This window comes from Cystobacter fuscus DSM 2262, assembly GCF_000335475.2.
In the GTDB taxonomy this organism is placed as follows: Bacteria; Myxococcota; Myxococcia; order Myxococcales; family Myxococcaceae; genus Cystobacter; species Cystobacter fuscus.
The window spans coordinates 1-57671 of sequence record NZ_ANAH02000006.1; the positions used below are offsets into that span (position 1 = coordinate 1).

The 57671-nt window shown below is 67.1% G+C and carries 43 protein-coding genes (1 of these 43 running past the window's edge); 20 read left to right on the plus strand and 23 right to left on the minus strand.

Annotation, left to right across the window (positions count from 1 at the left end):
* Positions 1-1628 (minus strand): choice-of-anchor D domain-containing protein (locus tag D187_RS54955; protein WP_155893299.1); only part of this gene is annotated, 1628 nt, incomplete at its 3' end.
* Positions 1629-1670: 42 nt separating this feature from the next.
* Here D187_RS54955 and D187_RS49750 point away from each other — a divergent pair.
* Positions 1671-3146: an OmpA family protein gene (locus tag D187_RS49750; RefSeq protein ID WP_002631283.1), complete on the plus strand. Its 1476-nt coding sequence runs from the start codon at positions 1671-1673 to the stop codon at positions 3144-3146.
* Between the two features lie 51 nt (positions 3147-3197).
* Here D187_RS49750 and D187_RS10335 read toward each other — a convergent pair whose 3' ends face one another.
* Positions 3198-4238 (minus strand): hypothetical protein, encoded by a 1041-nt coding sequence (locus D187_RS10335; protein WP_245591672.1) that lies wholly within the window; start codon positions 4236-4238, stop codon positions 3198-3200.
* Between the two features lie 103 nt (positions 4239-4341).
* On the opposite strand from D187_RS10335, the gene D187_RS10340 reads away from it, so the two are divergent.
* Complete coding sequence (locus tag D187_RS10340; protein ID WP_002631281.1) at positions 4342-6432, plus strand: Ig-like domain-containing protein; 2091 nt, start codon at positions 4342-4344, stop codon at positions 6430-6432.
* A 72-nt stretch (positions 6433-6504) separates the two neighbouring features.
* On the opposite strand, the gene D187_RS10345 is transcribed toward D187_RS10340, so the two are convergent.
* Entirely contained in the window at positions 6505-7941 is a 1437-nt protein-coding gene (locus D187_RS10345) for a Kelch repeat-containing protein (RefSeq protein WP_081713646.1), read from the minus strand.
* Positions 7942-8240: 299 nt separating this feature from the next.
* Complete coding sequence (gene mutS, locus D187_RS10350) at positions 8241-10862, minus strand: DNA mismatch repair protein MutS (RefSeq protein WP_245591685.1); 2622 nt, start codon at positions 10860-10862, stop codon at positions 8241-8243.
* A 307-nt stretch (positions 10863-11169) separates the two neighbouring features.
* On the opposite strand from mutS, the gene nhaA reads away from it, so the two are divergent.
* Together nhaA and D187_RS10360 are read left to right on the plus strand one after the other, a co-directional pair.
* Positions 11170-12528, plus strand: a complete 1359-nt coding sequence (nhaA, locus tag D187_RS10355; RefSeq protein ID WP_043429244.1) for a Na+/H+ antiporter NhaA — start codon at positions 11170-11172, stop codon at positions 12526-12528.
* A 51-nt stretch (positions 12529-12579) separates the two neighbouring features.
* Positions 12580-14274, plus strand: a complete 1695-nt coding sequence (locus tag D187_RS10360) for an ABC1 kinase family protein (RefSeq protein ID WP_043429373.1) — start codon at positions 12580-12582, stop codon at positions 14272-14274.
* 4 nt (positions 14275-14278) lie between these two features.
* Here D187_RS10360 and D187_RS10365 read toward each other — a convergent pair whose 3' ends face one another.
* From D187_RS10365 to D187_RS10385, 5 genes are all read right to left on the minus strand, one after another.
* Positions 14279-15619: a hypothetical protein gene (locus D187_RS10365; protein ID WP_043429245.1), complete on the minus strand. Its 1341-nt coding sequence runs from the start codon at positions 15617-15619 to the stop codon at positions 14279-14281.
* Positions 15620-15722: 103 nt separating this feature from the next.
* A complete protein-coding gene (locus D187_RS54960; RefSeq protein WP_002631274.1) occupies positions 15723-16745 on the minus strand; it encodes a hypothetical protein in 1023 nt (340 codons plus the stop codon).
* Between the two features lie 8 nt (positions 16746-16753).
* Entirely contained in the window at positions 16754-19864 is a 3111-nt protein-coding gene (locus tag D187_RS10375) for an efflux RND transporter permease subunit (RefSeq protein ID WP_002631273.1), read from the minus strand.
* Entirely contained in the window at positions 19861-21033 is a 1173-nt protein-coding gene (locus D187_RS10380) for an efflux RND transporter periplasmic adaptor subunit (RefSeq protein ID WP_043429246.1), read from the minus strand. The genes D187_RS10375 and D187_RS10380 overlap by 4 nt, the downstream gene beginning before the upstream one ends.
* A gap of 15 nt (positions 21034-21048) precedes the next feature.
* Complete coding sequence (locus D187_RS10385; protein ID WP_081713662.1) at positions 21049-22395, minus strand: TolC family protein; 1347 nt, start codon at positions 22393-22395, stop codon at positions 21049-21051.
* Between the two features lie 245 nt (positions 22396-22640).
* Between D187_RS10385 and D187_RS10390 the strand changes: the two genes are divergently transcribed.
* Genes D187_RS10390 through D187_RS10405 form a run of 4 tightly spaced genes read left to right on the plus strand, consistent with a single transcriptional unit; the run spans position 22641 to position 27442 of the window.
* The gene (locus D187_RS10390; protein WP_002631267.1) at positions 22641-24548 is read left to right on the plus strand and encodes a TonB-dependent receptor plug domain-containing protein; all 1908 of its coding nucleotides are present in this window, start codon (positions 22641-22643) and stop codon (positions 24546-24548) included.
* 10 nt (positions 24549-24558) lie between these two features.
* The gene (locus tag D187_RS10395; RefSeq protein WP_002631265.1) at positions 24559-25221 is read left to right on the plus strand and encodes an HmuY family protein; all 663 of its coding nucleotides are present in this window, start codon (positions 24559-24561) and stop codon (positions 25219-25221) included.
* Positions 25218-26012 carry an HmuY family protein gene (locus tag D187_RS10400; protein WP_002631263.1) on the plus strand — a complete coding sequence of 265 codons (795 nt, stop codon included), beginning with the start codon at positions 25218-25220 and terminating at the stop codon, positions 26010-26012. Before D187_RS10395 ends, D187_RS10400 begins: the two co-directional genes overlap by 4 nt.
* On the plus strand, positions 26009-27442 hold the full coding sequence (locus D187_RS10405; RefSeq protein ID WP_043429249.1) for an MXAN_6640 family putative metalloprotease: 1434 nt from the start codon (positions 26009-26011) through the stop codon (positions 27440-27442). The genes D187_RS10400 and D187_RS10405 overlap by 4 nt, the downstream gene beginning before the upstream one ends.
* 49 nt (positions 27443-27491) lie before the next feature.
* Here the strand turns inward: D187_RS10405 and D187_RS10410 are convergent, their stop codons facing one another.
* From D187_RS10410 to D187_RS10425, 4 genes are all read right to left on the minus strand, one after another.
* Positions 27492-29366 carry a rhamnogalacturonan lyase gene (locus tag D187_RS10410; RefSeq protein ID WP_002631260.1) on the minus strand — a complete coding sequence of 625 codons (1875 nt, stop codon included), beginning with the start codon at positions 29364-29366 and terminating at the stop codon, positions 27492-27494.
* 523 nt (positions 29367-29889) lie between these two features.
* Positions 29890-30687, minus strand: a complete 798-nt coding sequence (locus D187_RS10415; protein WP_002631258.1) for a class I SAM-dependent methyltransferase — start codon at positions 30685-30687, stop codon at positions 29890-29892.
* Positions 30688-30713: 26 nt separating this feature from the next.
* Complete coding sequence (locus tag D187_RS10420) at positions 30714-31808, minus strand: D-TA family PLP-dependent enzyme (protein ID WP_002631256.1); 1095 nt, start codon at positions 31806-31808, stop codon at positions 30714-30716.
* Positions 31809-31833: 25 nt separating this feature from the next.
* Positions 31834-34080: a sensor histidine kinase gene (locus D187_RS10425; RefSeq protein WP_245591674.1), complete on the minus strand. Its 2247-nt coding sequence runs from the start codon at positions 34078-34080 to the stop codon at positions 31834-31836.
* A 294-nt stretch (positions 34081-34374) separates the two neighbouring features.
* On the opposite strand from D187_RS10425, the gene D187_RS53735 reads away from it, so the two are divergent.
* Positions 34375-36006: a cellulase family glycosylhydrolase gene (locus D187_RS53735; RefSeq protein WP_081713647.1), complete on the plus strand. Its 1632-nt coding sequence runs from the start codon at positions 34375-34377 to the stop codon at positions 36004-36006.
* A gap of 72 nt (positions 36007-36078) precedes the next feature.
* On the opposite strand, the gene D187_RS10435 is transcribed toward D187_RS53735, so the two are convergent.
* Positions 36079-36732 carry a carbonic anhydrase gene (locus D187_RS10435; RefSeq protein ID WP_002631250.1) on the minus strand — a complete coding sequence of 218 codons (654 nt, stop codon included), beginning with the start codon at positions 36730-36732 and terminating at the stop codon, positions 36079-36081.
* Positions 36733-36863: 131 nt separating this feature from the next.
* On the opposite strand from D187_RS10435, the gene D187_RS10440 reads away from it, so the two are divergent.
* Positions 36864-38231 carry a sodium-dependent transporter gene (locus D187_RS10440; protein WP_002631249.1) on the plus strand — a complete coding sequence of 456 codons (1368 nt, stop codon included), beginning with the start codon at positions 36864-36866 and terminating at the stop codon, positions 38229-38231.
* Between the two features lie 127 nt (positions 38232-38358).
* On the opposite strand, the gene D187_RS10445 is transcribed toward D187_RS10440, so the two are convergent.
* Positions 38359-39066, minus strand: a complete 708-nt coding sequence (locus D187_RS10445) for a 2OG-Fe(II) oxygenase (RefSeq protein ID WP_002631247.1) — start codon at positions 39064-39066, stop codon at positions 38359-38361.
* A 93-nt stretch (positions 39067-39159) separates the two neighbouring features.
* Entirely contained in the window at positions 39160-40332 is a 1173-nt protein-coding gene (locus D187_RS10450; RefSeq protein ID WP_043429258.1) for a S8 family peptidase, read from the minus strand.
* Between the two features lie 548 nt (positions 40333-40880).
* On the opposite strand from D187_RS10450, the gene D187_RS10455 reads away from it, so the two are divergent.
* The 4 genes from D187_RS10455 (at position 40881) to D187_RS10470 (ending at position 44426) form a co-directional block, all read left to right on the plus strand.
* Entirely contained in the window at positions 40881-41765 is an 885-nt protein-coding gene (locus D187_RS10455) for an alpha/beta hydrolase (RefSeq protein WP_002631243.1), read from the plus strand.
* 170 nt (positions 41766-41935) lie between these two features.
* Positions 41936-42733, plus strand: coding sequence for an IclR family transcriptional regulator (locus D187_RS10460; RefSeq protein WP_002631241.1), 798 nt, complete (start codon positions 41936-41938; stop codon positions 42731-42733).
* A 28-nt stretch (positions 42734-42761) separates the two neighbouring features.
* The gene (locus D187_RS10465; protein ID WP_211241497.1) at positions 42762-43895 is read left to right on the plus strand and encodes a hypothetical protein; all 1134 of its coding nucleotides are present in this window, start codon (positions 42762-42764) and stop codon (positions 43893-43895) included.
* Positions 43896-44174: 279 nt separating this feature from the next.
* The gene (locus tag D187_RS10470) at positions 44175-44426 is read left to right on the plus strand and encodes a metallothionein (RefSeq protein ID WP_002631238.1); all 252 of its coding nucleotides are present in this window, start codon (positions 44175-44177) and stop codon (positions 44424-44426) included.
* Between the two features lie 68 nt (positions 44427-44494).
* On the opposite strand, the gene D187_RS10475 is transcribed toward D187_RS10470, so the two are convergent.
* Positions 44495-44959: a cupin domain-containing protein gene (locus tag D187_RS10475; RefSeq protein ID WP_043429388.1), complete on the minus strand. Its 465-nt coding sequence runs from the start codon at positions 44957-44959 to the stop codon at positions 44495-44497.
* Positions 44960-45018: 59 nt separating this feature from the next.
* Positions 45019-46212 (minus strand): App1 family protein phosphatidate phosphatase, encoded by a 1194-nt coding sequence (locus D187_RS10480; RefSeq protein WP_002631234.1) that lies wholly within the window; start codon positions 46210-46212, stop codon positions 45019-45021.
* Positions 46213-46486: 274 nt separating this feature from the next.
* On the opposite strand from D187_RS10480, the gene D187_RS10485 reads away from it, so the two are divergent.
* From D187_RS10485 to D187_RS57635, 6 genes are all read left to right on the plus strand, one after another.
* A complete protein-coding gene (locus tag D187_RS10485; RefSeq protein ID WP_155893300.1) occupies positions 46487-47530 on the plus strand; it encodes an SRPBCC family protein in 1044 nt (347 codons plus the stop codon).
* A 1071-nt stretch (positions 47531-48601) separates the two neighbouring features.
* On the plus strand, positions 48602-49180 hold the full coding sequence (locus D187_RS54965; RefSeq protein WP_155893301.1) for a hypothetical protein: 579 nt from the start codon (positions 48602-48604) through the stop codon (positions 49178-49180).
* Between the two features lie 482 nt (positions 49181-49662).
* The gene (locus D187_RS54970) at positions 49663-50940 is read left to right on the plus strand and encodes a hypothetical protein (protein WP_155893302.1); all 1278 of its coding nucleotides are present in this window, start codon (positions 49663-49665) and stop codon (positions 50938-50940) included.
* Positions 50941-51920: 980 nt separating this feature from the next.
* Positions 51921-52697, plus strand: coding sequence for a hypothetical protein (locus D187_RS54975; protein WP_076606136.1), 777 nt, complete (start codon positions 51921-51923; stop codon positions 52695-52697).
* 3 nt (positions 52698-52700) lie between these two features.
* Positions 52701-53333: an ankyrin repeat domain-containing protein gene (locus D187_RS10495; RefSeq protein ID WP_076606137.1), complete on the plus strand. Its 633-nt coding sequence runs from the start codon at positions 52701-52703 to the stop codon at positions 53331-53333.
* A 1-nt stretch (position 53334) separates the two neighbouring features.
* Positions 53335-53457, plus strand: coding sequence for a DUF5953 family protein (locus D187_RS57635; RefSeq protein WP_002632404.1), 123 nt, complete (start codon positions 53335-53337; stop codon positions 53455-53457).
* A gap of 28 nt (positions 53458-53485) precedes the next feature.
* Here D187_RS57635 and D187_RS10500 read toward each other — a convergent pair whose 3' ends face one another.
* The 5 genes in view from D187_RS10500 to D187_RS10520 are tightly spaced (at most 53 nt apart) and all read right to left on the minus strand, a layout consistent with a single transcriptional unit that may run on beyond the window.
* Positions 53486-54430: a DUF2381 family protein gene (locus tag D187_RS10500; RefSeq protein WP_051256308.1), complete on the minus strand. Its 945-nt coding sequence runs from the start codon at positions 54428-54430 to the stop codon at positions 53486-53488.
* A gap of 32 nt (positions 54431-54462) precedes the next feature.
* Entirely contained in the window at positions 54463-56577 is a 2115-nt protein-coding gene (locus tag D187_RS49755) for a serine/threonine protein kinase (RefSeq protein WP_002632406.1), read from the minus strand.
* 53 nt (positions 56578-56630) lie between these two features.
* Positions 56631-57095 (minus strand): helix-turn-helix domain-containing protein, encoded by a 465-nt coding sequence (locus tag D187_RS49760; protein ID WP_076606138.1) that lies wholly within the window; start codon positions 57093-57095, stop codon positions 56631-56633.
* 12 nt (positions 57096-57107) lie between these two features.
* A complete protein-coding gene (locus D187_RS10515) occupies positions 57108-57563 on the minus strand; it encodes a helix-turn-helix domain-containing protein (RefSeq protein WP_063724969.1) in 456 nt (151 codons plus the stop codon).
* Between the two features lie 4 nt (positions 57564-57567).
* Positions 57568-57671 carry the 3' end of a serine/threonine protein kinase gene (locus D187_RS10520; protein WP_002632408.1) on the minus strand. Its footprint extends 1033 nt past the window's final position, so the window shows 104 of its 1137 coding nt (coding positions 1034-1137); the start codon falls outside the window, past its right edge — the gene reads right to left on this strand; its stop codon occupies positions 57568-57570.

Sequence of the window (57671 nt, forward strand, 5' to 3'; positions counted from 1 at the left end):
ACCTTGAACCTCACCCGGAACGACAACGTGGAGTTCGCACCTCCCCCACCCTGGAGGGTGACCGACGCACCCGCGGGCTTTTGTTCCAGGATCTCGAAGTAGGTGGGGTCGGGCGTCCCGATGGACGAGAAGGTGATGGAGCGCGAACCCGTGTTGGTCACCGTCACCGTGTCTTCTACACTCGTCCCCGCCCGTTGTGCCCCGAAGTTCAACGTGGGGTTGGCCGGCAGTACAGGCTTGTTCGCACTGCCCGTGAGGTGAATCACTTTGCTGCCGTTCTTGGGATCCCCCTGGATGCCGAGGACGAGATCTCCGCTGACCTCCTCCTCCGTGTCCTCGGGCCCTTGGAAGATCACATTGATCGTCTCCTCGAGCCCTCCTGGGATGAAGATGGGACCTGCCGTGGTTGGATCCAGGGAGAAGCTTGGGTCCGAGTCGGCGGTGAACGAGGGGGTAATCGTGAGGGTATCACGTCCCGCGTTGTATATCTTCACGCCTGATGTATGGCTGCTCTTCGCACGAACCAAACCGAACTCGAGTGCGTTTTTGTCCACCTGCGTGACGAACTCCACGCCGGTGCCAGAGAGATCAACGGGCAGCACTTCCTCCATGGCGTCACTGGTGATCTTCAACTTGCCACTGAACGGGAGTACCTTGTCGCCAGGGGCGAACTTGACCTTGATTTGCAGGGGCGAGGCACCCATCCCCGCTGGATCCACGACAAGTCCCGTGTCCGGAACGGTTGGCTCGACGAGGATGAACCCTTCACTGACTTCGATCTTGGAGATTGTCAGCGATGCGGCGCCACTATTGATGACATCAACCGACTTGGGATTGCTCTCCGTGCCGATCGCCTGATTGTCGAACTCCAGTTTCGTGGGAACTGTCTTGATATGTCGTTCGACAACGGTCAGTTCGAGGTCGACGTGCGAAATGCAGTAACCATCGTTCTCCGGTTCCAGCACGAACAGATTGCCCTGCGTTGTTCCCGCGTCCGCCCCTGCCCCTGCGTCCGTTCCGCTCGTCGTCCCCCCATCCGTCCCCGCTGCCGCGCCCGTATTGGTAACCCACGCTATCCCCTGAGCCTTGTCCGAGACTGAGACCGCGAAACCATTCGCCCCTCCATCTGGAGAGTCGCACTTGTAGCCACTCGCAGTCTGATTCGTGCAACCCCGGGTCGTCGATGAGATATTGGGTTTGCTTGGATTCCCAGTCGTCAGGGGAAGACTGTTCAGTTTGACGATAACATCGTCGCTACCCCCGTTGACCGTGGCGCCATACACGTTGGCCTTGGCACCAATGACGACCAGTCCGGGCGGGAGGGTATAACCAATGGGCCGCTTGAATTCGGGAGAGGTCCTGGATTCTGGACAGCTATACTGATTGGAGGTTCGGCACCGCAGACAGCCCGTGCTATTCCCAGGCCCCCCTCCGTCCCACTCCAGTCTAAGAGCCGAGTCGTTGCTGCGGGTGATGACGCGAGTCCCTGCGTCGGGGTTGATGACGAGAGCCCCCTCCATGGCGTTCACCCGGAGCGAATCCTCGAGCGCGGCCTTTCCGGCGTCGCTTGGCCCGCAGGACACCAGGCCGCCAAGGAGCAGCAGAGCCAGCACATAGAATCGGAGCACTTGTCACTCCCCACGAAAAGAGCGGTAGAATTCTACCCGATCATGAGCTTACCTTCATTCCCGATCCGAAGCGCAATCGCCGCGACACTGCTGGGCTGCTCGCTGGCCGCCGCGCAATCCGGGGATCGGCTGCCGGGCTTCGAGCTGGAGCGGCTGGATACGAACATCGGGCGTGGCACCCTGCTGGTCGGCAACGGGGAGCTGTTGGTGCCCACCGGGCTGAACGTGAGCCTGCTGGGGCACTACCAGCGCCTGCCGCTCGTGCTGCGCGACGGCCAGAATGATCTCGAGATCGTCCAGCACCGGGCCACCGCCCTGCTCTCGGCCAGCTATGGAATCCTGCCGTGGTTGGAGGTGGGCGCGCAGCTACCGATCGTGCTCTTCCAGCAGGGGACGAACCCCAACGACGTGGGCCTGGCGGAGTTGACGGCGCAGGGCTTGGGGACGCCCGTCCTCCAGACCCGGTTGGGTGTGCTGTCGCGGCGCCGCCGTCAACCGGTGGACCTGGCGGCTGACCTGGGCGTGGGTCTTCCGTTCGGCACGGGAGCCGCGCTGGCCGGTGATGACGGACTGCGCTACCACGCCCGGATGACCGCGGGAATGGAGCTGGGCTGGCTGCAGACCTCGCTGGAGGCCGGAGTCCTCTTCCGTCCCAACATCCTGCTGCCCACGTCGGATTCGGATGCGGAGATCCGCGAGGGGGCGTCCACGGAGGTGCGAATCGGGGCCGCGCTGGCCACGACGGGCAAGGGCCTGAGGGGAGAGCTGGGCCTGCGGGCGACATTCGCCAACCCCAAACCCTCCGTCGAGCTGCTGGGAGGCATCCGCTTTCCGCTCGTGCCCGGGTTGGAGGCCTTCATCCTGGGAGGTCCGGGATTCGGGTCGGCGCTGGGGACTCCTCTCTACCGCGTGCTCACGGGCATTTCCTTCCGCAGCGAGCCCCCGCCCAAGATCTCCTTCCTGGATGCGCGCGCGGATCAGGAGCTCCAACTCGTCCTGGCCACGCCCCCATCCACCTCCGACGAGCAACCGGTCCGTCCGGTCGCCGCCTGGGAACTCAATGCCCTGGGGCGCGGAGAAGCACGGGCGGCTGACGGCGCGGCGCCCCCCACTCCTCCCAAGCCCCACCAGCCCGGTCCCCAGGAGAAGGTCGTGCTTCGTGGGGAGCTGCACTTCGCCCGGGGCAGCGCGGAGCTACCGGGAGTGGTTCCCCTCCTGGATCAGGCCGTCCTGCGGATGTCGGAACACGCCAACACGGGCCGCATCCTCATCGAGGGGCATTCGGACAAGGACAGCGCCGACTCGTTCATGGCGGTCCGGCGTGCGCAGGCGATCCGGCGCTACTTGATTGATCAAGGAATTCCCGCGACACAGGTGCGCATCCAGGGTTTTGGCTCGGACTGGCCCGTCAGTGCCCAGCCCGCCACCGAGCAGGAGCGGCAGCTCAATCGCCGGGCGGAAGTGCTCGTCATCACCGACTCCGCCGCGCCGCTCACCACCGGGGCAACTCCCCCGTAGTCGTGCTCTACCCGCCGCCCGCAACCCACACGGGAAGGCGGGTGGGCGGATTCATCGCCGCGCGGAAGGAAGGGCTCCGATGCGGACCAGGAAGCGCGTCTTGCGATCCATTTCCCGCTGTATCTCATCCAGGTGCCGGGACACGGCCCGCTCAGGCGTCCTGGAGGGAGAGGACGGGCTCCCTCCCCGTACGGGTACGAGGCCAGGAGTACTCATACTTCGCGGCACCACCATGTCCACGCGTGGGGCTGCCCCGTCAGCCACGCCACCCGGCTCGCGCCGGACCAGCGCTGGACGGACAGGCAGCGGCGGGACCCGGTCCACGACCGCACGACCGTAGATCCAAGCCCCACACCTCCAGAGGACGTCGTAACGTTGGTTGAGCAGCGTCCAGAACCGGTCCCGCATCTCGATGGCCCGGAAGAGCGCGTTCTCCTCCTGCCTCGCGCTTCCCGATTGCCCGAGAACCATGCGCACCTGTCCGACGAGCTGCTCCACCGCGTCGACCTCGCCCGGGGTCACGGGAGAGCGGCCCGCGATTCTCGCCGCGTTCCGGCGGAACAACGCCACGAGCGACAAGCAGTCCTCCAGGACATCCTGTCGCGCATGCAACCAGACCTCGTCGATGTCCGCGTCGGGCAGGAGATGCGACTCGGCGAAAGCATCCGCGGCCTTGCGCAACCTGCGCCGCTCCTGTTGAGCACGCTCGAACAGGGAGCCGAAAGAGGCCGCCTCGCGCTCCCGTTCCGCCCGGAGCGCGGCGAAGGCCAGGCCCTGCACGAGGCGAGGGAGCAGCGAGAGTTCCCCGACATCGACGTGAGGCAACCCACTCACGCTCTGAGCCCCTCCCCCCAGGACCTGCTCCACCGCGTGACTCACACCGTGGTAGGCGAGGACGATGTCGGCGCAGCACTCCTCGATGAAGCCGGGCTCGAGGGCCTTGGCGGCGGAGAGGAAGGCCTCGTAGGCCGATTGAGAGCTGATGCCCTCGAGTGCCAGGGTATCCACCCGCACCGCCCCCGCTGACTCTGCCCCCTTGGCGGCATCTGCTCGCATGGGCGGCAGATTATCGGGAGTGATCCAGCGTCGCAACGCACCGGCCACCAGGCAGGACGGCGGGCGAAGTAGGTCCCAGTCCAACTCGATCGATTTCGTCCTATCATCCGGCCGCTCGTATGAAAGGAGTCCATACCTCATGAAGTTCAGCAAGGCTCTCCCATGGCTTCCGTCGCTCCTGGTCCTCGCGGGATGCCCCGGTGAGCCGGATCCCAAGCCGCCCCAGCTCGACAAGGTGGCCGTCTCCTGTACTCCCACCACCCTGATGGCCGGCCAGAACGCACAGTGCTCCGCCACCGCCACGGACCAGAACGGTCAACCCTTCACCGTTTCCTCCTACACCTGGACGTCTGGGGACGAGACCCTCGCCAAGGTGGATGCCTCGGGCAAGGTCACCACCGTGGTCGTCTCCAGCGGTACCGTGGCCATCCGCGCCAGTGCCACCTCGGGTGACACCACGCAACAGGGCGAGGCCTCTCTCTCCCTCACTCCCAAGCCGCCCACCGAGCATTCCACCCCCGTCTCCGGCACGGAGACCTGGCGGACCTCCGACAATCCCCACCTTGTGAAAGCCCCGCTCGTGGTGGACGGAGGCGCCACGCTCACCCTGGAGGCGGGGACCGTGGTGCGCTTCGCCCCGGGTGCGGAGCTGCGGGTGACCCAAGGCTCCCTGCGGGCCTCTGGCACCTCGGAGGCCCCCATCCTGCTTCAGGCCCAGAACGGCGCCACGCGCGGCTCCTGGAACGGCGTGGTTTTCTCCTCCAAGGACAGCGCTTCGACGCTGGAGCACGTCACGGTGACAGGTTGCGGCCCCCAGAGCGCGGGCGCCTGCCTCGTCATCCGTGGCGGGGCGGCTCCGGTGCTCAAGGACGTAGCGGTGCGCGACAGCGCTTCCACTGGCGTCCTCGTGGCCAGTGACGGCAGTTCCTTTGGCGCCGGCTCGGTCCGGCTCTCCGTCTCGGGCAGTGAGGGCCCCGCGGTTCGAATCGATGCCAACCAGGCCGGCACCCTTCCCACGGGCGGCGCCTTCACGGACAACAAGCCCAACGCCGTGGAACTCACCGGCGCGCGGGTCTTACGCACCCAGACCTGGCCCAACCCGGGCATTCCCTTCATTGTGAATGAGGAGCTGACCGTCGGCGGCGAGACCACCCCGGCAACTCTCACCCTGGCCGCCGGGACGCTGGTGCGCTTTGGCGCCAACGTGGGGCTCGTCGTGGGCTCCAGGAGCATCCAGGGAGGACTGGTGCTGGACGGTAAGGCGGATGCCCCTGTCCTCCTCACCGCCCACGCGGACGCTCCACAACCGGGCCATTGGCGGGGTGTCCATGTGATGACCGCCTCTCCCCATGCTGGCCGCATCTCCCATGCAACCATCGAGTACGCAGGCAAGGAGCCGAAGCCCGACGATTTCGTCACCCCAGGACGGGGTAACCTGAACCTCTATGGTAAGGGAGACTTGGCCTCTTCCTTCTCCGTCAACGATCTCATCACGCAGAAGAGCAGCGGGCCCGGCATCGTCCTGTTGGAGGGAGGCTATTTCGCCGAGGGCTCGGCGCGACTGACGTCACGCGACAACGCTACCTATCCCATCTTCATGATGCCCAATAACGTCCGCACACTGCCTTCGGGGCTCAACTTCCGGAACAATGGAATCAATGTGCTGGCGCTCATGGACGGAAACATCATCGAGACCCAGACATGGCCCAACCTGGGACTGCCCTATCTGCTCACCAGCACGGTGTTCGTGGGTTTTACGCCCCCCCCCACGTTGACCATCGCCGCCGGGACGGAGATCCAGAGCGCTCAAGGCTCGGCACTCCTGGTCGGGGCTCAAGCCAACAGGCCGGGTGTCCTGAAAGCCGTGGGCACCGCGGACGCCCCCATCCGCTTCATTCCAGACATCCCCAACGCCCCCAATGGGCATTGGGCCGGACTCCATTTCTGGCAGGCCACGGGAAGCCAGCTCAACCATGTGCTCGTCACGCACGGGGGCGGGAACGGCGATCCCTTCTTTAGTGACGTCATCTATGGCTCGGGCAATGTGAACGTCCACATGCAACTCGGGACGGAGCCGAAGTTCCTGACCAACAGCACCTTGAGGAGTGCACAAGATTGCGCGGCCACCCGAGACAGTGGGATTACCGACTACCTCAGGGATCCCTCGTTTAACAACAACTTCACCGACAACCCGAACGATGCGCTGTGCTGGAATTCAAAGCCTAACTGAGTAGCCCGTGTCCGCCTGTCCCCGGCCAGCGCTACCTGCTGGCTGGGGTTCGGGGCTTTGCTGAAGTCCAAGCTACAGCTTGGCCGGAGTGATGCTGAAGGTGACGGTGCCCGAGCAGCTACCGCTCGAGAAGCACCCGGCACGCAGCTCGTAGGTGCCGGTGGTGGCCGCCGTGTACTGGATGAAGGACGCCGTGCTACCACAGTTGTCGTCGTTCCCGAACACCTGGAAGCCACCGCCGAACAATCGCAGGTAGGTGTCGCCCGAGGCGGACGAGCCCGGCACGCCGCAGGTCCCCACCTTCAACATATCCCCGGCGTTGAGCGTGAAGGTGCGATTGGTGGTGTTCTGCTGGGCGCTGTTGGTATTGGACGCACTGTAGGTGAGTGGGCTCGTGCCGGGGGGCGGGAGCGTGTCAAAAGTGAGCAGGTCCATCGTCGTGTAGGTATATTGGGTATTGGCCTGATAGCCTCCCGCCACGAGCAGCGAGCCATCCGTCAGTACATCCAGGGTGAAGCCGTGGCGTGGGATACTGAGCTGTCCCAGCGTGGTCCACCGTTGCTGAGCAAAGTCGAATTGCTCGAAGGGCATTGGCACTCCGAAACCACCCCCCACCACAATGGGCTGGCCATTGACGAGGGCAAGCCTCCCCATGTCATGGGGGCTATTGGAGCGCGGCAGGAGCGTCCAGGTATTCGAGGAGGGAGTGTACACCTGGGCGACGAGACCGCGGCTGAGTTCATTCGACGTGCCCACGAAGACACGCCCATCCGGAAGAAGGGTAGCGATCGGGGTTGGGCTGTCCTGGAGCAAGGGCGCCAGGACGGACCAGGTGCCCGTGGACGGCGTGTAGACTTCCAGCGCCCGCCGGTTGTCGTTCGACGTGAATCCTCCCACCGCCAGCACCCGGTTGTCCGGGAGCTTGACGGCCGCAGCCGAGGTTCGTCCGAAGCTCAGAGAGCCCGTGCGCATCCAGGAGTTGGCGGAGGGATCGAACAAGTAGGCACTCGCGTCGGCACTGGTCCCTCCCGCAACCAGGACGCGGCCATCGGCCAGTTGAGCCACGGCCATCCCCCAGTTGCGGGCGGGCATGGGTGCCAGCAGGGCCCAGCTGTTGGTGGAGGGGTTGTACTTCTCCACGGAAGCGATGGCTGAGCCGTTCGCCACCCCACCCAGCACCAATAGCGAGCCATCTTGAAGGGTCAGACACTCATGCGAGCGCCGAGCGACGTTCATCGGCGCCCGGAACGACGTGGTCCTTGTCCCCGGGTCGTACACCTCCGTGGTGGCCGTGACCTCAATGCTGGTGTTGATGAACCCTCCCACGAAGAGCACCTTTCCATCCGGCAATCTCATGGAGCAGTGCTGAGCACGCGCGATCTGCAGCGGTCCCACCGTCTGCATGGCCTTCTGCTCGACGCTCGCCAGGTGCTGCTCTTCCGGGGCCTCGCCCGGACCACACGCGACAAGTCCTAGGCTCAACGCCGTCATGAGGTAACGCTTCCACATGTGTCATGCCCTCTCACTGCGAATGACAGTCATTAAGGACTGCACTCGCAGTACATTTGATTGAAATCGAAGACGCAGTGAGCCGCCGACCATGCAGGCCGGGACAGGATTCACTCGTGTCGAAGGACCGGTCCCCCCGGGAGCGGACGAGCGTCTTGTACCCAAGAGCGCCAGGTTCGACTTCCGCGAGGGCGACAACCGGTTGAGTGGGCGCGCCACGGCACGTCGATACTCAAAACCCGCCCGGGGGCCCCGATTCGGGACCACCCTCGGGCGGGAGCGCCATCAACGGCTAGACATCAAGACGGCTTCAGCTCCCGCTGGAGCGCCGCCAGCAGGTTGAGGGCCTCGAGCGGCGTCAGCTCGTCCACCTTCGTGGCCTTGAGCGACTCCAGCACCTTCTGCTGCGCGGGCTCCAGCTTCGGCCCGCCTCCGCCGAACAGGCCGAGCTGACCCGGTGCCGGCGCCGACGACCGGGAGCCGCGCCGCGCCAGCCGGGGCTTCCCATTGTCGTCGAACTCCCCCGACTCCAGGTTCTGCAGGATGTCCCGCGCCCTCGCCACCACCTCCGGCGGCAGGCCCGCGAGCCGCGCCACCTCGATGCCATACGAGCGATTCGCCCCACCCGGCACCAGCTTGCGCAGGAAGAGCACCTTGCCCCCCTGCTCGCGCACGGCGATGCACAGGTTCTTCACCCGCGGCTTCTCCCGCGCCAGGTCCACCAGCTCGTGGTAATGCGTGGCGAAGAGCGTGCGCGCCCCGCTCTTGTCGTGCAGGTGCTCGGCCACCGCCCACGCGATGGACAGGCCGTCATAGGTGGACGTGCCCCGGCCAATCTCGTCCAGCACCACCAGGCTGCGCCGCGTGGCGTGGTGCAGGATGTGGCTCGTCTCCGTCATCTCCACCATGAAGGTGGACTGCCCCCGCGCCAGGTTGTCCGCCGCCCCCACGCGCGTGAAGATCCGATCGCACAGCCCAATCCGCGCCGCGCTCGCCGGCACGAACGAGCCCACCTGCGCCATCAGCACCGTGAGCGCCACCTGCCGCATCACCGTGCTCTTTCCCGCCATGTTCGGGCCCGTGATGATGAGGATCTGCGACTCGCCCGAGTCCATCTTCACGTCGTTGGGGACGAACGCCTCCCCCGCCCCCAACATCCGCTCCACCACCGGATGGCGCCCGCCCGTGATGCTCAGCACCTCGGAGTCGTCCACCACCGGCCGCACATAGCCGTACTCGGCCGCGCACCGCGCCAGCGACAACAGCGCGTCCGCCGTGGCCACCGCCTCCGCCGCCGAGCGCAGCCGCGGCGCCTCCTTCACCACCTGCGCCCTCAACTGCTCGAACAACTCCAGCTCCAGCGTGCCGCGCTGCTCGTCCGCCGTGAGGACCTTCTCCTCGTACTCCTTGAGCTCGGGCGTGATGAAGCGCTCGGCCCCCGCCATCGTCTGCTTGCGGATGTAGTCCGCCGGCACCAGGTGCAGGTTCGACTTCGTCACCTCCAGGTAGTACCCGAACACCCGGTTGTAGCGCACCTTCAGTGAGCTGATGCCCGTGCGTTCCTTCTCGCGCGTCTCGAGCACGAGCAGGTAGTCCTTGCCTTGCGTGGCGAGCGCCACCAGCTTGTCCAGCTCGGCGTGGAAGCCCGGGCGGATGAAGTTGCCCTCCTTGAGCGTCGCCGGCGGCTCGTCCACCACCGCGCGCAAGAGCAGCTCCGTCAGCTCCGGCAACGCCCCGAGCGGCCCGCCCAGGGCCTTGAGCAGCCCCGCCTCGCAGCGCGCCAGCACCGCCGCGAGCCGCGGCAACTGCGCCAGCGACACCGCCAGCCCCCTCAGGTCCCGCGCGTTGCCCGCCCCCAGCGACAGCCGGCCGCACAGCCGCTCGATGTCCCCCACCTCCTTGAGGGCCCCCGTCAGCTCCTCGCGCCAGACGCTGCGCTGCGACAGCTCCTCCACCGCGTCCAGGCGCGCGGTGATCTCCGGCCGCGAGCACAAGGGCGCCCCGAGCCAGCGCGCCAGCTTGCGCGCCCCCAGCCCCGTGGCCGTTCGATCCAACACCCCCAGCAGCGAGCCCTTGCGCCCACCGTCGCGCAGCGTGCGCAGCACCTCGAGGTTGGCCCGCGAGGACTCGTCCATCAGCAGGTGCCCGCCGCGCTGCTGGCGGCTGAGCCTGTCCACGTGCGCCGCGTCCGTCTTCTGCGTGTCCTTGAGGTAGCGCAGCGCCGCGCCCGCAGCCCCCGTGGCCAGGGGCGCGTCCTGCAACCCGAACGCCTCCAGCGACTGCACCGCGAAGTGGCCCCGCAGGAACGCCGCGGCTCGCGCGGGCTCGAACGCCGCCTTCTCCAGCTCCGCCACCGCCGGCGCGCGCGAGAGCCGGGACACCACCAGGGCCGTCTCCGGCGAGTCCCGATGCCCCTCGGGCACCAGCAGCTCGCGCGGCTCCACCCGCGCCAGCGCCTCCACCAGCTCCTGCGTCGTGTCCGCCTCCAGGGAGAAGAACTCCCCCGTGGACGCCTCCAGCAGCGCCGCCCCGAAGCCCTCGGCCCCCGGGTACACCGCCGCCAGGAAGTTGCTCGCGCGCGGCTCCAGCGCCTCCTCGTCCAGCACCATGCCGGGCGTGATGACCCGCGTCACCTCGCGCCGGACGATGCCAGGGCCCGCCCCCGGCTCGTCCACCTGCTCGCAGATGGCCACCTTGAGCCCGTGCTCCACCAGCCGCGTGATGTAGCGCCGCGCCGAGTGGTACGGCACCCCCGCCATCGGCACCTTCTCCGCGTTCTTCGCCCGCGCGGTGAGGGTGATCTGCAAGAGCTCCGAGGCGCGCACCGCGTCCTCGAAGAACATCTCGTAGAAGTCCCCCAGCCGAAAGAAGAGGATGGCGTCCGGGTTGAGCGCCTTCACCTCGAGGTACTGCCGCATCATCGGGGTGAGCGCGCCGATCTCCCGCGCCCCGGCCGAGGGCTCGCCCGCCCCCTCCACCGTCGCCTCGCCCTCGTCCCCGCTGCCCTTGACTGCCTTCGCCTGCGTCGCGCCCATCGCCGCCTCTTGTCTCACGCGTCCCGTCGGGGATCAACAGAACATCTGACCTCCGCCGTCCACCCGTTCACGCCTACTCCGCCCATGGGCCCACGCTCGCACGGAGGGCAGACATCCCGGGTTGGGAAAAATCGGTATGAGCCCCGACCAAAAGCGTAGCCCCGAGGGAGGAGGTGTGCGAACTGTCCCAACCATGGACCCTCGCCCCGTGCCTCCCGTCCCCCGGCTGTTCCGGGCCGCCGTCGCGCCCGTCCAGGCCTTCTTCAAGCTCGAGGCCAGCAGCGGCATCCTCCTGGCGCTGTGCGCCGTGGCGGCCATGGTCTGGGCCAATTCGCCCTGGGCCCATGGCTACGAGGCGCTCTTCGAGACCCCCTTGGCGCTCGGCCTGGGCGAGGCCCTCTTCCACTTCACCGTGCGTGAGTTCATCAACGACGGGTTGATGGCGATCTTCTTCTTCCTCGTGGGGATGGAGATCAAGCGCGAGCTGGCCACGGGCGAGCTGCGCTCCCCCTCCCGGGCGCTGCTGCCGCTCATCGCCGCGCTGGGTGGCATGGTGGTGCCGGCGGCCATCTACGCGGCGTTCAACGCGGGCACCCCGGCACTCAAGGGCTGGGCCATCCCCATGGCCACCGACATCGCCTTCGCCATCGGGTGCCTCACCCTGCTCAAGGGGCGGGTGAGCCATGGCCTGGTGGTGTTCCTCACGGCGCTCGCCATCTTCGACGACATCGGCGGCATCCTGGTCATCGCCCTCTTCTACGGCACGGGACTGCACGTGTCGTGGCTGCTCGGGGCGCTGGGCATCACCCTCGTGCTGGCGGCCTGCAACCACTATTACGTGCGCAATGGCGTGGTGTACGCGGCTCTGGGCACGGCGCTCTGGTACGCCCTGCACCACGGCGGCATCCACGCCACCATCGCCGGAGTCATCACCGGCATGATGATTCCCGCGCGCCCCACGCGCCGCGGCCGGGAGGTGCTGCAGGAGCTGCACGGGTTCGTCGATCGGATCCTCAACGAGCCCGAGGACGAGGAGGTGCGCTCCGGCCAGCTGCTGTACATCGAGGAGCAACTGGAGGACATCGAGCCGCCGCTCACCCGCTTCGTGCACCTGTGGCACGGCTGGGTGGGCTATGGAATCGTCCCCCTGTTCGCCCTGGCCAACTCCGGCATCTCCGTGCGCGGCATGCACCTGGCGGATCTGCTCGCGCCCCTGCCCCTGGGGGTGATGGCCGGTCTGTTCCTGGGTAAACAGGCGGGCGTCTTCCTGTTCACCTGGGCGAGCGTGAAGGCGGGGTTCGCGGAGATGCCGGGCCGGGCGCGGCTCGGGCAGTTGCATGGGGTGGCGGTGGTGGCGGGCATCGGCTTCACGGTGGCGCTGTTCGTCGCGGGGCTGGCGTTCGCGAGCGAGCCGCAGCTCCTGTCGGAGGCGAAGCTGGGCATCCTCTTGGGCTCGCTCTTGTCCGCGGTGGTGGGCTACCTGCTGCTGCGCTTCGCTCCGAGCCCTCCCGCGTCCGAGCCCGCACCGGACCCGAGGACGGACGCGCCCTGAAATTCTTGGGGTTTGCCGGATGCCCGGGCCCGTGGAAAGGTGCCGCCCACCGTGCTCTTCCAGGACTTGAACCGCCTCCGGCAGATTGGGGTCATCGCAGCGCGCCACGGCTTCGGCGAGTGGTTCGAACGGGCCGGGGTGTGGCGGCTGCTCGGGCGCCGCGAGAAGGTGGAGGTCTCCGCCGAGACCCAGCGCGCCAGCACCGCGCGGCGCTTCCGGATGCTCCTCAATGACCTGGGCCCCTCGTTCGTGAAGCTCGGGCAGGTGCTCTCCACGCGCGCGGACCTGCTGCCCGGCGAGTACGTCGAGGAGCTGGCCACGCTGCAGGATCACGTGGAGCCCTTCCCTCTGGAGGAGGTGTACACGCGCATCCGCGAGTCGCTCGGCAGCGACGCCTCAGAGCTCTTCCGGGAGATCGATCCCAAGCCCCTGGCCGCGGCGTCCATCGCCCAGGTACACCGCGCGGTGACGCTCGAGGGCGACGAGGTGGTGGTGAAGGTGCAGCGGCCGGGCATCGCCGAGCAGATCGACTCGGACCTGGCCGTGCTGCGCTCGCTCGCGCGGCTCTTGGAGGCCGTGGTGGAGGAGACGAGCATCTACTCGCCCACGGGCATCATCGACGAGTTCGACCGGGCCATCCACGAGGAGCTGGACTTCGTGCACGAGGCGGCCAACATCCGCGCCTTCCTCGAGAACCACCGCAACCGGCCGTACATGACGATTCCGCGCGTGTACGAGGCGCTCAGCAGCCGCACGGTGCTGACGATGGAGTTCGTCCGGGGCGTGAAGGTGAGCCAGGCGCAGCTGTCCCCCGAGGATCGGCGCGAGGTGGCCGGCCACATCCTCGACACGAGCTTCCGCCAGCTCTTCGAGGACGGGCTGTTCCATGGGGATCCCCACCCGGGCAACCTGCTCGTGCTGGAGGGCAACCGGCTGGCGCTCTTGGACTTCGGCGTGGTGGGCCGGCTCACGCGCGTCATGCAGGAGACGCTCGTCATGCTGGTGATGGCGGTGGCGCTCAAGGACAGCGACTCGGTGGCGCGCATCCTCTACCGCGTGGGCGCGCCCGACTCGCGCGCCAACCTGATGGGCTTCCGCAACGACATCGAGACGTTGCTCGGCAAGTACCTCACGACGACGCTGGGCGAGGTGGACTCGCGCAGCCTCATGCGCGACCTGTTGGACCTGGCGGTGCGCTACCACATCCGCGTGCCCAAGGAGTACGCCCTGCTCGGCCGGGCCTCGGTGGCCACCGAGGGCATCCTGCGCAGCCTCCACCCGGACATGAACGTGCTCGAGGTGGCGATGCCCTACGCCAAGGAGCTGCTCGCGGACCGGTACGATCCGAGCCAGCTGCAGGGCGGGCTGATGCGCACCCTCTTGCGCTTCCAGTCGATGGCGGCGGATCTGCCCACGCAGCTGTCGCAGATCCTGTTGGATCTGGAGTCGGGGAAGTTCAGCGTGACGGTGCGGGCCGAGCAGTTCGACCGGCTCAACGACAGCCTGCGCAGCGCGGCGCTGGTGATGTTCCTGGGCCTGTGCGCGTGCGGCACCATCGTGGGGGTGTTCATCTCCTTCGCGCAGACGGGGCCCTGGCAATTCCACGGCCTGCCGGTGCTGGGCCTGTTGGGGCTCGCCCTGTCGGCGGGGCTCTTCGGGGCCACCTTCACCTGGTTCCTGTTCGGCAAGCGCTTCGGCAAGGTGCGCGTGAGCCGGTGGCTGGGCAACAAGAAGCCCCCGCGGTGAGGAGTCAGGAACGGTGCCGCTCGGCCACGCGGTACAGCCAGGTGAGGGAGTGGTCCAGGATCGACTGGCGCGAGCGCATGTAGTGGCGTGCCCGGACGAAGGGAAACCAGACACGGCTGCCCACGAGCACCTGGGCCTCCTCGAGTTTCCGACGCGGGATCCACTGGCCGCCGAGGTGGCGCACCAGCACCTCGCCCAGGTACGCGCCCACCGCGGGGATCGCGTATCGCTCGATGGCCTCCGGTAGATGGCGCGTCGGGAAGTCCTCGTGCCAGAAGTGGAAGTCGGCGTCCGTGAGCGACTCGGGCGTCGCCTCGAAGACGGAGGGCGCCTTGGTGTGCAACAAGGCCACGAGGTGCTCGGCGAGGGTGTCGTAGTGCTCGCGCGCCGCTTCCGGGTCGTCCACGTCCGAGGGCAAGGTGGAGGTGGCCGGAGCCCACTCCTCGGGCTCGGGTGGCTGCCAGGCGTTGAACCCGGCGATCTTCCGCTGGCGTTCGTAGCTGGCGACATCGTCCACCACTCGGGAGAGCAGCGGCGCGAGGTCCGGGTGGAAGCGGGGCTCCACGGGCGCGAGCAGGGCGCTGCGCTCGCGCAGGGTGCGCAATACGGTGTCGAAGTCCAGATCCGGCCGGAGGTGGGCATGGGCTCGGGCCTGGGCGAGACGTGCCTCGTCACTGGCGAAGTCCGCGGCGGTGGGCCACGTCACCAGGAGGACGCAGCCATTGGGAAGTTCCTCCACCCTCCAGGCGGGCGTGGACAGCACGCGCTCACGGCCAATGGACTGCACCAGCTTGGGGCCGAAGACGTTGAGCCAGAACACCTCGTAGATTTTGTCGAACCCGTCTCTTCTTCGAGTCTCGTCATCGCGGCCAAAACTGGGAGCGTCCGCCAGATTCGAGTCATCGGAGCTGTGAGCGGAGGCATGAGCGACCGGATAGCGACAGGCCCAGACGCGCACCATCTCCACGAACTTCCGGCAGCGCTCCGCCTCCGCGAAGAAGGAGAGCGGCTTCACGTTGATGAGAACCTCCAATTGGGGCGGGCGCGGTGGGTGCCTTAGCCCAAAATAACCGTCCAGCGCGGGCCACTCCGTCCGGTAGAGCCCAAGGTCCGAGCTATTCCCATCGTGCCCCTCCTCCAGCGCCTGCCAGAATGAAGCACGAGAATATTTGCGTTTTCTCTTACCCTTGACGACGTTCGGCATCCATCCATCAGCGTACTCCTCGAGCGCTTGGAGAAAGGGCTTCAGCTCACTCTCCCTCGCGGCATGAGGATCCACGTCACCTGCGAAGTCCAACCAAATGCTGTCCTCCTGCTTCAAATCATGCACGCTCAGCGTTTTCATTGGACCAGCACCTCCACTCCCGAAAGCGACTTCTCCCTCTTCAATGATGAGCACATCCACGAAGCGCAGGCCCGTATCCGGCTTTCTCACGCCCACATAGGTTTCAATGCGAGGTTTGTTGAAGTCCCCGAGGAATCGGCGCTGGGCCCTCGGTAGCGCCGCGTCGGCCTTCAGCCGCTCCACCATGGTGCGCTCGAAGGCCAGCCCCCGGGTGAACCATCCCCACAGCCGCTCGTAGGCCTCCCAGCGCAGAGGACCCTTGGAGGCCTTGCCCTCCTTTATTTCCGCCAGGCGCCTCTGCCCCCTGGCCCGTCCCGGCCACCAGGCCGTAGAAGCCCAGTGGCACTCCGAAGGTCATGTGGTCCACGACGCCCACCGCCACGGAGCCCGCTGAGAATCGCTGCTCGAGCTGCTCGTGCTCCACCGCGTCGAGCGCCCGCTGGTAGGGCGGCGGCAGTTGGGCCTTGAGCGCCTGCAACGCCATGAGCGTGGATTGGGCTCCATTCACCACGGGGATGGTGGACAGCGCGTCCTTCGCCGCGCGGGACAGGCCTCGGCCCACGTCATTCCATTGGAAGTCACGCTCGGGATGAGACGAAGGCTCGAGGCCACGAGCCTTCAGCGCGGGGCCCAGGGAGGGCAGTTGCTCGAGCAGTTCCGTGAGCTGCTTGTCCTGGGCGAGCAGGCGGAGGATGTCCCTCAGGTCATCGTCATGGCAGGAGTCGAGCACGAAGTGGGCGAGCACCTCGGTGTTGGCGGCGCCGTAGTGCTCCAGCGATTGGAGCAGGAAGACGGTGCGCTGGCGGTTGAGCGGGCCAGATGCCTCCTCGCACACCGGCCCCAGCGCCCCGAGCCGCACGGCGCTCCATGGATCCAACCGCGCCACCAGCCGGGGCATGTCCACGCGCCGCTGCAAGGCGAGAAAGTCGCCGGGCGAGGCACAGGAGAGGAAAGGCTCCAGGAGCGCCTGGGAACCGCCAGAAGAGAGGTTGGGCCAACCTGGAGCAAGGGTCTGGGTGGCACAAGTGGACACCTCCCCAGCCACGCCGCCGGAGCCGCCAATCGCGCCCGTGGCGCAACCCGCCAGGAGCAGGAGCGAGGCGAGGGCCAGGCGTGCCGGGCTCACCCACACCCTCAGGGCCCGGCGAGCCCGGGCTTGTCTCCCTCGGGAAGAGGCGCATCCCCGGAGGAGCCACCCAAGCGCCGCCCCAGCCGCGTCTTCATCCGGTCCGCCACCACGTAGAAGGCGGGCACCACCAGCAGGCTGAGCACCGTGGACAGCGACAGTCCTCCGAGCACCGCCACCGACATGGGGGCGCGTGTCTCGCTGCCCGCGCCCAGCGCCAGCGCCGCCGGCACCGCCGCCATCATCGTGGCCAGCGTCGTCATGAGGATGGGCCGCAGGCGCACCGGCCCCGCGCGAAGCATGGCCTCGGTCGCGTCCGCCCCCTGCTCGCGCTGCAACAGCGCGTAGTCCACCAGGATGATGGAGTTCTTCTTCACGATGCCCATGAGCAACAGCAGGCCGATCATGCTGAAGATGTTGAGCGTCGTGCCCGTGGCCGCCATCGCGAAGGCCGCCCCGGCGATGGACAACGGCAGGATGGTGAGCACCGTCACCGGGTGCAGGAACGAGTTGAACTGCGAGGCGAGCACCATGTAGGCCACGAGAATTCCCAGCACCAACGCGAAGAGCAGGCTGCTGATGGACTCCTGGAAGGCCACGCTCGAGCCGCCGAACACCACGCGCGTGCCTCCAGGCAGCTCCTGGGCCAGACGCTCCACCGTGTCCATCGCCTCCTGCTGCGTGGCGCCCGGGGCCACGTTGGCGAAGATGCTGATGGCACGCTCGCGATCCCTCCGGGTGATGGCCTGCAGCGCCGGGCGCTCCTCCTGCGCCACCAGCGACGACAACGGCACCAGTTCACCCGACCCGGTCCGCACCTTGAGCAGAGACAAGTCCTCCGGCCGCGCGCGCTGATCCTTGAGCAGGCGCATGCGCACGTCGATGCGCCGCCCGCCCGTGCTGTACTTGCCCACGCGCACCCCGCCCACCAGCGAGTTGAGCGTGCTGCCCACCGTCTCCATGGACACCCCCAGATCCGCGGCGCGCGCCCGATCCGGGGTGATGCGCAGCTCGGGCATGCCAATCTGGTAGTCGGTGTCCACGTCCACCACCTTGCCGCTCGCCTGGAGCTGCTCGCGAATCTGCGTGCTCGCCTCGATGAGCCGCTCCCAGTCCGCGCCACGCACGCTGAACTCCACCGGGAAGCCGCGCGAGGCGGTGAAGCCACTCTGCGACAAGTCCATCACCACCGCGCGCAGCCCCGGATAGGAATTGAGTTCCTTGCGCAACACCTGCTGGAACTCGGCCTGGCTCATGCGCTGATCCGGCGGCACCAGGGTGACGTTGAGCATGCCACCATTGACGCTGCTCACCCCGCCACCACCGCCCACCACCGCGTAGAGCCGCGCCACCTCGGGCCGCCCGAGCAGGAAGGCCTCGGCCTTCTGGAACAGCCGGTTGCTCTCCTCCAGCGTGCTGCCCACCGGCGTCTGCATCCGCACCATCAACCGGCTCTGATCCTGCGAGGGCACGAACTCGCTCGACAGCGTCTTGAAGGCCAGCCCGGACACCGCCAGCAGCACCACCGCCCCGCCCAGCACCCACCAGGGATGGCGCAGCGCGCGCGCGAGCACCCCGCCATAGCGCCCCTCCAACCACTGGAAGGCGCGATCCACGGCGAGCCCCACCCGGCCGCGCCCCTCGCGCCCCGTCTTGAGCAGCTGCGCGCAGCGCGCCGGCGCCAGGGTGATGGCCTCCACGTACGACAGCAGCACCGCCACGCACAGCGTGACGCCGAACTGGAGGAAGAACTTGCCGATGATGCCCTTCATGAAGATGACGGGCAGGAAGATGGCCACCACCGCCAGCGTGGCCGCCAGGGCCGCGAAGGTGATCTCGTGCGTGCCCTCGCGCGCGGCACGTACCCGGTCCGCGCCCTCCTCCGCGTGCCGGAAGATGTTCTCCATCACCATGATGGCGTCATCCACCACGATGCCCACCGCCAGTGACAGCCCCAGCAGCGTGAAGGTGTTGAGCGTGAAGCCCAGGAAGTAGATGACCGCCACCGTGCCGAGCAGCGACATGGGGATGGCGAGGATGACGTTGAAGGTGCTCGAGAGCGAGCCGAGGAACGCCCAGCACACCAGCGCCGTCAGGAGGCACGCGAGCAGCAGCTCGAACTCGATCTCGTGCACGCTCTCCTCGATGAACTGGGTGGAGTCGAAGTTGACGCTCACCTCCAGGCCCTCGGGGGCATCCGCCTGGATCTGCGCCATCTTCTCGCGCACGCCCTGGGCCACCGCGACGGCGTTGGCACCGCGCTGCTTCTTGATGCCCAGGCCCTGCGCGGGCTCGCCGTTGACGCGCGCCAGGCGGCGCTGGTCCTCGAAGCCATCCTCCACCAGCGCCACGTCGGACAGGTAGACGGGTGCCCCCTCGGCCTCGCGCACCACGAGGTGGCGCAGCGTCTCCAGATCCAACGCCTCGCCCATCACGCGCACGTTGATCTCCCGGCCCTCCGCCTCGATGCGCCCGGCGGGCAGCTCCACGTGCTCGCGTTGCAGCGCGGCGAGCACGTCCGCGACGGTGAGCCCCCGCGCGTCCAGCTTCGCCGCGTCCACCCAGATGCGCACGTTGCGCTCCAGCGAGCTGTTGAGCGCCACCTCCCCCACCCCGGGCACCGTCTGCAGCAGCTCCTTGAGCCGGTAGCGGGCGAAGTCGGAGAGGTACTGCGGGGAGAAGGGACCGGACACGCCCACCGTCATGATGGGCTGATCCTCGGGGTTGCTCTTGGAGACGACCGGCGGATCCATGTCCTCCGGCAGCCGGCGCTGGGCCTGGCTCACCTTGGCCTGCACGTCCTGCAACGACAGGTCCACGTTGCGCGCCAAGTCCAGCTCCACCGTGATGGAGCCGCTCGACTGCCGCGCGCTGGAGGTGATGGACTTGACGCCCTCCACCTGCATCACCGCTTCCTCCAGCGGCTCGATGATGTCGCTCTCCACCGCCTCGGGCGAAGCGCCCTCCCACGTCACGCCGATGCTGATGACGGGGTAGTCCACATCCGGAAACTGGCTGATGCCGATGCGCTGCGCCGCCACCAGCCCGAAGGTGATGGTGGCCGCCATCAACATCCAGGCGAAGACGGGTTTCTTGATGCAGACCTCGGTGATGTTCATCGCACCGCTCCCGTGCCGCCATCCGTACTCATCACGCGGGGCTCGCCGGTGAAGGACGGCTCGTCCCCCTTGGCCAGCCGCACCGCCACGCCCTCCTTGAGGGCCTCGCCGCCCCGCACCACGAGCTGCTCGCCGGGCTCGAGCCCCTCCCGCACCTCCACGCGCCCATCCGCCGTGCGCAGGCCCAACTCCACCACGCGCTCGCGCGCCTTGCCCTCGCGCACCACGAAGGCCAGGAAGCCACGCTCACTCGGGCGCACCGCCGTCTGGGGAATGACGGGCGCCCCGTGGGCCGTCTCCACCGGAACCCTCACCGAGGCGAACGAGCCCGGCCGCAGTCCCTGGGCCTCCGCGCCTGCCACCTCGGCCATCACCTTCACCATGCGGCTCGCTGGATCCGCCGCGTCCGCCACGTGGATGACGCGGCCCTCGTAGGCGCGCCCGTCCCCGCGCACCGTGAAGCGCGCCGGCATGCCGGGCTTCACCCGCCCCACTTCCGCCTCCGCCACGGTGAAGTGCAGGAGCAGCGGCTCGCGGCGCAGCAGCGTGGCCAGCACCGTGCCCGGCTGCACGTACTGCCCCGTCTGCACCGTGCGCGTCTGAAGCACCCCATCCAGCGGCGCCTTCACGTACGCGTCACGCAGGTTCAGCTCCGCCTGCTCCACCGCCGCCTTCGCCGCCGCCGTGTCCGCCGCCGCCCCGAGCGCCAGCGCCTCCGCGCTCTCGAGCTGCTCGGCGGGCAGGAGGCCCGGCTTCACCTCGTTGACCGACGCGCGCCGCTGGGACGCGGCCTGCGCCTGCATGCGCGAGGCCTCGGCCCGCTCCAGCGCCGCCCGCGCCGCGCGCACCGCGATGCCGTAGCGCGTGGGCTCGATCTCCGCGAGCACCTGCCCCTTCTTCACCGACTGCCCTTCCAGGAAGCGCACCTGCTCCACCACGCCCGCCACGCGCGCGGTGATCTGCACCTGCTCGAACGCCTCCACCGAGCCCACCGCGGAGATGACGTACTCCACGTCCCGCGCCGCCACGGGTTCCACCTCCACCGGGAACTCGATGGGTCCCCCCTTGCCCCCTCCCCGGCCGCCCCCCTTGCCGCCAGCGGAGGCCTCCCCGGACGGCTTGCCACACGCCAGGGTCAGGATGAGCGCGATGCCCAGCCCTCGTGTCATCCCATGCCTGCTCACTTACGGCTCCTTCCCAAGGGGATCGAGTCCCACCGCGGCCCGCAGCTCCAACAGGGCCCTGCCCAGCGCGTACCGGGCCTGCGCCAGGGAGACCTCGGCCTCGTATTGACTCACCTGCGCGTCACTCAATGCCAGCGAGGACGCGAGTCCCTGACGATACAGGATGCTCGTCTCCTCGGCGTTCTGGCGCGCGGCCCGGACGGCCACCTCGCCGCGGGCGAACGACGCCTGGGCGGTGCGCAGCGACACCCGCGCGCTCTCCACCGCCACGTCCACCCGCCGCTCGCGCGCCACCGTCTCCCACTCCAGCGCCCGCGCCAGGGCGAGCCGCTCGTGGCGATCCGCGTAGCGCTCGCCCCCATCGAACAGGGTCCAGGACAGCTCCAGCGCGAGGAACCCATTGCCCGTGCGCCCGGACAGACCCGACTCGTTGTTGAAGGTGTACTGCGCGGAGGCGGAGAGCGCGGGGAACAGCCGCGCCAGGGGCTCGCGCGCCAGGGCCCGCTGCTGCTCCACCCGCAGCCTCGCGGAGAGCAGATCCGGCCGACGCTCCAGGGCCCCCTGCTCCAGTCCCGCGAACGCGTCCACGGGGCGCGAGGCCTCGCCGAGCAACGTCTCGGGCGGCGCCAGCGGGCCCCGCGTGGGCGTCACCAGGAGGTAGCCCAGCTCCAGGCGGCTCGTCTCCGCCTGTCCCACCGCCTCGGCGAGCGTCGCCTCCGCGGTGGCCACGTCCAGCTCCGCGCGCGTCACGTCATTGGTGCTCGCCAGCCCCGCCGTGGCCCGCGCCCGGGCATCCTCCAGCGACTGCCGCGCCAGGGCGAGCCGGCGCTCGGCCGCGTCCGCCACCTGGAGCTGCCCCAGGGTGGACAAAAAGGCATTGGCGGCCTGGAAGGCCACCTGCCGGCGCGCCTCCCGCGCATCCAGGGCCGTCGCCTCCTGATCCCTCGCCGCCGCCTGGTACAGCGGGAAGCCGCGCGCGTCGAGGAGCGGCACCCGCGCGGCGACACTGGCGCCCAGGGCGTTGGCACGCTGGACGACCACCGTCTCGCCCCCCACTTCCCGTGTCAGCTCCTGCGGACGGCGGGTGTAGGTGCCACTGACGGAGAGTCGCGGCAAGAAGAAGGCCCGGGCCTTGGCCACCCGCGCCTCGGCCGCCTCGGCCCGCGCTCCGGCCGCCCGCGCCGTCTCGTTCTGCTCGGCCGCGAGCGACACCGCGCGCTCCAGCGTCAGTGGCTCCTCGGTGGATGGGGCCGACGAATCGGTGTCCCCCTGGGCCCACACAGCGGGCGCACACAAGACGAGCCAGGCACAGATGGGGACGGCGAAGGCGGAACGCATCAAGGGCATGAAGGGGGCAGGGGGCGATCGGCCCCCATACAGGACCTGGGCGGACGCGGCCATGGGAAACGCCCGGGGGTGGACGCTGCACCAGGCATCGGGGCTGAACACGCCCGGAAATGGACGGGCCCTGCGTTTATTCCTGGTGACGGTCGGACTGCCGTGGCTCACCCTTATGCTGAAATTGACTTTGATTATCGATTTCAACTAGGACGCGGAGCGTCACCTCGTCGAAGGGGCCGCGGATGCGCTGGATGGGATGGGTTCTCGGGTTGCTCGTGAGCGTGCCGGCGCTGGCACGGCAGGGCGAGCCGTCCGTGGACGGAGGGATCGCCGAGGAGGCGCCGGTGATACAGACGGTGGTGACGGCGTCGCGCTCGGTGGAGCGGCTCCAGGACACCCCGGTGGCCGTCGAGGTCATCACCCGCAGGGACATCGAGGCCACGGGCGCGAGAGACCTGGCCGAGGCGCTGGGCGCGCGGCCGGGCCTGGAGTTGCGGCGCGGCTTCGCGGGCACGGAGCTGCGGGTCCAGGGACTGTCCCCCGAGTACACCCTCGTGCTGGTGGACGGCGAGCGCGTGACGGGGCGGCTCGGCGGGGCCCTGGACTTCTCCCGGTTCTCCACGGAGGACATCGAACAGGTGGAGATCATCCGGGGCCCCTCCTCGGTCCTCTATGGCAGCGACGCCGTGGCGGGCGTGGTGAACATCATCACCCGCAAGGCCCAGCGGCCGCTGGGGGCCACGGCCCAGGCCTCGCTCGGCGGCCTGTGGCAGTTCGAGGCGGATGGCTCCGCGGAGCTGCGCGGCGAACGGGCGGGACTGCGGCTCAGTGGCGGCTTCCAGCGCCGGGATGGCTATGACCTGACCCCCGACACCCCGGCCACCACGGGCAGCTCGCTCGAGGGCTTCCAGGTCTCCGGGCGCGGCGACGTGCGCGTGACGGACGCGCTCCGGCTCGAGGCCCGGGCGGGCGCGTCCCGGCAGGTGCAACGGGGCGTCGACGAGGGCGTGGCCGGCGCGCTGTTCGATCGCGCGAGCCAGAACGAGAGCCAGGAGGTGACGCTGGCCCCCTCGTGGGTGCTCTCCCCCACCGGCTCGCTCCAGCTCTCGGGCCGCTACTCGCGCTTCCGCCATCGCTACGTGTCGGATCAACGCCAGTCCTCCGCGCTGGATCAGGTGGAGGAGACGCGCGAGCAGATGGCGCGGGTGGGCCTCCAGCTCGACCAGACCCTGGCCCAGGCGCACCAGCTCGTGGTGGGCGTCGAGGCGATTGGCGAGACGCTCGACTCCGATCGGCTCTCCAGCCCGGGCCAGCGTGGCCGGCTGTCCCTCTACGGACAGGACTCCTGGAAGACGCCCCTGCCGGTGGCGCTCCACGTCGTGCCCGGCCTGCGGCTGGACGTGGACTCGGAGTTCGGCACGGTGCTCACCCCCCGGCTCGCCGTGCGGCTGGAGCCGGTGGAGGCGCTCACGGTGCGCGCCAGCTACGGCCTCGCCTTCCGGGCGCCGAGCTTCCAGGAGCAGCTCATCGACTTCGAGAACCCCAGCGTGGGCTACGTGGTCGCGGGCAACCCCGCGCTGCGCCCCGAGCACTCGCGCGGCGCGACCGTGTCCGCGGAGTGGCGCGTCGGCAGCCGGAGCCTCCTGTGGACGAACCTGTTCCGCAACGACCTCTCCGACATGATCACCGTGGTGCAGGATCCACTCTCCCCCACCCTGCGCTTCAGCTACGACAACGTCGCGCGCGCCACCGTGCAGGGCGCCGAGGTGGGCTTCAAGCAGCGGCTGCCGCTCGGGGCGTGGCTGGACGTGGGTTACACGTTCATCCACGCGCGGGATCTCGAGGAGGACCGCCCTCTCGAGGGACAGAGCGCGCACCGGCTCACCACGCAGCTCGGCCTGCGCTACCGGCCCTGGCGCCTGGAGGCGTCCGTGCAGGGCTCCTGGGTGGGCCCCCGCCCCTACTACCAGGCCCCCGACGGCACGGCGCGAACCGTCCTCGCCCCCGCCTACGCGACCCTGGACGCGCGGCTTGCCCATGGGGTGCTGGAGTCGGTCCGGCTCTTCGTCGCCGGCCGCAACCTGCTGGGCGCGGGAGAGCCCAACTACCTGCCCATTCCGCCTCGCGCCTTCTACGCGGGGCTCATCCTCGACGTGTGAGGGAGGACGCATGCAACGCACCGCCAGGCAGTCGCGACACCGCTGGGCCCTGGGCCCCTTCCTGCTGCTCGGCCTCGCCGCGTGCGGCGAGGACATCCAACCGGAGCCGGGCCCGGCTCTGCCCACGGACGGCGAGCCGGCCCCCTTGTTCCGCCACACCCGCGAGTCTGACGGCTCGGTGACCACGATCGTCGACGCGACCGATGGGGCGGCGTGGCGCGCCCTGGACCTGGACACGAGCGAGGCCGCGGAGGCCGCCGTGCAGTCCGCCTGGGATGTGTCCTTCCAGCGCTTCCACATCCGCACGCGCGGAGGCGTCAACGGCACGGGCGGCGTCGGGGTGGCGCTGCTGCCGGACACCTTCGAGTCGATCACCCAGGCGCCCGCCTCGGGCTACCACGAGGATGCCGCGGACAGCGACGACACGGACAGCGAGCCGGACAACGTCTTCGAGCGGGTGGAGGACGGCTGGTACAGCTACGACGTGATGACCCACACGCTCACGCCGCGCGCGCGGACCTACGTCCTGCGCAGCGACGCGGGCCGCTACTTCAAGCTGCGGATGCTGAGCTACTACGACCCGGCTGGCTCTCCCGCGGTGCTCTCCTTCCGGTGGAAGCAGGTGGATCCACCGAGCCCTTCCCTGACACACGCACGAGGACGACTCCCATGAAGACCCGCCCCTTCCCCGAGACCCGAGTGAAGCACGGCATGCCGCGAGGCCCCTGGCACATCGCCCCCCTGACGCTGGCCCTGTGGCTGGGCGCCTGTGGCGTCAACGAGCCCGTGGATCCGCCCCCGGTCGAGGCCCCGCGGTGCGAGGCGAGCCCGGTGCGCTGCGCCGAGCGGAGCATCGATCAATTGAACCTGCTCACCACGGTCTCCACGGGGGAGATCCGCGAGGAGGGAACGGTCGCGGGCGAGTTCCAGACCTACGTGGACGCGCGGGCGGGAGGCGCCTCCGCCACGCAGTCGTATACCTATGGCCGCTTCACGCCCCAGGGCCTGAGCCGGGTGGCGGTGGATGACCAGGCGGCCCTGGCCTCGACGGACTGGGACATCGCCTTGCGCCGCTACACGATCCGGGTGAACAGCGGCGTGTCCGGCCCCTCGTGCGTCGCGGTGGCTCGGACTCCGGCGGGCACGAGCTTCGAGTCGGTGACGGCGGTGGACGCCGCCTGGGGGTTCAGCACCGAGGACTACTTCACCGAGTCCTGTGAGGCCATCCCCGGACAGTACGGCCTGGGCCTGGCGACGCGGCTGGAGGACTTCTGGGGCTATGAGGCCTGTCTGTCCATGACCGGCGCGGTGTTCGTGCTGCGCCTGGCGGATGGCAGGCACGTGAAGCTTCAGGTGATGCACTACTACGATCCGGAGCCGCAGCGGGTCTGCGATGAGACGGGCGAGGTGCCCCAACCCAGCGGCGCCGCCCAGCTGCGCATCCGGTGGGCCTTCCTGCCATGAGGCTCCCCGTGTGGCCGCTGTTCCTGATCGCCGGGTGTGGCGACCCGGCTCGGCCGCCGCATGAAGTGTTCGAGGAGGAGTCGCGGACGTTGCTCCTGGGGGGACGACCCACCGAGGCCACGGCGGAGCCACCGCGATTCGAGCCCGGCGAGCCGGTGGAGTCGGTGGTGTCTCCCGGAGGCCGCTTCCGGATCCACTTCTCGCGGAGCGGACCCAACGCGGTGGCGCTCGCGGACGCGGAGGGCAACGGTGTTCCGGATGCAGTGGACACCGTGGCGCGCACCTACGACGCCGTGGCGGCCTTCTACGCGGAGTTGGGCTACCGCTCGCCGCCCGAGGACTCCGGAGGCTCCGGCGAGGCGGGAGGCGACGGACGCTTCGACGTCTACCTGGTGGACTTCGCCGGACGGGCGGATGGGGCCTTCCGGCGCGAGGACTGCCTCTCGGTGGAGCTGGGTTGCCACGGGTACATGCTCCAGGAGAACGACTTCGCCGGCTATGCCTATGCCTCCTACGAGCAGGCCGTGACGACGCTGGCGAGCCATGAGTTCTTCCACGCCGTGCAGGCGGCATATGGCACGGCGCTCGGACGCGTGGCGGAGGAAGGCACGGCGGTGTGGGCCTCCGAACGCTTCGCTCCCGAGCTGGACGACCTGGAGCACTTCGTCCCGGCATACCTGTCGCGCGCGGATCGCAGCCTGGTGGTGGAGCCGGACGGACCGGCGCAGTCCTTCAGTTATGGGGCCTCGCTCTTCTTCCAATTCCTCGGCGAGCGCCTGGGCGACGGAATACTCCGGGCGATGTGGGAGGAGAGCGTGCGCGCGCCCTCCTCGCACTGGGCGGAGCTGCTGGAGAGGGTGCTGCGCCGCGACGCGGGCACGGACTTCGACACCGCGTTCAGCGAGTTCGCCGCGTGGAACCTGGCCACCGGGCAGCGCGCGCGGGAAGGCAGTGGGTACGCACGGGGCGCGGGCTACTCCGGGCTCGTTCCCGCCGCCAGGGACCTGCCGGTGGACGAGCCCTCGGTGCGCGTGGCGGCTGCCTCGACGCGTTACTTCGACGTGGCGGGCGGGACACCGGGCGTCTCGGTGTCCTTCGAGCCGAGGGAGGGCACGGACAGCGCGGGGCTGCACCTGCTGGTGGTGGCGGTGACCGAGCGCGAGGTGCTGCGCATCGTCCGCGCGGACGGGCCCGGAGTGCTCTCCGCCCGGGTCTCCGCCGAGGACGCCACGCGCGTGGTGGTGGCGGTGGTGAACGGGCGCCACTCGGGCGACGGCCGCTATGGCCGGCTGCGCATCTCCTCCGAGGCTCCGGCCGAGTCTCCGTCCGGGGAGCCCTCCCGCGGGTGCCAGAGCGCCCCCGGAGCCGTCCCCGGGGCACTGCTCCTCGCCGCCGCGTGGTGGGCCATTCCGAGACGACGGACTCACTGAACGTCCCGGGCCGATGGCACAGCTCCGGGGGTCGTGCAACGCGGCTCGCTCAGGGCGTGCGGATCGCCGGCAGGGTCACACTGCCCATGCCGTTGCCGAGGAAGAAGCCCGGGTGGGCAGGCTGGTTGTAACCCATGTTCTGACCGGCGACCTGCACACGGTACTGCGGATCGTGCATCAGCGTCGGGATGCGGTAGCTGGTCTCGATCGGGGTGGTGAAGAGCAGCAGGGAGGTACTATCGCTGTTGCGCAGCACGACCTCTTCGCGCCAGTCACCGAGGATGTCGGCGGCGATCACCGGGTTGGACTTGGTGCTGTTGTTGGACGCGGCGCCGTAATCCGAAGCGGTCAGCAGGCGGGTCAGGCTCAGGGAGCTGGGTACCCATTTGTCGATCTTCACGCCATCGAGCAGCTCGCGCGAGAGGTCTCCATCCCACCACACGGCCATGTTCACGCTGCTCGGGCGCTTGGTCGAGGAGATCTGCACGCCCCCGGCGCTCATCAGCACCGAACCGGCGGTGCTCCAGCACTCCTCGCCCGGATCGGCCGGGTCGATGTCCGCGCACATGCCGCGGCCGACGTCCGCGCCCGAACCGTAGCCCCACAGGATGGCGCCGGTGGCGGCATCATGGATTTCCATGCCGCGATTGCTGCCGTACGAGCCCGGATCCTCGTGCACCATGAAGATCTGCTTGCCGCCGCGGTTCGGGTTGAGAACGCCGACATGCAGCGCATCGCCGTGGCCAAGGCCGGTGCGGTAGCGCAGGCTCCCGTCGCTGTTGATCGTGGCGGCGCCGTAGATGATGTCGTCCTTGCCGTCGTCGTTCACATCGGCAACGCTGAACCAGTGCGCGCCTTGGCCGTAGGCGCCCGAACCAGAGGTCGGGCTGTCGTGGAGCCAGCGCTGGGTCAGCTTGCCGTCACGCCAGTCCCAGGCCACGAGCACCGCGCGGGTGTAGTAGCCGCGAGCGAACACGGCGGAGGGCCGGGAGCCGTCGAGATAGGCCACGCCGGCGAGGAAGCGGTCCACGCGATTGCCGTAGCTGTCGCCCCATTTGGACACGGTGCCGCGCGCGGGCAGGTAGTTGGTGGTGGCCAGGGCGACACCGGTGGCACCTTCGAAGATGGTCAGGTACTCCGGACCGGAGAGGACGTAACCGGAGCTGTTGCGGTAGTCGGCCGAGCTGGAGCCGATCACCGTGCCCTTGCCGTCCACGGTGCCGTCGGCGGTCTTGATCATCACCTCGGCCTTGCCGTCTCCGTCGAGGTCATACACGACCATCGAGGTGTAGTGTGCGCCGGCGCGGATGTTCATGCCCGGATGGATGCGCCACAGGCGTTTGCCGTTGAGCTTGTAGGCATCGATGTAGGTGTTGCCGGTGTAGCCAGACTGGGAGTTGTCCTTGGCATTGGTCGGCTGCCACTTGAGCACGATCTCGTATTCGCCATCGCCGTCGAGATCGGCCACCGAGCCGTCATTGGCTTCGTAGGTGTAGGCCACGCCGTCGGGCGTGGTGCCACCGGCGGGCTTGTGGAGAGCAATCGTGAGGTAGGGATTGGTCAGCACCGTGGCGTTGCTGCCGGCCTGCTCGACACCGTTGAGCACAGGCTTGACGGTATAGGTCGAGCTGGTGGTGCCCACCGTGTCGGTGTAGTTGGTGCCGCCGGTGAGCACACTGCTGTTGAGCTTGGTGGTACCGCGGTAGACATTGAAGCCGATGCCCGAGGGATCGGTGCCGAGCAGACGCCAGCTCACCAGCATGCCTCTGGCCGCCGGGACGGCGACCACGCCGCGGCCGAGTTTCTCGACGTATTTGGCGGTGGCCGCGATGCTCGAGCTGGAGCCGGTGGGAGAGTCCGTGGCCGCCTGGGCCCCGGAGGCCAGCAACATGACGGCCAGACCGCCAAACAATTTGCTCTGCATGATGTCCCCTCGAGTTCGATCCGTCCGGAGGCCCTTCGACCGAGGCTTCCAGTGTTCGCAGGAGAAATCCTATATCGAATCGTTTCGAACACGCAATACTTGAAAATCGCTTAAAACCCGTTTATCCCCTCGAGTCATCGCGCGGCATACGATCTGATTTTCCCCTGGGCGAAAAATATCGCCTGCGATCGAAATCCAGCAGGGTTCATTTACAGCAGGAAGGTTATTTTCTCGAGGAGACTCATATGCTCAGGCTCCCGAAGCAACGACTTCAGTCCGCTTCGTTCCGTGGCTTCGTCGGAAACGTTTCCGCGCTTGCCCTTTTCAAGCACTACTTGGGTGATGCTCCTGGTCGCGGAGAATCAAACCATCACAAGGTTTTCGCCCCGCTCGATTCCAACCTGTCGACGGCGAATGGCAGCTGCAAGCCGGCCCTGGGCCGCGATTGCGCGGCCAACTACGCCACCAACTCGACGGGGGACTTCCAGCTGAACTCGTCCGTGATCTCCGCGATCAATGTCCTCTACGCCTTGCGGGGCAGCCCCACGAGGGTGAGCATCGTCGCGGGGGCTCCAGGCGCCCGCGGGTGGGCGATTTCCCACTGGTAGTCCGGCGCCTCCAGCCCCGCCAGGAGCTCCCGCAGGTCCTCCTCGGTGTACGTGCGCGCGTTCGACACGGCCCCGTCCCAGGCGATGAGCAGCGGGAGCACGGGGAGCGCGTAGGTGAACAGCACCTGCCGCGGCCGGAGGGGACGGATGAAGGGCGTCAGCAGCAGCACCATCAGCACGCTGGCGGGGATGGCCGTCCACCAGAGCCAGCGCGGATGGGAGTTGTCGCTCATCTCGAGCACGCAGATCGCCTGCCGCTTCTCGAACGCGTCCTGGAGGATGCGGCGCGCGACTGGCGGGGGCATGTGGTGGAAGCTGCAGATCATGGTCCGCACGCCCTGGAGCGCGTCGGGGACCTGGCCCGCGTCGACCGGGCTCGTGTGGTAGCGGACCCGCGCCGCGTCCCCCGCCGCGTTGATGCGCGTGGCGGCGTCCGTGTTCGGGAAGAGGTCGGTGAGGGTCACGCTCGGCCGGAGGCCGTGGTCGGCGGCGAGCCGTTCGGTGGTCTGGAGCAGGGGTCCACCGCCCCCCGAGCAGAGGTCCACGACCCGGTCGGTGCCCGCTGCCTCCAGGGCCCTCGCCAGCAGGGGCGCCAGGAGCCGCTCGGTGCCGAGCACGCGGTGCATCGCGGCGATGTAGAGCGTCAGGCACTCCCGGAGGCCACCTGGAAACCAGCGGAAGTCCTCGAACTCGAACAGCGACATGCGCTTCATGGTGTTGCCCCCTTCGCACCTGAATTCTACACCGGGCCCCGGCCCCGCCCCGTCACGTCCCAGCGCTTCACCACCTGACCGCCGCGCACGGCCCACAGCTCGGACTGCAGGTTCACCGAGACACAGACGTGGTTGGGCACCACCCGCACCCGCTCGCCCACGCGCGGCCTCCACGCCGTGCGCGACAGGTCCAGGACTCCATGCTCCTCGGAGATCGTCCGCACCACCACCTCGGGCCGGTCCAGCAGCGCGCCATAGCCCTCCACGGGCAGCTCCTCCTTGGCCAGCGCCTTGGAGCCCGCGTCGATGACGGCCTGCCCCGGCACCGCCGTGCTCACCACCGTCGCGAGCACCGAGTACGCGACCTCCTCCCAACCGCACGCGCCCATCCACGCGCTCGCCCGGTCGAAGAAGGGCGCGATGCCCGGACGGACCTCGTTCATCCCCACCACCTCGTGCGAACGCCACAGGGTGGGCGTGGAGCCGCCACTCACGATTCCCGGCTTCAACCCCACCGCCCCCAGCGCGTCCAGGAACGTGCCCAGCCGCCTCGACACCTCCGCGAGCGCCGGGCCCTGCTCGGCCAGCGACATGCGGAGGTGCCCCGGGTAGAACATCACACCCTGGTACTCGAGGCCCTCCTCCCCCGAGGCCTCGCGGGCCAGCGCCACGGCCTCCTCCGGCGTCTGCACGCCCACCCGGCGCATCCCCAGGTCCAGTTCCACCAGCACGCCCACCGTGCGCCCCACCCCACGCGCGGCCTCCGCCAGCCCCGCCAGCACCTCGCGCGAGTCCAGCGCCACCGAGAGCCGCACGCGCCGGGGCAACGCCATCAGCCGCGCCAGCTTCGAGGCGCCCACGGGCGAATAGGCCAGGAGCACGTCGTCCGCCACCGCGCCCATCACCTCCGCCTCGCGGGGCGTGGCCACCGTGACGCCCACCGCGCCGGCCTGGAGCTGCCTCGCCGCCAGTTCCGGCACCTTGTGCGTCTTCGTATGCGGCCGCCACCTCAGTCCGTGCTCACGCATGTACGCGGAGGCCTTCGCCAGGTTGCGCTCCAGGCGCTCCTCGTCCACGAGCGCCGCCGGGGTCTCGATATCGTCCAGTGAGGGAAAACTCATACGGGGCCCCACTCTACGGCAATGGCTACGAGGCGTGAGCCAGGCCGGCGAAGTTCAGGGGCAGCTCCAGGACGAAGGTGGCCCCGCGCCCCGCTCCCTCGCTGTGGACCGTCAGCGAGCCGCCCATCTCCTGGGCCGCCAGCGCACTGGAGTGCAGGCCAAAGCCGTGGCCCTCCTGGCGCGTGGTGAATCCGTACTGGAAGATGCTCGTGAGATGCTCCGGTGCGATTCCCATCCCGGTGTCTCGCACCTCGATGCGGACGCGGTCGGCGGCGGCGAGCGCCATCTTCACGGCCAGCAGCCGCTCCTCCGGCGGTACCCCATCCATGGCATATTTGGCGTTGCTGAACAGGTTGACGAGGATCATCAGGACCTTGTGCTTGTCGGTGAGCACGGAGGGCAGCGGGGCCCATTGCCGATCCACCTTCACCTGATGGCGGGAGAGACCGGCCGCGTTGATGCGCAGTGCGTCCTCCACCAACTCCGCCAGGCTGACCGACTCCTGGATCCGCGGCATCCGGGCATGATTCTGTTGCACCTTGACGATGTCACCGATGTGCTCGGTGTACCGGCCGATGTCGCCGAGCAGCTCGAGCATACTCCCTCGCTCGTCCAGCAGGTTCTGCCCCAACTTGTCCAGGAAGGGGAGGAGATGTCGCCCGCGCTCGTCCTGGATGACGAAGGTCGTGAGCTCGCCCTGATGATCCTGGAGCAGGCGGGCCACCCGGCCCACGTGCTCGAGCTTCATCCCGTTCATGCGCTCCCGGGCGAGCTGGGCCGCGGTGTAGACGCTGTTGAGGACATTGCCCACGTTGTGCAGCACGTTGGTGGCGATCTCCGCCATGCCCGCCTGCCGTGCCGCCCGCATGAGCTGCTGGTGGACATCCTTCAGCTCCCGGGTGCGCTCCTCGACGCGTTGCTCCAGGCCCTCGTTGGCCTGCCGCAGGGCCTCCTCGCGTTGCCGCACCTCCCGGGCCATCAGCTCGAAGGAGCGGGCCAGCTGTCCCAGCTCGTCCTCGCGTGAGGTCTCCAGGGAGACCCCGAAGTCGCCGGCCGCCACCTGGTCCGTGGCCCGGGTGAAGGTCTGGAGCGGGCGGGAGATCTGATCCCTGAGCACCCAGAACATGATGAGCAGCTCCACGAGCAGCGACACGAGGCCGAACACCAGCACATAGCGCGCGGCCTCGATGGCTTTCGAGGTCACCACGCTCTCGGGCAGCACCGTGACGAAGTTCCAGCCCGGACCCTGCAGCCGCGCCACGGCGATGTACTCGCCGTACTCGGGCAGCCCCACCACGGTCTGCCCGGGCGCGCGGCGCTTCACCGCTTCGAAGATGCTCCGCAGATGGGCCTGCTGCTTCGCGGTGGGAAGCCCCGGCCGTGAGCCCTCCGGCTGTTGGGCGGCCAGGATGTCGTAGCCGCCCGTCGTGCTGTCCAGCTTGATGTCGGGATGGGCGACGAGCTGGCCATCATCGCGGAAGATGAGGTTGTGCGCGCCGGGCAGGTGGTCGATGCGGGTGCGCGACAGCAGATCATCGACGATCACGTCGTTGCCGAGCGTCGCGACATGCTGGCCGTCCTGGTCCACCGGGGTGACGGCGGAGATCAGCCATTTTCCGGAGACGTCATCCTTGTAGCTGCGCGTCCAGGCCATCCGCCGCAGGGGATTCTCCTGGGGCCGGGAGATGAGGGAGTACTCGAAGGAGAGCAGCGGGTAGTCGGGACTGGCGTCCTGGGTCCAGTTGGGGACCTCCGGCCAGTAGAGCACGTTCACGCCCTCCGTCAGGAAGATGTACGTGTTGGCGTGGCGGGTGCGGTAGGCGGGCCCGTATTGGGCGATCACGTCATACGAGGCCAGGAGCCGGCGTTGGAACGCGGTATCGGCCTTCACCCCCGGGGTGACCCAGACGCCCGGCACCCGCGTTCCATCGAAGCCTTGGGGCCGGGTGCGAATCGTCCCATCGGACCGGAGCTCGAACATGCTGTCGAAGCGGGAGGTGGGATCCTCCTGGCTTCCGGCCTGGAGCCGTTCTTCGAAGGCCTGCTTGAGGAGGGCGTGGGCCTCCTCCACGAGGACGAAGATGGCCTGCTCCCGTTGGCCGCGCTCCTCGACGTGCCGAGCCAGATGCTCCAGGCTCTCGTCGCGCATGGTCCTCAGGATGTGGAGGTAGCTGACGAGGGTGGTCAAGGCGATGACCACCCCGATGCGCCCCGCCATCTGCAAGAGGGTTCGGCGCGCGAGGGTAGAACGGGAGTTGGATGGATACGGCATGTGTCCACCAGCATCCCTCATGGGATGGGGGCGCAGACAAGCGCACGGGGAGTATGCCCCGCGCCCCGGGGAGGAAGGACACCTCGGCCCCCCCTCGGCTCCTCGCCGGGGTGATGGGTCCCGAGGTGTCCTCATTCATACACTCGGCCTTCTGACCGCTGCCTGGGGCGCCACGCTCGCCTTCTCCGCGCCTGCCTTGGGGAGAACGCAGCCATTTCACACTATTCATTGAAAACGGATTTCAGCCATGAATAGAGTCATCGAGTCACCTGATTCAAGAAACGGAGTCTCCCCATGAGTCATTACTCGTCTCTGTGGTTCAAGCGTGCATTACGCATCTGTGTGGCCCTGCTTATCCTACCGGTGGCTGCATTCGCCCAGACGCTTCCGCCGGCGCCGCAGGTGGCCGGCCAGATCACCATCGGCTGGAACCTCGGGAATACACTCGAGGCCATCTGCGGTGAAACCGCGTGGGGCAACCCGACCGTCACCCAGCAGTTCATCAACAGCGTCAAGGCCGCTGGGTTCAATGCCGTGCGCATTCCCGCTGCCTGGGATTGCCACGCCGATCAGAGCACGCTCACGATCGATCCGGCATGGATGACTCGCGTGAAGGAGGTGGTGGACTACGCCTACGGCCAGGGGATGTATGTGATCCTCAACATCCACTGGGATGGTGGCTGGCTCGAGGAACACCCGTTGTATTCGCATCAACAGGCCGTCAACAAGAAGCAGCGCGCCTACTGGACGCAGATCGCCAACACGTTCAAGGGCTACAACGAGCGCCTGCTGTTCGCCGGCACCAACGAGGTACATGCCGACTACGGCACGCCGACGACCGAGCACATCACCGTGCAGCAGTCGTATCTCCAGACCTTCGTCGACGCCGTGCGCGCGACGGGCGGGAACAACGCATCACGGACGCTCGTGGTGCAGACCTACAATACGAACAGCTGGCACGGCCTCGATTACTTCTCCCTGCCGTCGGACACGATCGCCAACCGGCTGATCGTCGAAGTCCATCACTACGATCCCTACGACTACACGCTGAACACAAACAACACGTGCGCGTACTGGGGCGCCCCCTATCCGGTGCAGGGCGCATGCTCCTGGGCGCAGGAGGCCTACCATGACGACCTGTTCGCGCGTGTGAAGGCGAAGTGGATCGCCCAGGGGGTCCCGGTGATCATCGGCGAGTACGGCGTGGCGACGCGTCCGAACCTCAACCTGGAATCGCGGCAGTACTACCTCGAGTACGTCAATCGCGCCGCGGCTGCCAACGGCATCAAGACCTTCTACTGGGACAACGGCGTCAACCCCGGTCAGACCAACGGCTTCGCCTTGTTCAACCGGAGCAACGGGGCCGTCGTCGATCAAGGCGCCCTGGATGCCATCCGGCGAGGCGCCGGTCCCGTCAACCCGAACAGTTTCACGCTCACGGTCACTAAGTCGGGCGCGGGCGGCGGCACGGTGACGTCGTCGCCGTCGGGGATTGATTGTGGAAGCACGTGCGGCGCGAACTACTCGAGCGGTACCTCCGTGACCCTCTCCGCCGCCGCGGCGAGCGGCTCGACGTTCGCGGGCTGGAGTGGTGCATGCAGTGGCACGGGAACCTGCACGGTGTCGATGACGGCCGCGCGTTCGGTGACCGCGACGTTCAACACGAGCGGAGGCAGCACGACGTGTTCCAACCCCATCACGTTCTCGGGCAGCACGGGCAACTTCAACACGACCGGCGCCGCGTGCTATCGGACCAACGCCAACATCAACGGTTGGGGTTGCCACAACTTCGACGGCCGGACGGTCACCGTCGGTGGGCAGGCGCGAACCTGTAGCCAGATGCCTTTGACGCGCTCGTCCGACGGTTACTACTACTTCGCCGTGTCGGGTGGGGAGTATTCGTGGGCGGGCTTGTACACGTGGTAGGCCTCGGCGCATAGGCGGAAGAGGAGCGCTCTCCTGCGGAAGAGGAGCGCTCCACGCCCCGGGGCGGAAGGCTCAGCGCTGGGGCGCGTCGAAGAAGTCGACCTTTCCGGTGTCCAGCGAGTACTCCGCGCCCACCACCAGCAGCCCCTCCTCCTGGATGAGCCGCTCGAGCATCCGGCTGGCGTGGCGCAGGTGGGAGCAGGACTGCCGCACGTTGGCGCGCACGGCCTCCTGCACCAGGCGCTCCTGCACCACGTCCGGACCGGCGGCGCTCACCACGCTCTCCACCGCGGGCCGGCACCGGTCCACGATGTCGTGGATGTTCTCCGACGGCGCGCCCACGCTGTGCTGGATGAAGTCCAGCGTGGCCTTGATGGCGCCGCAGCGCGTGTGGCCCATCACCACCACCAGGCGCGTCCCGAAGGTAGCCGCCGCGAACTCCACGCTTCCCACCAGCGAGGGCGCCACCACGTTGCCCGCCACGCGGATGACGAAGAGATCCCCGAGCCCCTGATCGAAGACGATCTCCGAGGGCACCCGGGAGTCCGAGCACGAGAGGATGACGGCGAACGGAGTCTGCCTCGCGGCCAGCGAGGCTCGCGCCGACTGGCCGATGGCCGTGTCCATGCTTCGCACGTTCTGGACGAAGCGGTGGTTGCCGTCGCGCAGACGCTGGAGCGCTTGATCGGCAGCAAGGGGAGCGGGAGGAATGCCTGCGATGGTCATGTCCGCAAGCCTCTCTTCCTAGGAGGGGTGCCGTCCAGTGAGATTCGCAGGCGCCTTGGGGAGTGTGACGGGAACAGGGCCATGGTAGAGGCTCCCGCCCCCGGGGCGCACCGCGCCCGGGCCCCACGCTCATGCCCGAACCTACCCCCACGAAGCGGGATGCCTTCGGCTCCTCCCTCGGAGCTTTCGCCGCGACGCTCGGCTCCGCCGTCGGCCTCGGCAACATCTGGAAGTTCCCCTACCTCACCGGCTCCAACGGCGGAGCGGCCTTCGTGCTCACCTACCTGCTGGCGGTGGCGCTCGCCGCGCTGCCGGTGATGGTGGTGGAGCACGCCATCGGCCGGCACCTGCGCGTGGACGCGGTGCAAGCCTACGCGCGCATCGTGCCGCGCCAGCGCTTCTGGGCCGCCATCGGCTGGGCGGGACTTGCCTCGTCGCTCCTCATCATGGCCTTCTACACGGACGTGGCCGGGTGGGTGCTGGCCTACGTCTTCAAGTCGCTGGGTGCCTTCGTCTCGGGCGCGCCCCTCACGCCCGCCACGTTCCAGGCGCTGGTGGGCGGCACGTGGGAGCCCGTGCTGTGGCAGCTGGCCGTGCTGACCATCACGGTGGGCGTGGTGGCCGCGGGTGTGTCGGGTGGCATCGAGAAGGTGACCAAGACACTCATGCCGCTGTTGCTGCTGCTGCTGCTGGCCTGCGACGTGCGCGCGCTCACGCTGCCGGGTGCGTCGGCCGGCGTGGCCTACCTCTTCACGCCCGATCTCTCGAAGCTCTCGAGCGCGGTGCTGCTGTCGGCCCTGGGGCTCGCCTTCTTCAAGCTGTCGCTGGGCATGGGCACCATGACGACGTACGGCTCGTACCTGCCGGACGACACGCGCCTGGTGCCCAATGCGACGCGCGTGGCGCTCGCCGACACGCTGGTGTCACTGCTGGCGGGCCTGGCCATCTTCCCGGCCGTCTTCGCCCTGGGTGACACACCGGCGGGCGGCCCGGGCCTGCTCTTCGTCACCATCCCGCGCGTCTTCGCGCAGATGCCCGGCGGCGAGCTCTTCACCGCCCTCTTCTTCGTGCTCGCGGCGGTGGCCACCCTGGGCGCCATGGTCAGCCTGATGGAGGTCCCCGTGGCGTGGCTCATCCGCTCCGCCCGGCTGCGCCGCCCCACGGCCGCGCTCCTCACCGCGCTGTTCATGGCGGTGCTGGGCATCCCCGCCACCCTGTCGCAGGGGCCGGCGCTCTCGCACCTGCGCGTGCTGGGCCGGGACCTCTTCTCCCTCTTCGACTTCGTGTCCTCCAATGTCCTGCTGCCGCTGGGCGGTCTGGCCGTCACGGTGGTGGGCGGCTGGCTCGTCCCGCGCGCCGTCCTCCGCGACGAGATGAGCAAGGGCCACGGCGAGCCAGCCTGGTACGACGCTGGGGTCCACGTCCTGGTCCGTTACGTCACCCCCGTGCTCATCCTGCTCATCCTGCTGCACAGCCTGGGACTCCTCGGCGGCACCTGAGCAACGGGGACCGCGGGAAATCCGTGGGTCAGAGGTGCGCCATCCTCCCAGGACGACGTCTCCTGCGCGGACCAGGCGCCATGCAGCCGCGTCGGGTTCGTCCTGGGCCCCTGGGAGCGCGCGGGCGCTACGCGGGAGGCCCACCGCCGTACAGCGTCTCGGCGCGGTGGAAGAGCACCCAGGAAGTGATGATGTATTTGTCACCCGAGCGCGGGACATTGCCCCGGTGGGTGTGGGTGAACCCCGCGGGGAAGATGAGCATCCGGCCGGCTTTCGATTGAACCTTCTTCTCCTGGTAGAAGAACTCGGTCTCGCCGCCATCGCTCACGTCGTTCAGGTAGAACTGGAACGCGAGGACTCGGTGCAGGGGCTCGCAGCTGGCATCCTTGGGAAAGATCTCCGAGTGCCAGTGCGGATAGCCCCCAGAGCCCTGGAGGTATTTCTGCACCTGGAGGTTGCCGTAGCGGTAGACCGTGCCGATGAGCTGATCGAGGACGGGACCCTGCAACTGGGAGAAGCTCTCCCGGGTGATCGTCATCAACTGTCCCGTCTGGGGGTGCTTCATCGACAGCGAGACGGCGCCGACCAGGGCATACAGGTACCTGGTCAGGTAGCTCCTGAGCGGAGGGAAGGCACGATCCAGGAGGAGTCGGAGCGGCTCCTGGTATTCGGGGTGGGCGTTGAGCAGGAGATCGTAGCTGTCCTTCTTGCTCAGGTCGACACCGCCCCCGGTCTGGCCTCGATGCTTGTGCGGACTCCGCTCGAAGCGCTTGATGATGTCCTGGCAGAGCCCGGGAGGAAGCACGTCGTCGTGGACTTCGATGAAATCGGTCATGGCGGTGGCCTCCCTGTCTACCCGCGATGCACACCGGGGACCGTGGGATGAGGCCACGGCCCCCAGTGGGTTCATCCGTGCGTCAGCGGCGTCTTACAGCGAGCCCTTGTTGAGCAGCTTGTTGGGCGTGCCGGAGATGTTGCTGGTGACGGCGTTGCTGGTGGCGTTGTTCTTCAGCCAGGCGTCGATGGTGGCCTGGGAGGCGTCACCATAGGTCGCCTTGTAGAGCGCGGCCACGCCGGCCACGTGCGGAGAGGCCATGGAGGTGCCGCTGATGGTGTTGGTGCTGCCGTTGGACCAGGTCGAGGTGATGCTGGAGCCCGGGGCGTAGATGTCCACGCAGCTGCCGTAGTTGGAGTACGAGGCGCGGGCGGTGGTCTTGGTGGTCGCGGCCACCGTGGTGACGACCGGGGCGCTGGCTGGCGAGTAGTTGCAGGCGTCGGCGTTGTCATTGCCCGCGGCCACGGCGACGAACACGCCCGCGTTGGCCAGGTTGGTCACCGCCGTGTTGATGGTGGAGGAGTAGCCACCGCCCAGGCTCATGTTGGCCACGGCCGGCTTGACGTGCTTGGTGCGTACGTAGTCGATGCCGGCGATGACACCCGAGTTGGAGCCAGAACCATTGCAGTCCAGAACGCGCACGCCGTGCAGGGAGACGCCCTTGGCGACGCCGTAGGTGGAGCTGCCCACCGTGCCGGCCACGTGGGTGCCGTGACCGTTGCAGTCCTGGCCGTTGCCGCCGAGCGCGTCATACACGGCGGTGGCGCGGCCACCGAAGTTCGAGTGGCTCGTCAGGATGCCCGTGTCGATGATGTACGCGTGCACACCGGCGCCCGTGCTGGTGTACGAATAGGTGCTGTTGAGCGTGCTGGAGGTCTGGTCGATGCGATCCAGGCCCCAGGTGGCGCCCGTCTGGGAGGCGGTCGTCGAGACGAACTGGTCCTCCTCGACATACTCGACGTTGGGATTGTGGCGCAGGGCGCGCAACTGGGTCTCGTTCAGCGTCACCGAGAAGCCATTGACGGCCTGCGTGTACACGAGGTTCGGCGAGACGCCCAGGACGGCCGCCACGGAGCGGGCCTGCGCCCCATCCCTCAGCTTCACGATGTACTCACCCTCCAGGCGCATGCCCGGAACGGCCTGATGCAACGGTGCCACGCCTTGGCCGAGCTCCTCGGGCTCGACCGCCATATCCATCTCATTACCACCGCAAGCCGCCAGGGACAGCACAGAGCCAAGGAACAGCACATTACGCGTCGCGCGCATGGAGTCTTCCTTTGTGACTACTGATGTATGGGGAGGGGGATTCGCTTCACGATTGAAGCGGGCGCAACCCTATAGCAGAAGCAACTCAGTTGCAACTGCGCGACCTCGGTTTCCCTGAACCAACTGGGGAAACGTGAATTTCGAGGAGGACTGTAAAATCACTCGCCCAAGGGGGACCTACCGCGGGAGCTGAACTTCACCAGGACTCTGGAATGAGGAGTGCTGGTGCGAGGCGCCGTCGGCCTCCTGGACGGATGGAGGTGCCGCTCGGCTGGAAGCGCTGGCATGACGCAACCCGCCAATCGCTGCCATGTAAATACCACCAAGATACGGGTGCCGCGGCTTCCAGCAGGAGCCGCGCCTCCAACCGCCATGGCCTCATTTCGCCTAGCGAAACGGACTGTGAAACATGGGCTGTTTCGCATGGCGAAACCCACCGTATCGCAACGGCTGACCTGACCACCCTGGCTTGATTTTCTGTATTCCCCATGTAGTGTCTCTGATTGCCTGGGGATGCGGTCCGCCCCTCCCAGGCCAGGGGAGAAATCATGAAAGCGACGGCAGGTTCCAGGATCCTCGTTGCGCTGCTCTTGTCCATGGCGTGGAGCTTCTCCGCCCAGGCCCAGAGTCTGACCAGCTTCACGGCGACGTACAGGGGCGGCAGTGGCGCCATCTGTGGCACGACGTACAGCATCATCGGCAAGGAGCCGTTGTCCTCGCAAAGCAGATACCCGGTGTTCATCTACACGGTGGGCACCACGGAGGGGTTCGATCATTCCTCGGCGATGGCCGCCGTCGAGGAGATGGCGAGCCGCGGCTATGTCGCGGCCACCGTCGAGTATGACAACGCCACCTTTGGCACCTGCTCCACGCTCGAGAGCCGCGCCAGGTGCATCTTCGATTCGACCCGCTCGACCAGCGCCATCAACACGATCTGTTCGCGCGCCAAGGCGGATTGCTCCAAGGGCGTGGTCGTGGCCGGATTCAGCCAGGGGTCCATCATGGCCATCCTGGCCAAGAACCATGACGACCGGGTGCGGGCCGCCTATGGGCTGGGAGCGGGCGTCGAGTATTCCGTCTACGATCTCCGCTCCTGCGTCGCCAATGGCAACCGCTCATTGCCGGGAGACCGGCTCCGGGTCGTGAATGGAGAAAACGACGCGTTCATGGGCTCGACCGAGCTCACCGTGCGCAGCCAGATCCAGGCCATGACGGGGCTGTCCTGCCCGTTGGCGACCTCCTGCTTCCGCGACAACGGCAGCGGCTGGTACATCGTGGAGAATTCCGAGGCCTCGGATGGAGTCGCCGACCACTGCTACATGCGTCAGGGAAGCTGCGTTGGCCTGACGCTGGACCAGAAGTGGCGCACGGGGACCTACGACTGGTCATTGAGGACCAACCTGAATTGGCTGACGCAGTTCACCCAGCCCTAGCGAAGAGGACGGCGTGGGCTCTCCGGTGTTCACCTGCCTGGAGGCGCCCACGAGACCCTGGACGAGCCCGGGAGCCTGACGCCCAGCCCTCCCCCACTCCTTGTTCTCCAGGCGAAACTGAACTCCGCGCGCGTTGACCCGAAGTCTTTGGAGCGCCTAACGTCCCGGGCGTGGGACTCCTGCACGATCCGGACGAGGAAGAGGCCAAGGACCGCCAGTTCGTGACGGCACTGGCGCGCGGGCTCGAGGTGCTCCGTGCGTTCACGCCTCACACCCCGCTGCTCGGCAACCGGGAGCTCGCGGCGAGCACCGGCCTGCCCAAGCCGACCATCTCCCGACTGACCCACACCCTGACCCGACTCGGCTATCTCAAATATTCGGAGCGCTCGGGAAAGTACCAGCTCGGCACGGGAGTGCTATCGCTGGGCTACGCGGCGCTCTCCAGCATGGACGCCCGCCAGATGGCCAGGCCCCTGATGCAGGAGATGGCCCACCAGGTCAACGCCATGGTCTCCCTGGGCACCCGAGACCGGCTCAGCATGGTGTACGTCGAGCACTGCCGCTCCCCCTCCGCGGTGACCGTGCGCCTCGACGTGGGCGCACGCATTCCGCTGGCGACCACGGCCATGGGGCGGGCGCTGCTCGCCACCCTGCCCGAGTTGGAGCAACGTGTGATGATGGAGCGCATCGCCAGGCAGGAGCCGGACCAGTGGCCGCGCCTGCGCGACGGCATCGAGCAAGCCCTCGAGGAGTACCGGACCCATGGGTTCACGCTCTCCGTCGGTGAATGGACGTCGGATGTGAATGCCGTGGGTGTCGCCCTCATCCCGCCCGATGGCAGTCAGGTCCTGGCGTTCAACTGCGGCGGCCCCTCGTGCCAGCTGTCTCGCGAGCGCCTCATGAATGACCTCGGCCCTCGTCTGGTGGACCTCGTCCGCGGCGTCGAGGCAGGACTCCTGCGCCGCTGAAAGGCGCATCCCCGTGTACACTGGCTTCATGCACCCGAAGAGACTTCGCCGCGGTCCCGCGCCCACCGTCCTCTCGCTGGCCGCGGGGTTCGCTCTCGCCTGCGCTTCAGGCTGCTCGAGCGACGAGCCGGGCGTGGACGTGCCCAACCCGCTGACCCATCCCAAGGACGGGCCGCCCGCCGGCAATCCGAACGCGGAGGCCACGTGCGGCGTCCCGGCCGAGGCAGGCCTCGCGGACGTCTCCAGGCCCACCACCGTCGTCGGTACGGGAACTCCGGCGAGTTGTACCAGCGCGGCCTTCGTCGACGCCGTGGCCAGGGGCGGAGTCATCACGTTCGACTGTGGACCGGAGCCTGTCACCCTCACGCTCGACAGGACGGCGAAGGTCTTCAACGACAAGGGGCCGGAGATCGTCATCGACGGCAAGGGCCTGGTGACGCTCAGCGGAGCGGGCAAGCACCGCATCCTGTACATGAACACCTGCGACAAGGCGCAGGTGTGGACGACCTCCCACTGCCAGAACCAGGACCATCCCCGGCTGACGCTCCAGAACCTGACGTTCGTGGACGCCAGCTCCAAGAGCGAGACGGAGTTCGACGGAGGCGGGGCGGTCTGGGTGCGTGGTGGGCGCGTGAAGGTCATCAACTCCCGCTTCTTCAACAACGTCTGCGCGGATGTCGGGCCCGACGTCGGGGGCGGCGCCCTTCGTGTGTTCAGCCAGTACGAGGGACGGCCCGTCTACGTGGTGAACACGACCTTCGGCGGCGAGCAGGGCTACGGCGGGGCCTGCTCCAACGGCGGCGGCATCAGCAGCATCGGCGTGTCGTGGACCATCATCAACAGCCTCTTCTCCCACAACCGGGCCATTGGCAACGGCGCGAATCCCGCCAGGGAGGGGACCCCGGGCGGGGGCAGCGGCGGGGCCATCTACAACGACGGCAACACGATGACGCTGTCCCTCTGCGGCACGCGAATCGAGCACAACGAGGTCAACGCCCACGGCAGCGCCATCTTCTTCGTCAGCAATGATCACTCTGGCGACATCCGCATCGACCGCTCGGTCATCCGCAACAACACGGGTGGCTCGTGGTACGCGACGTATCCCCAGATATCGAATCACGCGGATACGCCCATCGTGGTCACCGACTCCACGATTGAGTGACGTCCGCCGCGGATCCTGGGGAAGCAGCCGCGGCGGTGAGCCTCGGGTGAGGCCTCACGCTCAATACAGCTGAGACCAGACTGGTCGAGCAGCCGCCCAGGAATCTGCCGGAGAAGCTGGACGGGTGGCTCAAGGCGTCGCTCGGTTGACGTCTGGGACGAGCGTCCAGGCGCTCTGCTGGATGCCAGGGAGAGGACCGGCGGCTGACGCGAGCCGCTCGGACTTGGGGGCAGGTGGCTCGCCTCGTGCGAGGACCCACTCTTCTTCCAGGAGGCTTCCATGGCCAAGTGCGAGGTTTGCGGCAACGAGTACTACCTGGCCTTCCAGGTCATCACCGCTGGCGTCACCCACACCTTCGACAGCTTCGAGTGCGCCATCCACAAGCTGGCGCCCGTCTGCGACCACTGTGACTGCAAGGTGCTGGGCCACGGCATCGAGGCCAATGGCACCTTCTACTGCTGTGCCCATTGCGCCCGCGCCGCCGGAGCCCGCTCCATCGTCGACAACGCGGATCACGCCCCCGCGCAGTAGACCCCGCGCGGCAGTGTCAGCCCTCGTGCGATTCGTCTGACACCTTCTCCGGCTCCACCGGGCCGCCCCTATCCCTTCACGGGATACGGCGTCCCATCCCGGTGGATGTACCTCGCTCTGCCCGGCTCGGCGACCATGTCGATGTCCGAATACACGCAGCGGTCCTGTGGGTCGGAGTTGCCGATCTCGAGCACCTTGGCCGGGCGGCCGGACTTGTTGATCAGGTGGTGGCCATCGGGGTCTCCTCGCTTGAAGGCGACGCAGTCGCCGGGGCGCAACACCTCTTCGCCGGCGTCGGTGACCAGCGTCAGCTCGCCCTCCAGCACCCAGATGAACTCGTCCTCGTGGCTGTGCCAGTGCCGCTGGCTGGACCAGGCGCCGGGCTCGATGACGGTCAGGTTGACGCCGAACCGGGTCAGACCCGCGTGGCGCGCCAGCCGCTGGAAGGATTGAGCGTTACAGGGCGAGTCGAAGGGCGGCGGATAGCTGCTTCCGGTCTGGACGGGCACGGCGGACAGGTCGATTTTCTTCATCGTGCAGGCCACCATATCCGACGCGGAGATGAGCGCTGGATGGTGTCCGCTGGATGGTGTCAAAGGATTCGTGTCGACCCGCCCTCATGCGATTCGTCTGACACCTTCTCCGGCGCCTCGTCCGCGCGCGAGGACTCCTCGATGAGGGAGAGGGCGGAGCGACCGATAAGTCCCTGGTCCACCGCGTGCCTTGCCGCTTCGCAGGAGTCCCCCACCGCCAGCGCGGGGACTCCGAGCGCGCGCAGCTGCTCCATCTGTGCTCGCACCTCCTGGTCGCGCCGGGGGCCGGTGACGTCGCGGATGTAGACGGCGCGGATGCGGCCCGGATGTTCACGGACGATGGTGCCGTACACCTCCGGGTCCTGCTGGCCGCTGTCCCCGATGAGGACGAAGGGCAGCGAAGGGTAGGTCTCGAGCAGCCCGCGGATGCGCGTCAGCTTGTCCTGGCCCTCGCCGAGGGCCTTCGACTTCGGCTCGATGAGGGAGATGTCGGTGAGGAAGAGCGGCCCGTGCGGGACGTCCTGGACCTCGAAGAAGGCGTCCAGCAGATCATAGAGGTTCCAGCCACTGCGCGAGACGTAGAAAATAGGGTTGATGCCCTTGCCATCCGGGCCCTGCTCCAGAGCGCGGTAGAAGGCGGCCACGCCAGGGAAAGGCTTGCGGCTCCTCGCATCGTTGAAGAGGACGGTATGGATCATCCGCAGCCGGTGGGTGGCGCGGGTGAGGATGACCGTGTCGTCCACGTCGCTGATGATTCCGAACTCCGCCTCGTCGGGCGGCACGAAGACGTGCGCCTTCGCTCGGATGCCCTCGGAGCCAGCCATCGACTCGAGGAGTTCGAGTTCCACCTCCTTCCAGCCAGGCTCCACGGGCTCGGGCAGCGGCAGCTCCAGGCGGAAGAAGCCCTCCTCGTCGGTGACGGCCTCCTGGCGGACCGGGCCGAAGCGGACCGCGATGCGTGCATCCGGAATCTCATCGCTGCGGAAGCGCCGGATGGAGGCGCGCAGGTTGTCGAGGCGCCCGTTGCTCGCGCGGGTGGCGTCCTCCGAGGCCGCCGCCTCGTCGGCGTCATGGATGACGCCCTCTCGCTCGAGGAGCCGGCCGCTGACGACGAGGCACTCACGGGTGCCGTAGCCGCGGAAGGGCAGAATCTGCAGCGGATCGAACAGCCCGAGGCGCTTCTTGGCCCGGCGCTTGAGGCGCTTGGCCCCGCCCACCGTACGGCGAGTGAGTCGAACGAGTGGATTCGCCATGCTCCTCCCCTTCGCGGGAGGGTACGGATGACGGCCCGCCGGTGCATGCCGGGCGTTCAGTCGGTGACAATGAGGTGTGGGCTTGCCCCGGTGTGGAGGCAGGCGTCAGGTGCTGGCGTCTCTGACCAGCACCCGGTCGCGGCCGAGGACGGGCCCAGAGGTCGTCTGACACCCTTCTCGACACCCTTCTCGGCCCACACCCGGGGCCTCATCCCTCCTACACTCGCGACCGCCGCCGCGCGTTCTCGCGGGAAAGGGCAAGGAGACACCAGGCATGGCAGATCCCGGCACCCCCGCTCACCCCGCGCCGACTTCCCTCACTCGCTCTCGCGTGGCCTGGGTCGGAGTGATCTGTGGGGTGCTCTACGGCTTGCTCGCGCGACTCGTCTTCGGGCTGAAGGTGCTCCAGGGCCCCTTCGCGGTGATGAGCGTGGCGTTCATCTTTGGCGTGCCCTTCTCGCTCGGCTTCCTGGCGGTGGCGCTCGGGGAGCGGGACGGCACGTGGTCATGGGGGCGGCGGCTCACGGCTCCCTGGGTGCCGGCCCTGGTGTCGCTCGCGGCGGCACTGGTGCTCGCCTGGGAAGGCATCATCTGCATTGCCCTCTGGCTGCCGCTCTTCCTGCTGATGTCCAGCCTGGGAGGTGCCGCCGCGGGGCTCGTGGCGCGGTGGCGCCACGCACGCGGACCGCGGCAGGGGCGCCTCATGGCGACGGTGCTCGTCCTGCCGTTCCTCGCCGCCCCCCTGGAAAGCCGGCTGGCGGCGGCCACGCAGCTGCGGGAGGTGGACACCGCCATCGACATCGACGCGCCGCCGGCCACCGTCTGGCGCCACATCATCCGCGTGCCCGCCTTCCGGTCCGAGGAGCACCGTGTCGCGTTCTCGCATGTCATCGGCTTTCCCCGCCCCGTGGAGGCCACGCTCTCCCACGAGGGGGTGGGAGGGGTTCGCCACGCCACCTTCGAACGAGGCGTCCTCTTCGTGGAGACCGTCACCACCTGGGAGCCCGAGCGCGAGCTCGCCTTCTCCATCCGCGCGGACCCCGGCACCATCCCGCCCTCCGCGCTCGACGAGCACGTCACCGTGGGCGGTCCGTACTTCGACGTGCTCGATGGACGCTACCGACTGGAGCCCCTGGGAGCGGGGCGCGTGCGGCTCCACCTCTCCAGCACACACCGGCTCTCCACCCACTTCAATTCGTACTCGGGCGCCTGGACGGACTTCGTCATGCGCGACGTCCAACGCTATATCCTTGGCATCCTCAAGGAGCGCTGCGAGCGCGAGGCGGGCACGGGAAAGCTCGCTCACCCGTCCCCTTGAGTGCAGGCTTGGTGACGCAGCGCGCAACCCGCCCTCCTGGTAGCGCCCGCGCCCCGGGGGCCCAACGAGAGCTGGCGGCCCAGGGACGCGGGTGCTCCGACATGACACCAACGCACGAGGAGCCGGTGAGGGGCGTTTCCCCTCCCTTCGGTGGGGGCGATGTCGCGGCGTGGCTGGTACTCCCCTCCCGTTGAGGTTCGGACCGCAACGCTGACTTCTCCTTCGGATGGTTGATCGGAACCCCAGAGCACGCCTCTTCACCGTCGCTCGGTCTAAAACGCGACCTGGAGCGTCCGGTATCGCGTCCACTACGAGTTGACACAGGGGACCTCTTTCCGTTTAGCCTACTAAGTACTCGCGAAGCCCGAGCTTTACCAGTTCCCACCTTCATCCACACTTATCAGATAAGCCGCTTTTAATGTTGCTCGAACCATTAGCCCACAAACCGCCGCCGACACAGCCACTGCGGGTGTCCATTCCGAGAGGGATAAGAAATGGCCTTACGTCACGTCTCGTGAGGAAAGAGGTCGCCACTGACGCCTTGCGCTCGCGACCCAAGCGCGCAGCCGTCATGGAACAACGGCTTGTCCAGCCGACTGCGCTTCTGACGCTATTTGCTCTGCTTTTGGGATGCGCGTCAGGCGTGGAAGGCCGAATCCAACCGTCACATTTTCAGTTCACGACGACAGTACCGCAAACAGAAGCCGGCCCAGGCGGGTGGCGCGTGGCATGTGTTCACGCGCAGATCAATAACGGCGCAACAAAAGAAACATACACCTGCCGGATCGGGGTAGAGATGCCGCTAGAAAACGAAGATGGCCCCATCTCCACCCCCTTGCCCAACGCATCTCGGCAAACATCGCCAATGAGGCCGCCTATGCGGTGCTCTCGACACTCACCAAACCTCCACCGCCGCTGATGTATACACTGTGCACCACTATCAGAGAAGCCTATGGAGTGAGACTCAATGCCGCCATCATGGGCTCGCGAGTCAAACCAAACTGCGATCCCCGCGCAAAGCCGGTTGTATTCGGCGTCCCCGCGCCCATGCCATGACTGATTGAGACATCCATGCCTCCATCTCTCTCAGCAGAAGACCTCATCAGGGTCGTTCGGAATTACTACGACTCAAGCAACGAATTTCACTTTACGCCAGAGCCAAGCCCCGAAGAAAATCGACGTCAGGCACTGTGGACACAGTGGATTGAGAACATGGGCCCCTGGAGAGCGTTCAGGGCCAAATTAAGAAGCGAGCTTCCAAATTATAAAATCGGGGAGACGTACTCGTCGGCCGATGGGGGGCCCCGCTGCATAATCTACCCACCAAAGGAGTCGAACACGCCTTTCGCCAGTTGGATTGTCGTGGGATGTGTAAGCTTGTTGGCACCCGTCTATTTCGTATATGGAGTGGAATGCGACTATATCGAAGGCCGTCTTCGAAGAAATAAAGCCAGCTTCGAACCGCCGCCTCCCAACATGATCCTGCCAGCCCAGGTCGTCGCCAGAACGATTGAGGCATCATTCGGATTCAGCGCGGTTCCTCGTGAGATCGCGGAGACGCCCGTGCATCTCTTCGCCGGACTTCTAGAGCCTCCGAAAACCACTCTCCTCCACACGCTCTTTACCAACGCGCCAGATATCATTCCGTAGTGCGGCACACCGGATGGATGCGGCTTCTAACCACCCGTGATCACGGCTGAAGACAGTGGAGGCGGCGGGAATCGAACCCGCGTCGGGCGGTGCGAAACTCCCAGCAGAATCGCGCCCTTACCTCGTAACCGCCCGGAGTGCTTGGGAGTCGATATCCCGCCGCGTCCCCTCCTGTACCGCCCCGTTCCGGCCCATTCCGCACGCTCCTGCGACATACGTGCAACACGGCCGGGGCTGCCTACCTCCCGCCGGAGGGTTATCCCGTGCCGTGTGGCTCGCCGCTCCCATGACCGCCCTGAACGTGTAGCTCGCCCCTCGCTGCCGGGTTCTCTTGCCAGGACTGCTGCGGGGCTAAAGGCCACAGGGACTCAACCGGCTTGATGCCGGGACGCCATTCGAGGCGTCAGCCGCCTGGATACCCGGCCTCTCTCCAGTTTTGGGCAAGCGGTGCCTGACCCGGCACTGTCCGTAAGAGCGAGCTGGTGCTAGCTGCCATTTTCGCCGTGCACTCCACGACCAATCCCCTGAGAGTTGCTAGACGCAGCCACAACCGCTACACCGCTCCCCTAGAGGTTGAGCCATGGAAGAGCGAAGCGATTTTGTGGAATTTTCAACCATCCAGCCTAGATTTTGCGGCAACCCATCTGCCACGGGGAAGCGAGACAATGACGACAGTTGCTGACACCTCCAAGACCTACACTCTTTTCTATTCTTGGCAGTCAGACATGCCCGACAATCAAGGCAGAAAATTAATCAGGAGCGCCCTACGTGATGCAGCAAGCGCCATTGAAGCGAAGCTTCCGGGTGTGCAACTAATTCTCGACGAAGCAACACGTGGCGAAGCTGGGAGTCCTGATATACCGAGCACTATATTTCGCAAGATAGAATCCGCAGATGTCATCATTTCCGACATCTCCATCATAAACAGCAGCACGACAACCGGTCGCAAGACACCGAACCCGAACGTGCTAGTCGAACTCGGTTATGCAGCAGCTCTTCATGGATGGGCGCGAATTATCATGATTGCCAATAAGGAGTTTGGAAGCATAGACGACCTTCCTTTCGACATCAGGCCAAGAAGAATCACCCAATTCAAATGCCCGCTCCTGACCGGAGACGCGAAGAAGGATAAAGACTCCGCATCAAATGCCCTAGGCGCACTAACTAAAGACCTAACTCTCGCCATTGAAGAGATTGTAAAGACCTCTCCAAATCGCCCGGTCGCCGTTGTGACTGACGCAACCTCACTCAAGAGGCAGCGCGACATTCGAACTCTAAATGATCTACTTCTACACCTGAATCCGGACGTCTTCGACAGTCTCTGGGAGGATGCACCCCATCGAATTTATTTTGCTGTATTCGATTTCTGGGAAGGCTTCAATGCCCTCTGGGAGGCATCATCGACTCATTTGTACGATGAAACGGCCAAAAACCTGATGATGCAGGTGCACCAATACTGGGGCGATGTCCTATCTCATGAGACTCAATACCAACGTGGACCCGGAGAATTTTACATTTGGAACTTGTCTAATGACACTTTAAATTCCCCAACCCACGAAGAGGACTACAATAAAGCGTACAATAAAGCGAAAGAAGAAATACGGTCACTCAAGAAAGCGCATTCTGCACTCATGGCTCATCTGCGCTCTAAATACATCGAGCTTGATTTGGAGACTTTGCGAAAAAACTCATGGGCCCGTTACCATAAATTTCACCAGGAGGTCAAAAGGCTCTTCCCATCAGCTTCGAACGAGGACTGAGTAATTAGTACGAGCTGATTACAGAATTGTGAGCGGTAAAGCATCATCTCTGCCCTCGTGTCCAGCTCATAACAACGTGGGCGCGGCGTGTGTGAGGGCACATACTCAACGCCCCATCTTCGGCCCGTCGGGAAGGTGATGTTCCCGAAGGTTAAAGACGCGCGTTATCGGTGTCCCCCACAGATTGAAGTCAGTGGCCTGCCGTCGGCCCCTCGGGGAAGGTGATATTTCCGAGGGTCACGACCCGTGTCTCAGTTGCATCCCACAACTTGAACGTACAGGGGCGCGAGAGCGGTCCCGGTCGCCTCTCAGTGCCCACCACGACGTTACCCTCAGTCCCGGCGAGTATCGGGAAGGGCTGGAAGGCGGCTAGAGCCGATCTCGAAATTGGAGGAGGTACAGCCCCAAATGCGGCTGATCGTTCCCTCCACCCAACCCCGAGCCCTAGCAGCCGCGCCGCTGGAGCCTACTAGCGCGGTCCAGGTGCACGCCTCACCGTTCCACCGGCCCGGGACACGGGGCGTGCAACCTAGCGCCCTAGAGCCTGCACCGCCCCCGAGCATGGGCTGCCCGCTGCGTTCGCGCTCGCCCTGGCCCGAGTTGCGGCTGCGGCACCCTGGCCCCTTCCGTGCCCCCGGCGCGCTCGTTCGTAGCTGTCAGTCAGGGCGACCCGTCATACTCCGAGCGGTCTCGCCAGGACCCACTAGGTCCTAGCTCGAATAGAGGACCCCATGCGCTTCCGAGCCTGCCTTGTACTTCTGCTCTTGGCCTCAGCCTGCGCTAGCGCGCCCGCCCCACAGTCGATGCCACGGCCCCATGCCTTCGCGTCGGCTCCCACCTCGGGCCCGCGCATCCGGCTCGTTTCCTCGCCGATGGAGCCGACACCGGAACGGTCGTGGATTGGAAGGGCGGACCTGGACAAGGCCAGGGCACTGCTATCTCGGGCACGCCAAGACATCGAGCCGCGTCAATGGGAACAGTTGAACCGCAAGCTCACCGCAGCGGAACGGGCCTTCGAGCGCTTCTCGCGCGCCGCGAAAGCGAGCGGGCAAGCCGCCGAGGTGGTGAGGGGGGCGGAGGGCCTCGTGCAGGCGGGACGCGCCATGACGCTGGCTGAATTCCTCCCCCGGGTGGGCCCGTTACTCGTGGGCCTCGCCCTGCTCTACCCCTCCAGCACCGCCGGGACAGAGGTCGACCGTCGCCCGGAGTGGGTGGACGCGCAATGGGAGTACGCGGCCCGTCTACGGGAATTGGCGGAGGAGTCGCGGCGGCTCATGGAGGAGCGTGTACCACAGGATGCCGAGCCGGACTTTGATTCGGCCCCGCTTATGGCCGCCGGGAAACCCAAGACTTGGCGGAACACGGTAAATCCAGCGACGGGTGAGTTCTACACCAGTGTGGAGGAATATGACCGTGTTCCCCGTCACGAGGGTCAAATCTGTAAGAACAGTAAGCTCGACGAACTCGAAGAGGAAAAGCGCGTACTCTATACGAAAATCCCTGTCCTCGATCCGAGGCATCCTAATTCGTCGAACGAGAGATGGGAGCCGGAGATCCCGTGCTCCAACATCCGGAATCGTCTCAAAGCCATGCAGAAGGTTCTTGATAAACGTGAGGAGATCAAGAAAAAATGCTTCGGAGGAAAATCTGATGCTGGCCATGATAAAGCAATCGGTGAACTCGAAAAAGGCATCGCGTACCTGAAGCGACTCGAAGGGACGAATTGCGCCTCAGGTCATCCGATGGCAGATAGGTAAATCATGTCGAAGGATCTTTTCGCTGCGATCAGGCAGCACGATACAGCACGGGTCAAGGCACTGCTAGAAGGGGGAGCCAATCCGAACGAGCCACAGTCAGAGGGGCGGGGGCTGCGCCCGCTGCAAGAGGCCATCTTCGCACTCTGCGATGGAGGCGAGGTCGACATGCTCCAGGTGCTCATCGAGCACGGCGCGGACGTCAATGCCTGGGATGTCGAGCGGGACCAAACCCCTCTATTGACGGCCGTCTGCGAGCAAGAGGTGGAAGCCCTCGAGGTGCTCGTGAGGGCGGGGGCCGACCCCAATGTGCGCAGCGGCGGAGGCGACACGCCGCTGCGGATATGCGCGGAGTCGGGCTACTTGGCTATGGCGGCTCTGCTGCTGTACGCGGGGGCCGCCCGGACCATCAACGACTGGGGCGGGATTTCCGGATACACGGCTCTCGGGCTTGCGGCACTTCGATTGGACCTCCCCATGATCAAGCTGCTGCTCGCCGCAGGCGCTGACCCGAGGGCCCCAGACGAAGACAAGCGGCCCGCTCATTACTGCATGCCACCGCGCGCTGAATCCGATTCCCAGACATGGGACGCAGCGTTCGAGCTGCTCGGAGGAGCGAAGGACCGCATGCCGTTGTAGAATGGAGGTCGCGTGCCGCGGGCTCACGGACGCGCCGCTCGACCTGGACAACCCGGCCTCCCCGGACGCGCTCAAACGGGCCCACGAGCGCTTCCCGGAGATTGGAGGGCGCGCAGCCCCTTGAGTCTCGGCACGGCTCGCGCTGGCCGTGCTCAGGGCCCCGCCGGCTGGCTCACCGGGAACTCGACGTTCCCGAGGGTGACGGTGCGCGGCCCGGTTGCCTCCCATAGCTTGAGGGTGCAGGGGCAGCCGAGCTGCGCGCGCTCCTCCTTGATGCCCACCACGACGGCACCGGCACCCTTCGCGGGGATGGGCGCCAGTGGCCAACGGGCAAGCTCCACCTGTTCCCCCGCCGAGTCCACCAGCGCCGCCCCCGCCAGCGTCCAGGGCTCGGCGCCGGGGTTCTTGAGGAGCAACCGCACAGCCACGCTTGCCGGGTGGGTCTCGCCCGTGGGCGTGTAGCTGTAGCTCCGGGCTTCATCGAGCCGCAGCGCATTGGCTGGCTGCTGCATCAGCAAGCCAAGCTGCTTGTACGCCACGACCCCGGCCCCCTCCAGCCACGCGGCTCCCATGAGCCCGCCCGGCTCCTCACGCTCGGCCAAAAGCCTCGCTTTGTCTTCCTGGCACTGGCGCGCTTCGGCCTGTGCTTCGTCACGCTCTTTCTTGAGCACGTCAGGCGGGCGAGGCTGGCGGAAAACCTCCACCCTTCGCGCCCCGAGTCCACCATGCCCCACCAGCCAAAAGGTCGCACTGGCCGGGGCCGCACCATCCGCGAAGCGCACCGTCACCTTGACTCGCTCCCCGGGCAAAAATCCCCGCCTGGGATTCACGGTCACGAAGTCATCCCCCTGCGCAACACCTATGGAGCGATTGTCCGGCAGCATTTCCACGGCTCCCGGCGGCAAGAGGGAATCAAAGACGAACGTCGTCGGCTCGTCCGCGCTGACGCACACGCCGAGAGCCCCCTCCGGGGACTCCGCCGCCAAGTCAAAGCGAGCTGTCGCGGCGCAGCGGGGGACGGGGGGCGGCTCTGCGGCTTGCGCGGCGCCAGTGAGCAGGGCGGCCAGCAGGACGGCACCGGGAGAGGGGGGCAGCACGGAAACTCAACCTCCAAAGGGCAAGGCAATAATCAGGGCTGCTCGACAGGCACATCGAGAAAAACGCGCGTAGGTGTTTTGGCGTTGCCGGGCGTGGTTCCGGGAGTGAGGCAGACGCCCAATCCAGGGGGACAATCGAAAGGCTTGTCGTGCTCGTCCGCGTAGACCGTGACGGCATCCAGGCCAGCAACCAAACACACGGGGAGAGTCCCCTCGCCTGGAACCTTTGCCTCGGTGAAGGTGCCGAAAAGGCGGCTATCGCCCAGCTTCCACGCGCCAAGAAGCAAGGTCCCGTCAGGAAAATCCCCAACGCTACCCATTGAGGTAGGGACACCCACTTCGAGGACAGCGGGGCCATCCTTCACCCTGGCCGCCTCTCCGGCCTCTCCCTTGTACCCTCTCACCGTTGCAATCGGGGTAACGCGAGCAACGTTGAACCGCTTGTGGGTCTCCCGCCAAGCCTGGGGGCACGTAATCGCGGGGGGCTCGGGGCGCACCTGGGAAGTGGGCGCGGTGCATCCCCCATCGAGCAGCGCACAGACCGCGACGGCTGCGGGCTTCACCAGCAAGCGGAACCCTGCACCTTGCATCTGTGGTTTCGGCGTTTCGTTCTTGGGCGTCTGAGCGGACGTGCGAAGCATGGCGTTAGCGGTAGACGCGGGAAGTTGAGCCCCAACGGGTGTCGCGTCTCCTCCGGGGAGAGATTCCAGCGCCTTTGCATCGGGCGCCACTTCACGACCGCGCACGCCTGCATCGGTTGCGCTGGTGGCGGGGGACGTGGATGGTAGTGGCAGCTCCGGCCCTGCCTCGCTGGTGCGCCCCATAGAGCCAGGTCCCCCCAGGTTCGCGCCCACGGACAGGGCAACGACGGCCACCAGCAGCACGGCCCCAGCGAGCCCCAGGCGCCACGCGGCGCGACGGGGGTGGGGAGCGGCGGCGGCGGGCTTGAGTTCGCGAGCTGGCGGCACCGGGGCGCTCGGAGCGGGCGGCTCGTGCCCCCCAGCGGGCGCGGCCACGCCCGGAGCGCCCCCCGTGGGGATCTCGTCCGGGTGTGCGGCTGCTGGTGGGACCCGTGGGGCTGCCATCTGCTCGGGCAGGAAGAACACCCGGTCCCTTTTCGGCAGGGGACGCCCGCGCCGGGGGCGTTGCTTCCTCAGCCTTAGAAACGCGCGCCGCTGCTCGCTCGCCTCTTGCCGTTCCGGGTCCTCGGCCGTGGTTGTGAGCTGCGGATCGTCCGGGTCCCCGAGCGGCACTTCCCAGGTGGCGTCGCTCTCAGCGGTGGACAGGGACTCATTCAAAGCCGCGCACAGCGTCGCAACCACCGGGAAACGCTCCTCCGGTCGCGCAGCAAGCATCCTCATGCACAGCAGCGAGGCTGCCAGCGGCACGCGCGGATTGACGACGTGGGGCGCATCCGGCCTGTACGTCAAAATGCGCTCGCGCAGTCCATCCAGTCCACCCGGATCCGTGCGCTCGCCAAAGGGCAGCTCATCCGTCAGCAGCCAGTAATAGGCCACGCCCAACGCCCACATCTCGTCGGCAGGCCCGTACTCGTATTGACCCGTGCCGTCTGGGTTGGCGCGCTGGAAGCGTATCTGCTCGGGGGAGCGGTATTCCTCTGTCCCGGGCGGGAGCTGCGAGCCGGTGACCGTCGGGGCACAGGCAAGAGAACCAATTCCGAAATCAATCAAGATCGGCTTCTCGCTCCCTTCCCGAATGAGGATGTTCTCCGGCTTCACGTCACGGTGAAACACGCCCGCCGCGTGTACCTCCCCGAGCGTCACCGCCACTTCCAGAACGATGCGCGTCGCCTTCCGCGCCGATGGATTCTGGCTGTAGGCAAACGCAAAGAGAGTGTCGCCCGGCACGAATTCCATCACGATATAGGGATGGCCGATAGCCGGGTCGGGCCAGAAGTCCGATCCTACGTAACGGACGACACCGGGATTCTCCAGGTGAATGAGAATGCCGATCTCCCGCTTGCCCCTGCCGTCCAGCGTGGAGACCAGGAGGAGCTTCAACGCGAAGAAGCGGCCCCCGCGCTCGACCTTGTAGACGATCCCGAGGCCCCCCGCGCCCAAAAGCCCCACGACCTTGTAGTCCCCGATCATCTCTTCGATTTCCGGGTGTCTGAGTACCAGTCCCACGCTCTACCTCACCTCCTAGATGGGGGAGCGTAGCATAACCGCAGGAATACGGCTCAGACAGCGGGACCGGGGCGGCAGGTGGACCCCTCAAAGGCTGGCGACCGCTCCAAGTCGGCCGCCCCACCCACCGCCCCCGCCCCTTTTTCGAGACGGGCCTCTTCCTCGCGCATCGGCGCAGCGTCGAGCACGCGCAGCAGTGCACACCCGACCGCGACCTTGGACTCCGGCCACGTCCGCAGGATCCCGACAGCTTTTCGGATCTCGGGGGACAGATCCTTGTCGGTGGTAGGCATCTCTCGCGCGCTCATATCCAGGAGCACAGCCGGGGAAACACCCAAGGCGACCGCGAGCCTTCGCAGCGCCGGAACGCTCGGCATCATCCCGCCGCGCTCGATGCGCCCATACACGGCCGGACTCATCCTTGCCGCATCGGCTACTTGTGCCTGAGTGAGCCCGAGCGCCTCTCGTGCGGTTCGGGCTGCCTCGCCGAGTCTCTTTTGTAGAAGGTCATCTTCCATGCGGTATGCCTCTCAGATGATGGCGCCGTGTTCCCTATCACGCTTGCCTTGCTGCTGCCGCCTCTTGTTGAGCCTGGCCAACCCGGTCGCCGTTCCCTTGAAAATGGCGAGCTGCTGGGGATCCATCGTTCGCACCAGCCGCAGCAACCGCCTGATCTCCGGCGTCAGTTCTTCGTCGGGTGCCGGTTGGGTCTGAGTGGCTTCCCTTTCGACGAGCCCCACAAGCAAGTCAGCAGAGAGCCCAAGTGCAACGCAGATCTTCGTTAGCGTTGGCGTGCTCGGAAGCATGGCGCCTCGCTCCAGCCTCCCATACACTTCCGGCGTCAACCCGACTCGCTCGGCTATGTCCTCCTGAGTCAGTTTCAATTTCAACCGGGCCGCCCGCGCAGCCTTGCCGATTTGAATACTGAGTTCGGTTCGGTTTCTCCCCTTGGTGGCGCCCTCCTTTTTACCTGGCTTCCCTTTCATTGACCTAACCCTCGTCCTCGTCGGGCGTTAGCGCCGTCCGCTCGATGGGGTTCGCCGTCAGTCGCTTGACCCTTGCGGCAGCCTCGAAAATCGCCTTCAGCTCTGCTG

What these genes read in the sequence shown, in the direction of transcription:
- D187_RS49750 (WP_002631283.1), top strand. Translation starts at nt 1,671, where the DNA reads ATGAGCTTACCTTCATTCCCGATCCGAAGCGCAATCGCCGCGACACTG.
- D187_RS10340 (WP_002631281.1), top strand. Translation starts at nt 4,342, where the DNA reads ATGAAGTTCAGCAAGGCTCTCCCATGGCTTCCGTCGCTCCTGGTCCTC.
- D187_RS10345 (WP_081713646.1), bottom strand. Translation starts at nt 7,941, where the DNA reads ATGTGGAAGCGTTACCTCATGACGGCGTTGAGCCTAGGACTTGTCGCG.
- mutS (WP_245591685.1), bottom strand. Translation starts at nt 10,862, where the DNA reads ATGATGCGGCAGTACCTCGAGGTGAAGGCGCTCAACCCGGACGCCATC.
- nhaA (WP_043429244.1), top strand. Translation starts at nt 11,170, where the DNA reads ATGGACCCTCGCCCCGTGCCTCCCGTCCCCCGGCTGTTCCGGGCCGCC.
- D187_RS10365 (WP_043429245.1), bottom strand. Translation starts at nt 15,619, where the DNA reads ATGAAAACGCTGAGCGTGCATGATTTGAAGCAGGAGGACAGCATTTGG.
- D187_RS10375 (WP_002631273.1), bottom strand. Translation starts at nt 19,864, where the DNA reads ATGAACATCACCGAGGTCTGCATCAAGAAACCCGTCTTCGCCTGGATG.
- D187_RS10380 (WP_043429246.1), bottom strand. Translation starts at nt 21,033, where the DNA reads ATGACACGAGGGCTGGGCATCGCGCTCATCCTGACCCTGGCGTGTGGC.
- D187_RS10385 (WP_081713662.1), bottom strand. Translation starts at nt 22,395, where the DNA reads ATGCCCTTGATGCGTTCCGCCTTCGCCGTCCCCATCTGTGCCTGGCTC.
- D187_RS10390 (WP_002631267.1), top strand. Translation starts at nt 22,641, where the DNA reads ATGGGATGGGTTCTCGGGTTGCTCGTGAGCGTGCCGGCGCTGGCACGG.
- D187_RS10395 (WP_002631265.1), top strand. Translation starts at nt 24,559, where the DNA reads ATGCAACGCACCGCCAGGCAGTCGCGACACCGCTGGGCCCTGGGCCCC.
- D187_RS10400 (WP_002631263.1), top strand. Translation starts at nt 25,218, where the DNA reads ATGAAGACCCGCCCCTTCCCCGAGACCCGAGTGAAGCACGGCATGCCG.
- D187_RS10405 (WP_043429249.1), top strand. Translation starts at nt 26,009, where the DNA reads ATGAGGCTCCCCGTGTGGCCGCTGTTCCTGATCGCCGGGTGTGGCGAC.
- D187_RS10410 (WP_002631260.1), bottom strand. Translation starts at nt 29,366, where the DNA reads ATGCAGAGCAAATTGTTTGGCGGTCTGGCCGTCATGTTGCTGGCCTCC.
- D187_RS10415 (WP_002631258.1), bottom strand. Translation starts at nt 30,687, where the DNA reads ATGAAGCGCATGTCGCTGTTCGAGTTCGAGGACTTCCGCTGGTTTCCA.
- D187_RS10420 (WP_002631256.1), bottom strand. Translation starts at nt 31,808, where the DNA reads ATGAGTTTTCCCTCACTGGACGATATCGAGACCCCGGCGGCGCTCGTG.
- D187_RS10425 (WP_245591674.1), bottom strand. Translation starts at nt 34,080, where the DNA reads ATGCCGTATCCATCCAACTCCCGTTCTACCCTCGCGCGCCGAACCCTC.
- D187_RS53735 (WP_081713647.1), top strand. Translation starts at nt 34,375, where the DNA reads ATGAGTCATTACTCGTCTCTGTGGTTCAAGCGTGCATTACGCATCTGT.
- D187_RS10435 (WP_002631250.1), bottom strand. Translation starts at nt 36,732, where the DNA reads ATGACCATCGCAGGCATTCCTCCCGCTCCCCTTGCTGCCGATCAAGCG.
- D187_RS10440 (WP_002631249.1), top strand. Translation starts at nt 36,864, where the DNA reads ATGCCCGAACCTACCCCCACGAAGCGGGATGCCTTCGGCTCCTCCCTC.
- D187_RS10445 (WP_002631247.1), bottom strand. Translation starts at nt 39,066, where the DNA reads ATGACCGATTTCATCGAAGTCCACGACGACGTGCTTCCTCCCGGGCTC.
- D187_RS10450 (WP_043429258.1), bottom strand. Translation starts at nt 40,332, where the DNA reads ATGCGCGCGACGCGTAATGTGCTGTTCCTTGGCTCTGTGCTGTCCCTG.
- D187_RS10455 (WP_002631243.1), top strand. Translation starts at nt 40,881, where the DNA reads ATGAAAGCGACGGCAGGTTCCAGGATCCTCGTTGCGCTGCTCTTGTCC.
- D187_RS10465 (WP_211241497.1), top strand. Translation starts at nt 42,762, where the DNA reads ATGCACCCGAAGAGACTTCGCCGCGGTCCCGCGCCCACCGTCCTCTCG.
- D187_RS10470 (WP_002631238.1), top strand. Translation starts at nt 44,175, where the DNA reads ATGGCCAAGTGCGAGGTTTGCGGCAACGAGTACTACCTGGCCTTCCAG.
- D187_RS10475 (WP_043429388.1), bottom strand. Translation starts at nt 44,959, where the DNA reads ATGAAGAAAATCGACCTGTCCGCCGTGCCCGTCCAGACCGGAAGCAGC.
- D187_RS10480 (WP_002631234.1), bottom strand. Translation starts at nt 46,212, where the DNA reads ATGGCGAATCCACTCGTTCGACTCACTCGCCGTACGGTGGGCGGGGCC.
- D187_RS10485 (WP_155893300.1), top strand. Translation starts at nt 46,487, where the DNA reads ATGGCAGATCCCGGCACCCCCGCTCACCCCGCGCCGACTTCCCTCACT.
- D187_RS54965 (WP_155893301.1), top strand. Translation starts at nt 48,602, where the DNA reads ATGCCTCCATCTCTCTCAGCAGAAGACCTCATCAGGGTCGTTCGGAAT.
- D187_RS10495 (WP_076606137.1), top strand. Translation starts at nt 52,701, where the DNA reads ATGTCGAAGGATCTTTTCGCTGCGATCAGGCAGCACGATACAGCACGG.
- D187_RS57635 (WP_002632404.1), top strand. Translation starts at nt 53,335, where the DNA reads ATGGAGGTCGCGTGCCGCGGGCTCACGGACGCGCCGCTCGACCTGGAC.
- D187_RS49760 (WP_076606138.1), bottom strand. Translation starts at nt 57,095, where the DNA reads ATGGAAGATGACCTTCTACAAAAGAGACTCGGCGAGGCAGCCCGAACC.
- D187_RS10515 (WP_063724969.1), bottom strand. Translation starts at nt 57,563, where the DNA reads ATGAAAGGGAAGCCAGGTAAAAAGGAGGGCGCCACCAAGGGGAGAAAC.